The sequence below is a fragment of the Pseudoroseicyclus aestuarii genome, from assembly GCF_003217255.1.
GTDB classification, from domain to species: Bacteria; Pseudomonadota; Alphaproteobacteria; order Rhodobacterales; family Rhodobacteraceae; genus Pseudoroseicyclus; species Pseudoroseicyclus aestuarii.
Genome location: NZ_QJTE01000001.1, coordinates 55,096 through 109,281 on the forward strand (window position 1 = coordinate 55,096; position 54,186 = coordinate 109,281).

The 54,186-nt window shown below is 68.8% G+C and carries 58 protein-coding genes (2 of these 58 cut by a window edge); 23 read left to right on the forward strand and 35 right to left on the reverse strand.

Annotated features, from left to right (window positions below):
• Positions 1–915 carry the 5' portion of a glutamine--fructose-6-phosphate transaminase (isomerizing) gene (gene glmS, locus DFP88_RS00290; RefSeq protein ID WP_110812465.1) on the reverse strand. 906 nt of this gene lie to the left of the window's left edge, so 915 of the gene's 1,821 nt are visible here — the first part of the coding sequence; it begins with the start codon at positions 913–915; the stop codon falls past the left edge of the window.
• A complete protein-coding gene (gene glmU, locus DFP88_RS00295) occupies positions 915–2,270 on the reverse strand; it encodes a bifunctional UDP-N-acetylglucosamine diphosphorylase/glucosamine-1-phosphate N-acetyltransferase GlmU (protein WP_110812466.1) in 1,356 nt (451 codons plus the stop codon). The genes glmS and glmU overlap by 1 nt, the downstream gene beginning before the upstream one ends.
• A gap of 123 nt (positions 2,271–2,393) precedes the next feature.
• On the opposite strand from glmU, the gene DFP88_RS00300 reads away from it, so the two are divergent.
• Positions 2,394–3,068: an HAD-IA family hydrolase gene (locus tag DFP88_RS00300; RefSeq protein WP_110812467.1), complete on the forward strand. Its 675-nt coding sequence runs from the start codon at positions 2,394–2,396 to the stop codon at positions 3,066–3,068.
• 7 nt (positions 3,069–3,075) lie between these two features.
• Here the strand turns inward: DFP88_RS00300 and DFP88_RS00305 are convergent, their stop codons facing one another.
• Genes DFP88_RS00305 through DFP88_RS00315 form a run of 3 tightly spaced genes read right to left on the reverse strand, consistent with a single transcriptional unit; the run spans position 3,076 to position 6,596 of the window.
• Complete coding sequence (locus DFP88_RS00305) at positions 3,076–3,537, reverse strand: CreA family protein (RefSeq protein ID WP_181418523.1); 462 nt, start codon at positions 3,535–3,537, stop codon at positions 3,076–3,078.
• 37 nt (positions 3,538–3,574) lie between these two features.
• Entirely contained in the window at positions 3,575–5,998 is a 2,424-nt protein-coding gene (locus DFP88_RS00310) for a ligase-associated DNA damage response DEXH box helicase (protein WP_245904608.1), read from the reverse strand.
• Positions 5,976–6,596, reverse strand: a complete 621-nt coding sequence (locus DFP88_RS00315; protein WP_110812468.1) for a MarR family winged helix-turn-helix transcriptional regulator — start codon at positions 6,594–6,596, stop codon at positions 5,976–5,978. The genes DFP88_RS00310 and DFP88_RS00315 overlap by 23 nt, the downstream gene beginning before the upstream one ends.
• Before the next feature lie 407 nt (positions 6,597–7,003).
• Between DFP88_RS00315 and DFP88_RS00320 the strand changes: the two genes are divergently transcribed.
• The 5 genes from DFP88_RS00320 to DFP88_RS00340 all read left to right on the forward strand — a co-directional run bounded on the left by DFP88_RS00320 (position 7,004) and on the right by DFP88_RS00340 (position 12,839).
• Positions 7,004–8,644, forward strand: coding sequence for a peptide ABC transporter substrate-binding protein (locus DFP88_RS00320; protein WP_110812469.1), 1,641 nt, complete (start codon positions 7,004–7,006; stop codon positions 8,642–8,644).
• 97 nt (positions 8,645–8,741) lie between these two features.
• Positions 8,742–9,665, forward strand: a complete 924-nt coding sequence (gene oppB / locus DFP88_RS00325) for an oligopeptide ABC transporter permease OppB (protein ID WP_110812470.1) — start codon at positions 8,742–8,744, stop codon at positions 9,663–9,665.
• Between the two features lie 11 nt (positions 9,666–9,676).
• Positions 9,677–10,588, forward strand: coding sequence for an ABC transporter permease subunit (locus DFP88_RS00330; RefSeq protein WP_110812471.1), 912 nt, complete (start codon positions 9,677–9,679; stop codon positions 10,586–10,588).
• Positions 10,588–11,562, forward strand: a complete 975-nt coding sequence (locus tag DFP88_RS00335; protein WP_110812472.1) for an oligopeptide/dipeptide ABC transporter ATP-binding protein — start codon at positions 10,588–10,590, stop codon at positions 11,560–11,562. Before DFP88_RS00330 ends, DFP88_RS00335 begins: the two co-directional genes overlap by 1 nt.
• 305 nt (positions 11,563–11,867) lie before the next feature.
• Complete coding sequence (locus tag DFP88_RS00340; RefSeq protein WP_245904682.1) at positions 11,868–12,839, forward strand: ABC transporter ATP-binding protein; 972 nt, start codon at positions 11,868–11,870, stop codon at positions 12,837–12,839.
• A 96-nt stretch (positions 12,840–12,935) separates the two neighbouring features.
• Here DFP88_RS00340 and choV read toward each other — a convergent pair whose 3' ends face one another.
• From choV to DFP88_RS00360, 4 genes are all read right to left on the reverse strand, one after another.
• The gene (gene choV / locus DFP88_RS00345; protein ID WP_110812474.1) at positions 12,936–13,961 is read right to left on the reverse strand and encodes a choline ABC transporter ATP-binding protein; all 1,026 of its coding nucleotides are present in this window, start codon (positions 13,959–13,961) and stop codon (positions 12,936–12,938) included.
• Entirely contained in the window at positions 13,961–14,791 is an 831-nt protein-coding gene (gene choW, locus DFP88_RS00350) for a choline ABC transporter permease subunit (protein ID WP_110812475.1), read from the reverse strand. The genes choV and choW overlap by 1 nt, the downstream gene beginning before the upstream one ends.
• Positions 14,792–14,925: 134 nt before the next feature.
• The gene (gene choX, locus DFP88_RS00355; RefSeq protein WP_110812476.1) at positions 14,926–15,858 is read right to left on the reverse strand and encodes a choline ABC transporter substrate-binding protein; all 933 of its coding nucleotides are present in this window, start codon (positions 15,856–15,858) and stop codon (positions 14,926–14,928) included.
• Between the two features lie 296 nt (positions 15,859–16,154).
• Positions 16,155–16,634 (reverse strand): GNAT family N-acetyltransferase, encoded by a 480-nt coding sequence (locus DFP88_RS00360; RefSeq protein ID WP_110812477.1) that lies wholly within the window; start codon positions 16,632–16,634, stop codon positions 16,155–16,157.
• A 351-nt stretch (positions 16,635–16,985) separates the two neighbouring features.
• Between DFP88_RS00360 and DFP88_RS00365 the strand changes: the two genes are divergently transcribed.
• From DFP88_RS00365 to argF, 4 genes are all read left to right on the forward strand, one after another.
• Positions 16,986–17,564, forward strand: coding sequence for a GcrA family cell cycle regulator (locus tag DFP88_RS00365; RefSeq protein ID WP_110812478.1), 579 nt, complete (start codon positions 16,986–16,988; stop codon positions 17,562–17,564).
• A gap of 93 nt (positions 17,565–17,657) precedes the next feature.
• A complete protein-coding gene (gene rimO / locus DFP88_RS00370) occupies positions 17,658–19,016 on the forward strand; it encodes a 30S ribosomal protein S12 methylthiotransferase RimO (RefSeq protein WP_110812479.1) in 1,359 nt (452 codons plus the stop codon).
• Between the two features lie 204 nt (positions 19,017–19,220).
• A complete protein-coding gene (locus tag DFP88_RS00375) occupies positions 19,221–20,426 on the forward strand; it encodes an aspartate aminotransferase family protein (protein ID WP_110812480.1) in 1,206 nt (401 codons plus the stop codon).
• Complete coding sequence (gene argF / locus DFP88_RS00380; RefSeq protein WP_110812481.1) at positions 20,423–21,328, forward strand: ornithine carbamoyltransferase; 906 nt, start codon at positions 20,423–20,425, stop codon at positions 21,326–21,328. The genes DFP88_RS00375 and argF overlap by 4 nt, the downstream gene beginning before the upstream one ends.
• 184 nt (positions 21,329–21,512) lie before the next feature.
• Here argF and DFP88_RS00385 read toward each other — a convergent pair whose 3' ends face one another.
• From DFP88_RS00385 to DFP88_RS00400, 4 genes are all read right to left on the reverse strand, one after another.
• On the reverse strand, positions 21,513–21,962 hold the full coding sequence (locus DFP88_RS00385) for an NUDIX hydrolase (protein WP_110812482.1): 450 nt from the start codon (positions 21,960–21,962) through the stop codon (positions 21,513–21,515).
• A gap of 84 nt (positions 21,963–22,046) precedes the next feature.
• The gene (gene hrpB, locus DFP88_RS00390) at positions 22,047–24,458 is read right to left on the reverse strand and encodes an ATP-dependent helicase HrpB (RefSeq protein WP_245904609.1); all 2,412 of its coding nucleotides are present in this window, start codon (positions 24,456–24,458) and stop codon (positions 22,047–22,049) included.
• Between the two features lie 82 nt (positions 24,459–24,540).
• Complete coding sequence (gene rpmB / locus DFP88_RS00395) at positions 24,541–24,828, reverse strand: 50S ribosomal protein L28 (RefSeq protein ID WP_110812483.1); 288 nt, start codon at positions 24,826–24,828, stop codon at positions 24,541–24,543.
• 140 nt (positions 24,829–24,968) lie between these two features.
• Entirely contained in the window at positions 24,969–25,274 is a 306-nt protein-coding gene (locus DFP88_RS00400) for an arginine transporter (RefSeq protein ID WP_110812484.1), read from the reverse strand.
• Between the two features lie 211 nt (positions 25,275–25,485).
• Here DFP88_RS00400 and lepA point away from each other — a divergent pair, with 211 nt between their 5' ends.
• Together lepA and DFP88_RS16780 are read left to right on the forward strand one after the other, a co-directional pair.
• Complete coding sequence (lepA, locus tag DFP88_RS00405) at positions 25,486–27,285, forward strand: translation elongation factor 4 (protein ID WP_110812485.1); 1,800 nt, start codon at positions 25,486–25,488, stop codon at positions 27,283–27,285.
• Positions 27,286–27,346: 61 nt separating this feature from the next.
• Positions 27,347–27,985, forward strand: a complete 639-nt coding sequence (locus DFP88_RS16780; protein WP_146227385.1) for a hypothetical protein — start codon at positions 27,347–27,349, stop codon at positions 27,983–27,985.
• 293 nt (positions 27,986–28,278) lie between these two features.
• Here the strand turns inward: DFP88_RS16780 and DFP88_RS00410 are convergent, their stop codons facing one another.
• The 5 genes from DFP88_RS00410 to glyA form a co-directional block, all read right to left on the reverse strand.
• A complete protein-coding gene (locus DFP88_RS00410) occupies positions 28,279–28,863 on the reverse strand; it encodes an REP-associated tyrosine transposase (RefSeq protein WP_110812486.1) in 585 nt (194 codons plus the stop codon).
• A gap of 50 nt (positions 28,864–28,913) precedes the next feature.
• Positions 28,914–29,120 carry a DUF3072 domain-containing protein gene (locus DFP88_RS00415; RefSeq protein WP_110812487.1) on the reverse strand — a complete coding sequence of 69 codons (207 nt, stop codon included), beginning with the start codon at positions 29,118–29,120 and terminating at the stop codon, positions 28,914–28,916.
• Positions 29,121–29,221: 101 nt separating this feature from the next.
• Entirely contained in the window at positions 29,222–29,359 is a 138-nt protein-coding gene (locus tag DFP88_RS00420; RefSeq protein ID WP_110812488.1) for an entericidin A/B family lipoprotein, read from the reverse strand.
• A gap of 63 nt (positions 29,360–29,422) precedes the next feature.
• On the reverse strand, positions 29,423–30,169 hold the full coding sequence (locus DFP88_RS00425; protein WP_110812489.1) for an alpha/beta fold hydrolase: 747 nt from the start codon (positions 30,167–30,169) through the stop codon (positions 29,423–29,425).
• Positions 30,169–31,488 carry a serine hydroxymethyltransferase gene (glyA, locus tag DFP88_RS00430; protein WP_110812490.1) on the reverse strand — a complete coding sequence of 440 codons (1,320 nt, stop codon included), beginning with the start codon at positions 31,486–31,488 and terminating at the stop codon, positions 30,169–30,171. The genes DFP88_RS00425 and glyA overlap by 1 nt, the downstream gene beginning before the upstream one ends.
• Positions 31,489–31,665: 177 nt before the next feature.
• Here glyA and DFP88_RS00435 point away from each other — a divergent pair, with 177 nt between their 5' ends.
• Entirely contained in the window at positions 31,666–32,433 is a 768-nt protein-coding gene (locus DFP88_RS00435; RefSeq protein WP_110812491.1) for an NAD kinase, read from the forward strand.
• An 83-nt stretch (positions 32,434–32,516) separates the two neighbouring features.
• On the opposite strand, the gene nhaA is transcribed toward DFP88_RS00435, so the two are convergent.
• On the reverse strand, positions 32,517–33,713 hold the full coding sequence (gene nhaA, locus DFP88_RS00440; protein ID WP_220032266.1) for a Na+/H+ antiporter NhaA: 1,197 nt from the start codon (positions 33,711–33,713) through the stop codon (positions 32,517–32,519).
• Between the two features lie 202 nt (positions 33,714–33,915).
• Here nhaA and DFP88_RS00445 point away from each other — a divergent pair, with 202 nt between their 5' ends.
• The gene (locus DFP88_RS00445; RefSeq protein ID WP_110812492.1) at positions 33,916–34,602 is read left to right on the forward strand and encodes a molecular chaperone DjiA; all 687 of its coding nucleotides are present in this window, start codon (positions 33,916–33,918) and stop codon (positions 34,600–34,602) included.
• Positions 34,599–35,555 carry an endonuclease/exonuclease/phosphatase family protein gene (locus DFP88_RS00450; RefSeq protein WP_245904611.1) on the forward strand — a complete coding sequence of 319 codons (957 nt, stop codon included), beginning with the start codon at positions 34,599–34,601 and terminating at the stop codon, positions 35,553–35,555. The genes DFP88_RS00445 and DFP88_RS00450 overlap by 4 nt, the downstream gene beginning before the upstream one ends.
• Here DFP88_RS00450 and DFP88_RS00455 read toward each other — a convergent pair.
• Positions 35,519–36,007, reverse strand: a complete 489-nt coding sequence (locus DFP88_RS00455; protein ID WP_110812493.1) for a cupin domain-containing protein — start codon at positions 36,005–36,007, stop codon at positions 35,519–35,521. The genes DFP88_RS00450 and DFP88_RS00455 overlap by 37 nt on opposite strands.
• A gap of 153 nt (positions 36,008–36,160) precedes the next feature.
• On the opposite strand from DFP88_RS00455, the gene DFP88_RS00460 reads away from it, so the two are divergent.
• Complete coding sequence (locus DFP88_RS00460; protein ID WP_110812494.1) at positions 36,161–36,754, forward strand: NAD(P)H-dependent oxidoreductase; 594 nt, start codon at positions 36,161–36,163, stop codon at positions 36,752–36,754.
• A gap of 164 nt (positions 36,755–36,918) precedes the next feature.
• A complete protein-coding gene (locus DFP88_RS00465) occupies positions 36,919–38,391 on the forward strand; it encodes an MFS transporter (RefSeq protein ID WP_245904614.1) in 1,473 nt (490 codons plus the stop codon).
• On the opposite strand, the gene DFP88_RS00470 is transcribed toward DFP88_RS00465, so the two are convergent.
• The gene (locus tag DFP88_RS00470; RefSeq protein ID WP_245904616.1) at positions 38,388–38,807 is read right to left on the reverse strand and encodes a metallopeptidase family protein; all 420 of its coding nucleotides are present in this window, start codon (positions 38,805–38,807) and stop codon (positions 38,388–38,390) included. The two genes, DFP88_RS00465 and DFP88_RS00470, sit on opposite strands and share 4 nt — an antisense overlap.
• Positions 38,808–38,867: 60 nt before the next feature.
• Here DFP88_RS00470 and gltX point away from each other — a divergent pair, with 60 nt between their 5' ends.
• Positions 38,868–40,199 carry a glutamate--tRNA ligase gene (gene gltX, locus DFP88_RS00475; protein WP_110812495.1) on the forward strand — a complete coding sequence of 444 codons (1,332 nt, stop codon included), beginning with the start codon at positions 38,868–38,870 and terminating at the stop codon, positions 40,197–40,199.
• Positions 40,200–40,263: 64 nt separating this feature from the next.
• Here gltX and DFP88_RS00480 read toward each other — a convergent pair whose 3' ends face one another.
• Positions 40,264–41,211, reverse strand: coding sequence for a cation diffusion facilitator family transporter (locus DFP88_RS00480; RefSeq protein ID WP_110812496.1), 948 nt, complete (start codon positions 41,209–41,211; stop codon positions 40,264–40,266).
• 9 nt (positions 41,212–41,220) lie between these two features.
• The gene (locus DFP88_RS00485) at positions 41,221–41,724 is read right to left on the reverse strand and encodes an SH3 domain-containing protein (protein WP_425450806.1); all 504 of its coding nucleotides are present in this window, start codon (positions 41,722–41,724) and stop codon (positions 41,221–41,223) included.
• Positions 41,725–42,139: 415 nt separating this feature from the next.
• On the opposite strand from DFP88_RS00485, the gene DFP88_RS00490 reads away from it, so the two are divergent.
• Positions 42,140–42,313, forward strand: a complete 174-nt coding sequence (locus tag DFP88_RS00490) for a DUF1328 domain-containing protein (RefSeq protein ID WP_110812498.1) — start codon at positions 42,140–42,142, stop codon at positions 42,311–42,313.
• Between the two features lie 233 nt (positions 42,314–42,546).
• A complete protein-coding gene (locus DFP88_RS00495; RefSeq protein WP_110812499.1) occupies positions 42,547–45,048 on the forward strand; it encodes a GcvT family protein in 2,502 nt (833 codons plus the stop codon).
• Positions 45,049–45,054: 6 nt separating this feature from the next.
• On the opposite strand, the gene DFP88_RS00500 is transcribed toward DFP88_RS00495, so the two are convergent.
• Both DFP88_RS00500 and DFP88_RS00505 read right to left on the reverse strand, forming a co-directional pair.
• Positions 45,055–45,543, reverse strand: a complete 489-nt coding sequence (locus DFP88_RS00500) for a DUF1203 domain-containing protein (RefSeq protein ID WP_110812500.1) — start codon at positions 45,541–45,543, stop codon at positions 45,055–45,057.
• Between the two features lie 86 nt (positions 45,544–45,629).
• Complete coding sequence (locus DFP88_RS00505; protein ID WP_110812501.1) at positions 45,630–45,848, reverse strand: YdcH family protein; 219 nt, start codon at positions 45,846–45,848, stop codon at positions 45,630–45,632.
• A 172-nt stretch (positions 45,849–46,020) separates the two neighbouring features.
• Here DFP88_RS00505 and DFP88_RS00510 point away from each other — a divergent pair, with 172 nt between their 5' ends.
• Together DFP88_RS00510 and DFP88_RS00515 are read left to right on the forward strand one after the other, a co-directional pair.
• Positions 46,021–46,443 carry an Hsp20 family protein gene (locus tag DFP88_RS00510; protein ID WP_110812502.1) on the forward strand — a complete coding sequence of 141 codons (423 nt, stop codon included), beginning with the start codon at positions 46,021–46,023 and terminating at the stop codon, positions 46,441–46,443.
• On the forward strand, positions 46,440–46,664 hold the full coding sequence (locus DFP88_RS00515; protein WP_110812503.1) for a DUF1150 family protein: 225 nt from the start codon (positions 46,440–46,442) through the stop codon (positions 46,662–46,664). Before DFP88_RS00510 ends, DFP88_RS00515 begins: the two co-directional genes overlap by 4 nt.
• A gap of 6 nt (positions 46,665–46,670) precedes the next feature.
• On the opposite strand, the gene DFP88_RS00520 is transcribed toward DFP88_RS00515, so the two are convergent.
• From DFP88_RS00520 to yajC, 10 genes are all read right to left on the reverse strand, one after another.
• The gene (locus tag DFP88_RS00520) at positions 46,671–47,219 is read right to left on the reverse strand and encodes a DsbE family thiol:disulfide interchange protein (protein ID WP_110812504.1); all 549 of its coding nucleotides are present in this window, start codon (positions 47,217–47,219) and stop codon (positions 46,671–46,673) included.
• Entirely contained in the window at positions 47,212–47,355 is a 144-nt protein-coding gene (gene ccmD / locus DFP88_RS00525; protein ID WP_181418524.1) for a heme exporter protein CcmD, read from the reverse strand. Before ccmD ends, DFP88_RS00520 begins: the two co-directional genes overlap by 8 nt.
• Complete coding sequence (gene ccmC, locus DFP88_RS00530; RefSeq protein ID WP_110812506.1) at positions 47,352–48,092, reverse strand: heme ABC transporter permease CcmC; 741 nt, start codon at positions 48,090–48,092, stop codon at positions 47,352–47,354. The genes ccmD and ccmC overlap by 4 nt, the downstream gene beginning before the upstream one ends.
• Before the next feature lie 142 nt (positions 48,093–48,234).
• Entirely contained in the window at positions 48,235–48,891 is a 657-nt protein-coding gene (gene ccmB, locus DFP88_RS00535) for a heme exporter protein CcmB (RefSeq protein WP_110812507.1), read from the reverse strand.
• Positions 48,888–49,496: a heme ABC exporter ATP-binding protein CcmA gene (gene ccmA, locus DFP88_RS00540; RefSeq protein WP_181418525.1), complete on the reverse strand. Its 609-nt coding sequence runs from the start codon at positions 49,494–49,496 to the stop codon at positions 48,888–48,890. Before ccmA ends, ccmB begins: the two co-directional genes overlap by 4 nt.
• On the reverse strand, positions 49,496–49,849 hold the full coding sequence (locus DFP88_RS00545) for an Mth938-like domain-containing protein (RefSeq protein ID WP_110812508.1): 354 nt from the start codon (positions 49,847–49,849) through the stop codon (positions 49,496–49,498). The genes ccmA and DFP88_RS00545 overlap by 1 nt, the downstream gene beginning before the upstream one ends.
• Before the next feature lie 25 nt (positions 49,850–49,874).
• Positions 49,875–50,627: a sulfite exporter TauE/SafE family protein gene (locus tag DFP88_RS00550; protein ID WP_110812509.1), complete on the reverse strand. Its 753-nt coding sequence runs from the start codon at positions 50,625–50,627 to the stop codon at positions 49,875–49,877.
• On the reverse strand, positions 50,627–51,598 hold the full coding sequence (gene secF / locus DFP88_RS00555; protein ID WP_110812510.1) for a protein translocase subunit SecF: 972 nt from the start codon (positions 51,596–51,598) through the stop codon (positions 50,627–50,629). The genes DFP88_RS00550 and secF overlap by 1 nt, the downstream gene beginning before the upstream one ends.
• A 3-nt stretch (positions 51,599–51,601) precedes the next feature.
• Positions 51,602–53,263 (reverse strand): protein translocase subunit SecD, encoded by a 1,662-nt coding sequence (gene secD / locus DFP88_RS00560; RefSeq protein WP_110812511.1) that lies wholly within the window; start codon positions 53,261–53,263, stop codon positions 51,602–51,604.
• A 22-nt stretch (positions 53,264–53,285) separates the two neighbouring features.
• Positions 53,286–53,570 carry a preprotein translocase subunit YajC gene (gene yajC, locus DFP88_RS00565; protein ID WP_110812512.1) on the reverse strand — a complete coding sequence of 95 codons (285 nt, stop codon included), beginning with the start codon at positions 53,568–53,570 and terminating at the stop codon, positions 53,286–53,288.
• A 279-nt stretch (positions 53,571–53,849) separates the two neighbouring features.
• Between yajC and serS the strand changes: the two genes are divergently transcribed.
• On the forward strand, positions 53,850–54,186 hold the start of the coding sequence (gene serS, locus DFP88_RS00570) for a serine--tRNA ligase (protein ID WP_110812513.1). The gene runs 956 nt beyond the window's last position; the window shows 337 of its 1,293 coding nt (coding positions 1–337); its start codon is at positions 53,850–53,852; its stop codon lies beyond the right edge, outside the window.

Sequence of the window (54,186 nt, forward strand, 5' to 3'; positions counted from 1 at the left end):
GTGGCAGGCATAATGCCCGGTGCCGCAGGCGATCAGCACCAGCCGGTCGAGATTGGCGAAATCGAGGCCCGGCTCCGGCAGGGTCAGGCTGCCGTCGGGGCGCAGGTATCGCGACAGCGCCTCGGCCAGCACCACGGGCTGCTCGGCGATCTCCTTCGCCATGAAGTGGCGGTGGCCGGCCTTGTCGATGCGCTGCGCGTCGAGGCGGATGGTCCGCACCGCGCGCTGGACCGGGGCGCCGCCCTCATCCCATATCTCGGCGCCCGCCCGCGTCAGCACGGCGAGATCGCCCTCCTCGAGGTAGGTGATCCGGTCCGTCAGGTCGCCGAGGGCGATGGCATCGCTGCCGACGAACATCTCGCCCGTGCCGTGGCCCACGGCCAGCGGGCTGCCCTTGCGGGCGGCGATTATCAGGTCCTCTTCGCCCTCGAAGAGGAAGCACAGGGCATAGGCCCCTTCGAGCCGCGCCAGCACCTGCTGCGCCGCCTCGCGCGGGGACAGCCCCTCGCCGAGGTAGTGATCGCAAAGCAGGGCCACCGTCTCGGTATCGGTCTCGCTGGCAAAGCTGTAGCCGCGCTCGCCCAGCCAGTCGCGCAGGGCGCGGAAGTTCTCGATGATCCCGTTGTGCACGACGGCGACGCGGGGCGTGGCATGGGGATGCGCGTTACCTTCGGTCGCGGCGCCATGGGTAGCCCAGCGGGTATGGCCGATGCCGGACTTGCCGCGCAGCGGCTCGTGCACCAGCAGATCCGACAGGTTCACCAGCTTGCCCACCGCGCGGCGGCGGCCCAGCCGGCCCTCGTCCAGCGTGGCGATGCCGGCGCTGTCATAGCCGCGGTATTCCAGCCGCCCGAGGGCCGAAACGAGAAGCGGCGCGGCCTCGTGCCGCCCGAGGACGCCGACGATGCCGCACATTACGCGTCCCCCTTCGTCCGGGCGGCCTTCTGCGCCCGCAGCTTCTCGAAGAGCCGCCGCGCGAGGCCGGGCTTGTTCACCTGCCGGGCGCGCCCGATGGCCAGATCGCCCGCCGGCACATCGCTGGTGATGACCGAGCCAGAGCCTGTCATCGCCCCGTCGCCGAGGCTCACCGGCGCCACCAGCATGGTGGAGCTGCCGATGAAGGCATCGGCGCCGATGGTGGTGCGATGCTTGAACACGCCGTCGTAGTTGCAGGTGACCGTGCCCGCGCCGATGTTGCTGCGGGCGCCGATATCGGCATCGCCGATGTAGGTCAGGTGGTTGATCTTCGCGCCTTCCGCGACCTGCGCGTTCTTCACCTCGACAAAGTTGCCGATATGCACACCCTCGGACAGCTCCGCGCCGGGGCGCAGGCGGGCGAAGGGGCCGATGGTGCTGCCGCGGCTGACGTGGCAGCCTTCGAGATGCGAGAAGGCGCGGATCGTCACGCCGCTTTCGATGGTGACATCGGGGCCGAAGACGACGTTCGGCTCGATCACCGTGTCGCGCCCGATGGCGGTGTGCAGCGAGAAGAAGACCGTCTCGGGCGCCGCGAGCGTCACGCCGTCCTCTAGCGCGCTGGCGCGGGCGCGGGCCTGAAAGGCGGCCTCGGCCGCGGCCAGCTCGGCCCGGCTGTTGATGCCCAGCGTCTCGGCCTCGTCGCAGCGCACGACGCGCGCGCTCAGGCCGCGCGCACGGGCCACTGAGACGATATCGGTCAGGTAGTACTCGCCCGAGGCATTGTCGTTGCCCACCTCGTCGAGCAGCGAGAACAGCGTGGCGGCATCGGCGGCGACGACGCCGGAATTGCACAGCCCGATGGCGCGCGTGGCCGCGTCGGCATCCTTGTATTCGGTGATGCGCAGCAGGTCGTCGCCCTCGGTCACCAGCCGCCCGTAGCGGGCCGGATCGGCGGGCTCGAAGCCCAGGACGACGACGTCGGCTGCGCGCCGCGCCTCGACCAGCCTTTCCAACGTCTCGGGCGTGATGAAGGGGGTATCGCCGTAAAGGACCACGGCATCGCCTTCGAACCCGTTCAGCGCGGCGCGCGCCTGCATCACGGCATGGCCGGTGCCCAGCTGCTCCTCCTGCCGGGCGCTCAGCGCCTCGTCATCCAGCTTGGCCAGCGCGGCTTCGACCATCTCGGCCTCGTGGCCGGTGACGACGACGGTGCGCTCTGGCTCCAGCGCGCGACCGGCGGCCAGCGCATGGGCCAGCATCGGCACGCCGCCCAGCCTGTGCAGCACCTTCGGAAGATCGGAGTTCATGCGCGTCCCGCGGCCTGCCGCGAGGACGATCAAGGCGGTTGCCATGCCTGTGTCCACTGCCCGTTGTTTTATGTGTTTTCTAGCACCTGTCACGGTGAAGGGGTACCGGCAAGAGATCGTGTCCCATCGCCGCTTCACATTGCCCTTCGCTTCGTTACAGATGACGTCATGACAGAGACCTCCCCCAGATGCGTGATCTTCGACCTCGACGGCACGCTCGTCGACAGCGCCGCCGACATGATCAATGCCGCCAATGCCTGCCTTGAGGGCATGGGCCGCGGCACCCCGCTAGACCCCGAGGGCGACGCCGCCACCGCCTTTCACGGCGGCAGGGCGATGCTGCGGCTGGGGATGCAGCGCACCGGCGGCGAGGACGAGGGGCTGATCGACGCGCATTTCGACGGCTTCCTGCGCGCCTATGGCGAGGCCATCGCGGTGCACACGGTCTTCTACCCCGGCGCGCGCGAGGCCGTGGCCCGGCTGCGGGCGCGGGGCCACAGGGTCGGCATCTGCACCAACAAGCCCGAGGGGCTGGCCGTGCAACTGCTTGAGGCGCTGGGCGCGCGGGATGACTTCGACGCGCTGGTCGGCGCCGATACGCTGCCGGTGAAGAAGCCCGATGCCGCGCCGCTGGTCGAGGCGGTGCGCCGGGCGGGCGGCGATATCGGCCACTGCTGCCTGATCGGGGATACGAAGACCGACCGGCTGACGGCGCAGGCCGCCGGGGTGCCGTCGATCCTGACGACCTTCGGGCCCGAGGGCGCCTTGATGCCCTCACTCGACCCGGATGGGCTGCTGCCCGGCTTCGAGATGCTGGACAGCACGCTCGCCGCGCTGGACTAGGGCCGGATCACTCTTCCGACCAGTCGGTATCCCAAAGCGGCACGGTCGAGATCGCCATCTTGGCCGAGCCTTCGGTCAGCTCGTTCGCATGGGCGAGGTAGATCAGCGTCTGATGCGCCTCGTCGAAGATGCGGGTCACACGCAGCGACTTGAGGATGATCGACCGGCTTTCGCGGAAGACCTGCTCTCCGCCCTCGCCGCGGTCGATGTCGCGGATCACGATGGGGCCGGTCTGGCGGCAGGCGATGGAGGCGTTCGAGGGATCCTCGAACCAGTTGCCCTGGCTGAGGCGGTCGATCAGGCTGCGGTCGAAGTAGGCGATATGGCAGGTCACGCCGTCGACCTCCGGATCCTCGATCGCGTCGATGATGATGTCGTTCCCGACCCAGTCGACGCCGACGCTGCCGACCTCTTCGGCGTGAAGCGGCGTGGCGGTCAGGGCGAGGGCGGCGAGAAGGCGCTTGATCATGTGCCCCGAACGCCCCTGCGGGGCGCCGGTTCCGGGATCAGGCGAGGCCCGCCTCCTCCAGCATCCGGGCGGCCTGCTCCTCGACCAGTCGCTCGCGGCCGCGGCCCTGCACCGGCACGCGCCCCGGCTCCAGCAGCAGCGGCGCGGCGAGCGGGGTGACGCGGTCCAGCACGACGTGATCGACGCGGCCCGCGGTGCGGGAGAGCATCTCCTCGATCCGGCCGAAATCGACGAGGCCGCGGAGCGCTTCTTCGGCGGTGATCTGCAGCATCAGGTGATCCGGGTCGTACTTCACCAGCGTGTCGTAGAGGATGTCGGAGGAGAAGGCCGACTGCCGCCCGGTCTTCTTCGCCTGCGGCGTGTTGCGCTGGATCAGCTGGGCGATATTGGCGCTGGCCTTGAAGGTGCGCTTCATCACCGCGTTGCCCTGCAGCCAGACCTCCAGCCCCTCGCGCAGCGCGCCGGGATCGAAGAGGGGGGCGGGGTCGTCCAGCGGCTCCAGCCCCCAGATCAGCGTGGCGTAATCGGTGGCGACGAAGCCCAGCGGGTTCAGCCCCAGCGCCTCCATCCGGTGGGTCAGGATCAGCCCCAGCGTCTGCTGCGCGTTGCGCCCGGCAAAGCCGTAGACGCAGGTATGGGCGCGCCCGTCGTGGGGAAAGCTCTCGATCAGCAGGCGGTCGCCCTCGGGCAGTTTCGACACATCGCGCTGCAGGCGCAGCCAGTCGCGGGTATGGCCCGGCAGCTCGGGCCAGTCGTCCTGCCGGAACATCCGAAGGATGCGCGCCGAGAGCTGGGTCGAGGTGGCGAACTTCGTGCCCATGAAGGCGGCGATGCGCGGCGTGCGGTCGGGGTTCGGCGAGACGAGGACAGTCATCTCCTTGAGGCTGTCGTAGCGCACGATCTGCCCGCCGATCAAAAAGGTCTCGCCCGGCGTCAGCGTGGCGGCGAACTCTTCCTCGACCTCGCCCAGAAGCTGCTGGCCGCGCCGCATCCGCACCTTGACGAGGTCGGTGCTCTGGATCGTGCCGATGTTCATGCGGATGTCGCGGCTGGCGCGCGGATCGCGCAGTTGCCACTGGCCGTCCGCCCGCTGCAGCAGCCGCTGCCAGCGGTCGTAGGCGCGCAGGGCGTAGCCGCCCGTCGCGCAGAACTCGAGGCAGGCGTCGAAGGCGGCGCGGGTCAGCGTCCGGTAGGCGCCCACGGTCCGCACCTCGTCATAAAGCGCATCCGCCTCGAAGGGCCCGGCGCAGGCGCGGATCAGGATGTGCTGGCACAGCACGTCGCGCGGGCCGGGGCCCTTGGGATCGCCGTCGAGATCGCGCGCCTTCACCGCCTCGAGCGCGGCGACGCATTCGACCACCTCGAAGCGGTTCGCCGGCACCAGAAGCGCCTTGGAGGGCGCGTTGTAGCGGTGATTGGCGCGGCCGATGCGCTGCACCAGCTTCTTGACGTTCTTCGGTGCGCCGACCTGGATCACCAGGTCCACGTCGCCCCAGTCGATGCCTAGATCGAGCGTGCCGGTGCAGACGATGGCGCGCAGGCTTCCCGCCACCATCGCCGCCTCGACCTTTTGCCGCGCCTCGCGCGAGAGGGCGCCGTGGTGGATGCCGATGGGCAGCGATTCGTCGTTCGCCAGCCAGAGGTTGTGAAAGAAGATCTCGGCCTGGGCGCGGGTGTTGTGGAAGATCAGCGTGGTGCGATGCTTCTTCACCTCCTCCAGCACGCGGGGGATGGCATAGGCGGCGCCGCCACCGGCCCAGGGCGGGGGCGCATCGACCTGCAGCATCTCGATATCCGGGTCGGGCCCGGGATCGGCATAGAGGATCTCGCAAGGCGCGGGGGCGGGGGCCAGCTGGGCGGCGAGGGCGGCGGGATCCTCGACCGTCGCCGAAAGGCCGACGCGGCGCAGCCCCGGCGCCATGGCCTGCAGCCGCGACAGCGCCAGCATCAGCTGATCGCCGCGCTTGCTTTCGGCGAGGGCGTGGATCTCGTCCACGATGACCCGGCTGAGGCCCGCGAACATGCGCGGCGCATCCTCGTAGGAGGTCAGCAGCGCAAGGCTTTCGGGGGTGGTCAGCAGGATATGCGGCGGATCGGCGCGCTGGCGCCGCTTGGCGGCCGATCCGGTGTCGCCGGTGCGATCCTCGATCCGGATCGGCAGGTCCATCTCCTGCACCGGGACGGTCAGGTTGCGGCGGATATCGGCGGCCAGCGCCTTGAGCGGCGAGACGTAGAGGGTGTGCAGCCCCTTGTGCAGCCCCTCGGCCAGCTCGACCAGCGTCGGCAGGAAACCCGCCAGCGTCTTGCCGCCGCCCGTGGGCGCGATCAGCATCAGGGCAGGGGCCCCGGCCTGCTCCAGCATGGCGGCCTGATGGGGATGCACCGACCAGCCGCGCCCCGAGAACCAGCGCTCGAAGCGGGGCGGCAGGGGCGTGGCGTCAGGCTTCGGCGCCGCTGGCACCGCCCGCCCCGGGAAGCTTCGCCTGCAATTCCGTGCGCACCCGGTCGGTATAGGCCTGGATGGCGGGATCCTCGATCTCGTCCTCGACCTCGGTCCAGTGCGAGAAGCGCTGGAACAGCGGCTTGAAGGTGTCGATCTCCTCGCGCGTCCAGCCGCTGAGGAAGTCGCTGAGCACGATGTACTTGAACTTGCGCACCGCGGCGACGGCGGCTTCGCCGGCTTCGCTGAGGGTGACCACGCTACGCCGCGCGTCGCGCTGCGAGACCGAGCGCTCGACAAGGCCCATGCGCAGCAGTTCCGTCACCATGCGGCTGGCACGCGAGGGGTCGATGTACAGGCGGGAGGCGATGGTCGAGACCATGACCTCGTCCGTGTCGCAACGGGCGATGGGGCTGTGGATCGCCATCAGCACGTCGAGGTGCGACAGGTCGATCGGCAGCCCGATCTCGCGCAGGGCCCGCTGGCCCAGCTTGCGCCGCCGCAGCTTGATGCGCCAGGCGAGCATCACGCCATCCAGTTCCAGCGCATCCTCCAGCAGGTCACGCTGGATACCCTGGTCCACCAACTGCGCGACGAGTGCTCCGTCCTTGTCCCCCATCGCTTCACTCCTCTCTGCAACTCGTCAACACTGTCATGCGCCGGGCGCGACGTAATGCTGCATGTCACAGCAAAACTGCCTTCGCCAGAAGCGACACACGTATCTCTCGTCGTCGTGAGCCTGTTTTACTACCGCAAGGCGCATTGCGCCCTATCCGGACGCGTGACGGTTTATTGTTTACCATATTATGCCGGACGGGTCCCGAACGGCGTATGCAGGGGGCCGAAGGGACGAAAGGGCGGATCGGCGGCGTTTTTCCGCTACCGCGAAGTCAGTGCCGCAGGCCCCTTGCCATTCCTCGGGCGACACCGAAGGATTGCGCGCACTGTCCCGGCGGTGCCTCCGCCGGGCCGCAGAGCACTACGCGCCGATGCAAATGCGGCGCGATGCACCACAGGGGAGTCATCATGACTATCAAAGCAACACTCAGGGCCGGAACCGCGGCCGTGCTGGTTGCCGCGCTTGGCAGCACCGCCGCCATCGCGCAGCAGACCGGCCCGAACGGCGAGACCCTCGCCGAGAACCAGACCTTCACCTACCGGGTGCTGGACGAGTTTCCGTCGATCGATCCCAACCTGATCGAGGACGTCGAAGGCTCCAACATCGGGCGCAACCTTTTCGAAGGCCTGATGAACCAGGACGAGACCGGCGAAGTCGTGCCCGGCGTGGCCACCGGCTACGAGGTCTCGGACGACGGCCTGACCTATACCTTCACCCTGCGTGACGACGCGCGCTGGTCGAACGGCGAGCCGGTCACCGCCTCGGACTTCGTCTATTCCTGGCAGCGCGCCGCCGATCCGGCCACCGCCTCCGAGTACCAGTGGTACATGGGGCTGATGCAGATCGAGAACGTCGACGCCGTCATCGCCGGCGACATGGACCCCAGCGAGCTGGGCGTCGAGGCGACCGACGATCACACGCTGACCGTCACCCTCTCGCAGCCGCTGCCCTACTTCGCGCAGATGGTCACGCACACCACCACGTTCCCGGTGCCGCAGGCGACCATCGAAGAGTTCGGCGACAGCTGGACCCAGCCGGGCAACATGGTCTCGAACGGTGCCTATGTCCTCGCCGACCGCGTGGCGCAGGAGTACATCACGCTCGAGAAGAACCCCGAGTACTGGGATGCGGACAACGTCTACATCACCGAGGTCACGGCGCTCATCATCAACGACGAGAACCAGGCCCTGACCCGCTGGGAAGCCGGCGAGCTGGACCGGACCGACGTTCCCGCCGGCCAGTTCCCGCAGCTGCAGGAAGAGTACGGCGACGAGGCGGTCTCCGTGCCGCAACTCTGCACCTACTACTACAACGTGAACCTGTCCGATCAGGGTCTCGAGGCGCTTGACGACCAGCGCGTGCGCGAGGCGCTGAGCCTGGCGATCGACCGCGACATCATCGTCGAGAACGTGCTCGCCGGCGGTCAGCGCCCGGCCTACACGCTGACGCACTGGGCCACCGCGGGCTTCGAAGCCCCCGAGGTCGAAGTCGCGCAGATGACGCAGGAAGAGCGCAACGAGCGCGCCAAGGAGCTGATGGCCGAAGCCGGCTACGGCGAAGACGGCGAGCCGCTGAACCTCGACATCCTGTACAACACCTCCGAGGCGCACCAGCAGGTCGCCGTGGCGGTTGGCCAGATGTGGCAGCAGACGCTGGGCGTGACCACGCAGCTCGACAACATGGAATGGCAGACCTTCCTGAACGAGCGTCACAACCTGAACTACCCGGCGATCGCGCGCGCCGGCTGGTGTGCCGACTACAACGAGGCCTCCAGCTTCCTCGACATCATGGACACGAACTCGTCCTACAACGACAGCGGCTTCTCCAACGAGGAGTACGACAACCTGCTGACCGAGGCGAAGACCGCCGAGGATCCGCAGCCGCTGTACCAGCAGGCCGAAGAGATCATCGTCCAGGAGTGGCCGATCCTGCCGATCTACCACTACGCCAGCGTCTTCATGCTGGATGACACGATCAAGGGCTGGCCGCTCGAGAACGCGCAAGAAAACTGGTACGCCCGTCAGCTGTACCGGGTTGCCGACGAGTAAGCGCCGCCCTGCGCTTGCTTCCCGCGCCCCCTTGTCCTAGGGGGCGCGGGTCCAGCCTCTTCCTCCGAACGGGGGGCTCCACACAGGGCCAGGTCTCATGCTCAGCTATGTCCTGCGACGCATCGCCGTCGCCATTCCCACGATCCTGCTGCTGATCGTCATCTCATTCGTCCTGATGTTCGCCGCGCCCGGCGGTCCGTTCAACGGTGAACGGGCCCTGCCAGCGCAGGTGATGCAGAACCTCGAGGCGCGCTACGGCCTCGACCAGCCGTACTGGAAACAGATGGCGGACTACGTCTGGAACGTGGTCGTCCATTTCGATTTCGGTCCGAGCTTCCAGTACCGCGACCGCACCGTCAACGACGTGATCGCGCAGGGCTTCCCCGTCACGCTGACCTACGGCTTCTGGTCCTTCGTGGTCGCGGTGATCGCCGGCGTCAGCCTTGGCGTCACGGCCGCGATCCGGCACAACAGCGCCGTGGACTACACCGCCGTCGGCATCTCGATCGGCGCGCAGGTGCTGCCGAACTTCGTCATGGCGCCGATTCTGGTGCTGATCTTCACCCTCTGGCTGGGCTGGCTTCCGGGCGGCGGCTGGCAGGGCGGGCAGTGGAACTACCTTGTTCTGCCGGTGATCGCGCTCTCGACCTCCTACATGGCCTCGATCAGCCGGATCACCCGCTCCTCGATGCTCGAGGTGCTGAACGCCGGCTTCATCCGCACCGCCAAGGCCAAGGGCCTGCCAATGCGGCGCATCATCCTGCGCCACGCGCTGAAACCGGCGATGCTGCCGGTGCTCAGCTACCTCGGCCCCGCCTTCGTCGGCATGATCACCGGATCGGTCATCATCGACGTCTATTTCTCGACCGGGGGCATCGGACAGTTCTTCGTGAACTCCGCCTTCAACCGCGACTATTCGGTGATCATGGGCATCACCATCCTCGTGGGTGTGCTGACGGTCACCTTCAACCTCGTCGTCGATCTGCTCTACGCCTGGATCGACCCGAAAATCCGCTACTGAGGGAGGGCTAGATGGCAACGCAAACCGCCGAGGCCGACCTGGGCCAGCAGCCCGTCAAGGGCCGCTCTCTCTGGGCCGATGCCCGCACGAGGTTCTTCCGCAACAAGGCCGCCGTCGCCGGCCTTGTCGCGCTGATCCTGATCTGCCTCTTCGCCTTCTTCGGAGAGTTCCTGGCGCAATACGAGCGCGCCTATGTCGACTTCTCGCTGATGGGCCGCAACGCGGTCAACGGCGTGCCCTCGATCGAGACGGGGCACTACTTCGGCACCGACGAGTCCGGGCGCGATCTCTATGCCCGGACCGTGCAGGGGACCCGCATCTCGCTTCTCGTCGGCCTCGTGGGCGCCGGCGTCGCGGTGATCGTCGGCACGCTCTACGGCGCCATCGCCGGCTACATGGGCGGCAAGACCGACAACATCATGATGCGCACCGTCGATATCCTGATGTCGGTGCCCTACATGTTCGTGCTGATCCTGATGCTGGTGATCTTCGGACGCTCGATCACCATGCTCTTCATCGGCATCGGCCTGATATCCTGGCTGGACATGAGCCGGATCGCCCGGGGCCAGACGCTGAGCATCAAGAACAAGGAATTCGTCGAGGCCGCGGTCGCCACCGGCGTGCGCCCCTTCACGATCATCCTGCGGCACATCGTGCCGAACCTCGCCGGCCTCGTCATCGTCTACTCGACGCTGCTGGTGCCGCAGATGATCATCACCGAATCCTTCATCAGCTTCCTCGGCCTCGGCGTGCAGGAGCCGAGCACCTCGCTCGGTGCGCTGATCTCGGCCGGGGCAGGGCAGATGCGCTACGGCGTGCTCTGGCAGCTGCTGTACCCCCTCTTCTTCTTCGTCGTCACGCTCTTCGCCTTCTTCTTCGTCGGCGACGGGCTGCGTGACGCCCTCGATCCGAAGGACCGCTGATGCCCCTTCTCGACATCAAGGACCTGACCGTCACCTTCCGCACCGGCGATGGCGAGGTGAACGCGGTCAACGGCGTGAGCTTCAACATCGAGGAACGCGAGACGCTTGCCATCGTCGGCGAAAGCGGATCGGGCAAGAGCCAGACCGCCTTCGCGGCCATGGGCCTTCTGGCCGCCAACGGCAGCGCCAAAGGAGAGGTCACCTACAACGGGCAGAACCTGCTGGGGCTGAGCCAGCGGCAGATGAACAAGGTCCGCTCCGACCAGATCGGGATGATCTTTCAGGACCCGATGACCTCGCTCAATCCCTACATGCGGATCTCGGACCAGATGGCCGAGGTGCTCATGTTGCACAAGGGCATGGGCAAGAAGCAGGCCGTGGACGAGGCGGTCAAGATGCTGGACGCCGTCCGCATCCCCGATGCCCGCGCCCGCATCACCATGTACCCGCACGAGTTCTCGGGCGGAATGCGGCAACGGATCATGATCGCCATGGCGCTGCTGTGCCGGCCGCGCCTGCTGATCGCGGACGAACCCACGACCGCGCTCGACGTGACGGTGCAGGCGCAGATCATGCAGCTGCTGGGCGAGATCCGCGAAGAGTTCGGGACGGCGATCGTCCTGATCACGCATGACCTCGGGATCGTTGCGGATTTCTGCGACCGCACGCTGGTGATGTACGGCGGCCAGATCATGGAGACCGGGCCAACCGAGCAGCTGTTCGAGCGGCCGACCCACCCCTATACGCTGGGCCTTCTCAAGGCGGTGCCGCGCCTCGACCGCGAGGAAGAGGTGCTGGCCACGATCTCGGGCGAGCCGCCCGACATGAGCCGGCTGCCCAAGGGCTGCCCGTTCAGCCCGCGCTGCGGCTTCGCCTTCGATCCCTGTCCAACCGTCCGGCCGGACCTGGTTCCGGCTTGGGAGGGTTCGCCCATCTGCCGCGCCTGCCATGCCCCCGTCGAGGAGGTTCAGTGATGACCGATCCGAAACACCCGGGCGACCCGGAGGCCCGCGACGCGCAAGGCCGCGCGCAGCACCCCGAAACCGCCGATCCCATTCCCGGCGCGCCGCCGGCCAGCGCGCCCCCCGTCGCGACGCCCCCCGATCCGCGTCCCGCCTCGGCCTCGCCGGGGCAGGGCGGGCCGGAGGACGCCACAGCGGCGCCCGAGGGAATACGGCTCGGCGACGACCTGGGCCACGTCGATCCGGCGCGAACCCAGCCTGCCGGCGCCGGCCAGCCGATCCTGCGGGTCGAGGATCTGAAGGTCGCCTTCGACGTGATGCCGCGCGGCGCCTGGCCCTGGACCAAGCCGAACCAGTTGCATGCCGTGGGCGGCGTCAGCTTCGACCTTGCTCCGGGCGAATGCCTGGGCGTCGTGGGCGAAAGCGGGTCGGGCAAGTCGACGCTGGCCCGCGCCATCGTCGGCACCGTGCCCTCGACAGGCGGCAAAATCCTGTTCGACGGGCAGGACCTTGCCAGCATGTCGCCGCGCGAGCGGCGGGTGCACCGGCGCGACGTGCAGATGGTGTTCCAAGACCCGCTGGCGGCGCTGAACCCGCGGATGACGGTCGGCGACATCATTGCCGAACCGCTGCGCACCCACCGGCCCGACATCGGCCGCACCGAAGTCCGCCGCCGCGTCGCCGAGCTGATGGAGCGGGTCGGCCTGCTGCCGAACCTCGCCAACCGCTACCCGCACGAGTTCTCGGGCGGGCAGTGCCAGCGCATCGGTATCGCCCGCGCGCTGATCCTGCGGCCCAAGCTCTTGATCTGTGACGAGCCGGTCTCGGCACTGGATGTCTCGGTGCAGGCACAAGTCGTGAACCTGCTCAAGGAACTGCAGCGTGACATGGGCATCTCGATGGTCTTCATCGCGCATGACCTTTCGGTCGTGAAGCACATCTCGGACCGGATCGTGGTGATGTACCTCGGCCGGCTGATGGAGACGGCGGCCTCGCGGACCATCACCCGGAGCCCGCAGCACCCCTACACGCAGGCGCTGATCGCCTCGGTCCCGATCCCCGACCCCAAGCTGGAGCGGGCGCGCGAACGGCCCGTGCTGGAAGGGGAACTGCCCTCGCCGCTGAGCCCGCCCTCGGGCTGCGTCTTCCGCACGCGCTGCCCCAAGGCGCATGACGACTGCGCCAAGGGTCCGCCGGCGGTGCAGGACCTCGGGAACGGTCACCTCGTCGCCTGCCCCTACTACAAGGAGCCGAGCGTGCTGGACCGGGCGACCGAGGGCGTCGTCTAGACCCCAGGGTCCGAACCAAACGGAAAAGGGCTGCGCGACGAGGTCGCGCAGCCCTTTGTTCTTTCAGGTTCGGGGCGGCCCGTGGCCGCCCGGCGCCTAGTGCCGCGGGTCGAGGAGCTTTGTCAGCACCGTGTCCGAGGTGATCTGCCCGATCAGGGTGCCGTCCTCTTCGACGACGCCCACCGGCCTGTCGGATTGGCGCACCTCGTCCATCACGCCGCGGATCTCGGCATCGGCCTGCACGGTCAGTGCGGGCTGTCCCTGCGCCGGCTCCATGACGTCGCGGGCGCGCAGCACGCCCAGCGGGTTCATGTGTTCGACGAAGTCGGCGACATAGGCATTCTCGGGGCGCGAGAAGATCTCTTGCGGGGTGCCCTTCTGCACGATGCGCCCGCCCTCCATGATGGCGATCTGGTCGCCCAGCTTGAAGGCCTCGTCGAGGTCGTGGCTGACGAAGACGATGGTCTTCTTCAGCCGCTGCTGAAGCTCCATCAACTCGTCCTGCAGGCGGGCGCGGATCAGCGGATCGAGCGCCGAGAAGGGCTCGTCCATGAGCAGGATCGGCGCATCGGTGGCGAAGGCGCGGGCGAGGCCCACGCGCTGCTGCATGCCGCCCGACAGCTCCGAGACCTTGTTGTCGGCCCAGTCGGCGAGGCCCACCATCTCGAGCTGGCGCTCCACGATCTCGTTGCGCTTGCCCTTCTCGACGCCGCCCAGTTCGAGGCCGAGGCCCACGTTCTCGCGCACGGTGCGCCAGGGCAGCAGGCCGAACTGCTGGAACACCATCGACACGGTGCTCAGGCGCAGGCGGCGCAGGGTCTTGGCATCGGCATGGGTGACGGAGGTCAGCCTCTCGCCGTCCTTCACCTTGACCTCGCCGCGCGCCACGGGGTTCAGCCCGTTGACCGCGCGCAGAAGGGTGGACTTGCCCGAACCCGAGAGGCCCATGAGCACGAGGATCTCGCCCTCGCCCACGGTGAGGGAGCAGTCGTGAACGCCCAGGACCTGATCGGTGCTTTCCTGAATCTCGGAGCGGCTGCGCCCCTCGTCCATCAGGGGCAGCGCCTTGTCGGGATGATCGCCGAAGACGATCGAGACATTGTCGAATTCAAGAGCAGTCATCAGCGTTTCACCCGCAGCATTCGGTCGAGCATGATGGCGACGACGACGATGACGAAGCCGGATTCGAAGCCGAGCGAGGTGTTCACCTGGTTCAGCGCGCGCACCACCGGCACTCCGAGGCCGTCGGCCCCGACCAGCGCCGCGACAACCACCATCGACAGCGAGAGCATGATCGTCTGGTTCAGCCCGGCCATGATCTGCGGAAAGGCATAGGGCAGCTCGACCTTCAGAAGGACCTGCCGCTTGGTGCCGCCGAAGGCCTGCGCGGCCTCGAGCAGCTCCGTCGGGGTCGAGGAGACGCCGAGTTGCGTCAGCCGGATCGAGGCGGGCAGCACGAAGATGACGGTGGCGAAGAGGCCGGGCACCATGCCGATGCCGAAGAAGACGATCGCCGGGATCAGGTAGACGAAGGTCGGCAGCGTCTGCATCAGGTCGAGGATCGGGCGCAGCACCGCGTAAAGCCTGGGCCGATGCGCGGCGGCGATGCCCACTGGCACGCCGATCGCCATGCACACGACGCAGGACGACAGAACCAGCGTCAGGCTTTCGCTCATCTCGCTCCAGTAGTCCTGGTTCAGGACGAAGAGGAAGCCGAGCGCGATGAAGAGGCAGACCTGCCAGGAGCGTTGCAGGACCCAGGTCAGGAGCACGAAGAAGGCGATCACCACCAGCTCAGGCGGGCGTTCGAGCAGGAAGAGGATCGCCTCGATCAGCGCCTCTCCGCCGTTCGCGATGGCGTCGAAGACGCCCTGGCCGATCCGCTGCAGCCAGTCGAAGACGGCGGCAGCGGCGTCGCCGACCGGTATCTTGTGATCCGTCAGCCAATTCATCTAGCATTTCCTTCCTGGTCCGGTCCGCCTGCCGCGCGCCCGAGACCGGGCGATGCGCGCGGCCGGGGGGCAGGGGGCGCTCCTGCGCCGAAGATGCGGCGCGCCGGACCCGCGGGCCCAGCGCGCCAATCCGATCAGAGGCCCAGGGCCTGCTGGACGGCCGGAAGGCCTTCCTCGCCGTCGGTGGTGGTCACGCCCTCGAGCCAGGGCTCGATCACCGCGGGGTTCTCGGAGAGCCACTGCTGGACCGCCTCGTCGGCATCCATCCCCTCGTCGAGGATGAGGCCCATGATGGTGTTCTCCATGTCCAGCGTGAAGGTCATCTGCTGCAGCAGCTTGCCCGCGTTGGGGCAGTCGTCGACGAAGCCGGCGCGGCTGATGGTGTTCACGACGCCTTCACCGCCGAAGAACTCTTCCCCGCCTTCGAGGTACTGGATGTCGAAGTTGGCGTTCATCGGATGCGGCGCCCAGCCGAGGAAGACGATGTCCTCTTCGCGGTCCACGGCGCGGCGCACCTCGGAGAGCATGCCCTGCTCGGAGCTTTCGCGCAGGGTGAAATCGCCCATGCCGTATTCGTCTTCGTCGATCAGGCCGATGAGGTAGGTGTTGCCCTCGTTGCCCGGCTCGATGCCGTAGATCGTGTCGTCCAGCTCGTCGGCGAAGTCGGCGAGGTCCTCGTAGCTCTGCAGGCCCTTCTCGTAGGTGTAGGTCGGCACCGCGAGGTTGTAGATCGTGCCGGTCAGGTTCTCGGCCACGGTGTCGATGGTGCCCTCGTCGAGGTAGGGCGTGATCGCGGCGGTCTGGCTGGGCATCCAGTTGCCGAGGAAGACATCGACGTCATCGGACTCGAGCGAGGCGAAGGTGACCGGCACCGACAGCACGCGCACGTTGACGTCGTAGCCCAGCGCGTCGAAGATCTGCGCGGCGGTCGAGGTGGTCGTGGTGATGTCGGTCCAGCCCACGTCCGAGAAGGAGATCTCGTCGCACTGGCTTTGGGCATGGGCGGCGCCGGCGGCAAGCGTGGTGGCCGCCAGAAGGGCCGCGGTCGTCGTCTTGAGCTTGGTCATGGAAACTCCCGGTCCGTTTTATTGATTGCTGGGTCAATTAAGCCTCAGCAGGCGCCGCATTGCAACGCGATCCCGCGGAACGTGCAAGATGCTGCGATGCGGCGAGGGATCGGGGCTGGGAGGAGATCGAAAAACAGGCACTGCCGGCAGCTGCGGGCAGGCACGCAAGGGGATGTAGGCGCTTTGACGGCGCCAGACATGCGATGCACCCTAGGGTTGTTGTCATAACCGCGGCGCGGGTGCGGTGGGCGCGGCGCCAGAGCTCTGACGCCACGTCAGGAATGCGTCAGGGGCCTTCAGGCCGCGTCGCTCTGGGCCAGTTGCAGCCGCCAGCGCAGCGGATCGCCGCCGTCGCAGGTGAAGCCCGCGCTCTCCAGCATGCTTGCCGAGACGCTGTTGTCGGGGCGGGTCAGCGCGTTCAGCTGGTCGAGGCCGTTGCTCCGGGCGATGGAGAGGAATTCGTCCAGCGCGGCGGCGCCGATCCCGCGGCGGCGCAGGCCCTCGGCGACTTCGAAACCGAATTCCCCGCTGCCGCCCTGCGGCTCTCGCAGCAGGCCGATGGCGCCGGCCACCATGCCTTCGCTCACGATGAGGTAGCTGCCCCAGCCCGGATCGGCCTTCAGCCGCCCGCAGAGCAGGGCCAGCGCCTTGGCGGCCTCTCGCGGCATCGCGCCGCCCTCGGGCAGAGTCAGGCCATGCGGCGCGCGGCCGTCTTCGAGGAGCTGATAATCGGCGGATACCGCCTCGACCAGCCGCGGCTTGCTGTCTTGGTCCATCTGCGCCTCCTGCGTCAGTCGTCTTCGTGAGGGTCGTTAACTATTTCGAAGCCCTTCTACCCGGCTGGTCCCGCCGGGCAAGACTGCAACGGGCGCGGTGCATCGGCAGTTTCGGGCCGTGGCCGGATCGACGCATCCCTCCGCCGGTGCCCCTGCTTAAACGGGTTTGGTGCAAGAAGAATGAACCATCCGCCCCGAAGACATGCATTCCGCGACCCTCATGGCCCTTGCGGCTTGAACGGCGGGCGGCTGCGGTATATCTGGTCGGATCGTTCCCGCGCTGGCCGGGAGAGCCCCGCCGCCCGGGGCGCCGAGACCCGACCCGTGCCCCAAGCCGTAGCGGAGAAGCCGATGTCCTGGACCGACGAACGCGTCGAGACCCTGAAGAAAATGTGGAACGAGGGCCAGTCGGCCAGTCAGATCGCCAAGGAGCTGGGCGGCGTGACGCGCAATGCCGTGATCGGCAAGGTGCATCGCCTCGGCCTGTCCAACCGCGTCGGCGGCGCCTCCGGTGCCGCGACCGAAGAGGCCGCGCCGGCTGCTGCCGCCGCCGCGCCCGCCGCTGCCGCCGCCGAGGCCCCGGCAGAGCCTGCGGCCCCCGCCGAGCCCGAGCCGGAGGAGGAGCCCGCGCCGCCTCCCTCTGCAGCGCGGCGTGCGATCATCCCCGCCGGCCAGCCGCTGCCGCCGCAGCCCAGCCAGAACGAGATCAGCCCCGAGGCCCTCGCCAAGGTCAGCGAGGTCGAGAAATCGGCCAAGAAACTGTCGCTGATGGAGCTGACGGAGCGCACCTGCAAATGGCCCGTCGGCGATCCGGCGACCTCGAACTTCTGGTTCTGCGGCCTGCCGGTGCAGCAGGGCAAACCCTATTGCGAGGCCCATGTCGGCGTCGCCTTCCAGCCGATGAGCTCGCGCCGCGACCGCAAGCGCTAGGCAGCCGCCGCGCCCGTCTTCGCCGCCCCGCCGCCTCTTGAGGGCCGCGGGGCGGTGTCTTTTCCGCCCCCGCCATAGCGCCAGGGACAGAGCATGCAGAACCCGCCCGACCTTCGCCCCGATCTCGCGCCGCGCGCGCGGATCACGGATACGCCCCGACCCGGCCAGCCGACCATCGGCATGGTCTCTCTCGGCTGTCCCAAGGCGCTGGTCGACAGCGAGCGCATCCTGACGCGCCTGCGGGCCGAGGGCTATGCCATCAGCCCCGACTACCAGGGCGCCGACGCGGTGATCGTGAACACCTGCGGCTTTCTCGACAGCGCCAAGGCCGAAAGCCTCGAGGCGATCGGCGAGGCGCTGAAGGAGAATGGCCGCGTCCTCGTCACCGGCTGTCTGGGCGCGGAGCCGGAGTATATCACCGGCGCGCACCCTTCGGTCCTCGCCGTGACGGGGCCGCATCAATACGAGGCGGTCCTCGACGCCGTGCACAGCGCCGTGCCGCCCAGCCCCGATCCCTTCGTCGACCTGCTGCCCGCGAGCGGCGTGTCGCTGACGCCGCGGCACTACAGCTACCTGAAGATCGCCGAGGGCTGCAATCACGCCTGCAAGTTCTGCATCATCCCCGACATGCGCGGCAAGCTGGCGAGCCGCCCGCACCGCGCCGTGATGCGCGAGGCCGAGAAGCTGGTCGAGGCGGGGGTGAAGGAGCTTCTGGTGATCAGCCAGGACACCAGCGCCTACGGCACCGACTGGAAGGACCGCGAGGACAAGTTCCCGATCCTGCCGCTGGCGCGCGATCTGGGGCAGCTGGGGGCCTGGGTGCGGATGCATTACGTCTACCCCTATCCCCATGTGCGCGAGATGATCCCGCTCATGGCCGAGGGGCTTGTGTTGCCCTATCTCGACATCCCGTTCCAGCACGCCCACCCGGACGTCCTGCGCCGCATGGCGCGACCGGCCGCGGCAGCGCGCACGCTGGACGAGATCGCCGCATGGCGCCGCGATTGCCCCGACATCACCCTGCGCTCGACCTTCATCGTCGGCTACCCCGGCGAGACGGAGGAAGAGTTCCAGACGCTTCTCGATTGGCTGGACGAGGCGCAGCTCGACCGGGTCGGCTGCTTTCAATACGAGAACGTCGCCGGCGCCCGCTCGAACGCGCTGCCGGATCACGTGCCGGACGCGATCAAGCAGGAGCGCTGGGACCGCTTCATGCAGAAGGCGCAGGCGATCTCCGAGGCGAAGATGCAGGCCAAGGTCGGCACCACGATCGATGTGATCGTCGACGAGGTCGACGAGGAGGCCGCGACCTGCCGGACCAAGTCCGATGCGCCCGAGATCGACGGCAACCTCTTCATCGACGAGGATTTCGAGCATCTGCGCCCGGGCGAGATCGTGACCGTCACGGTCGAGGAGGCCGCCGATTACGACCTCTGGGGCCGCTGCGCCTGAGACTGGCCGCGAAAACCGCTTGCCAGCCAGAGCGGCGCCCCCTAGCCTTGCCCGCATGACGCAAGCCCGGTCCATCATCCGACGCCGACGCTGACCCCTGTCACGGGGCCCGCGCCCCCGTTCCTTGCGCGATTCACCCAGCATCATTGACAAGGCCTGTGCCCGCGGGGCACGACTTCGGCCTGTTTTATCGGGACAAGATCCATGATCCCCAGCGTTCTGCCGACCTACAACCGTGCGCCCCTGGCCTTCGAAAGCGGAGAGGGGGCCTGGCTGACCGCCACCGACGGGCGCCGATACCTCGACTTCGGGTCGGGCATCGCGGTCAACGCGCTGGGTCATGCCCACCCCGAGCTGGTGCGCGTGCTGACCGAGCAGGCGGGCAAGCTCTGGCACGTCTCGAATGTCTATACCGTCCCCGAGCAGGAGCGGCTGGCCGAGGCGCTGACCGCCGCCAGCTTCGCCGATACCGTCTTCTTCACGAACTCGGGCACCGAGGCGATGGAGCTGGCGGTGAAGATGGCGCGCAAGCATTTCAGCGCCGCCGGCACGCCCGAGAAGATGCGCATCCTCAGCTTCGAAGGGGCCTTTCACGGCCGCTCTTCCGCTGCCATCGCGGCGGCCCCGACCGAGAAGATGGCCGGCGGCTTTGGCCCGCTGCTGCCGGGCTTCACTCCGCTGCCCTTCCTTGATCTGGGGCGGGTCGAGGCAGAGCTTGCCGCAGGCGATGTCGCCGCGATCCTGGTCGAGCCGGTGCAGGGCGAGGGCGGCATCCGCGCCGTTGCCGATCACGACCTGCGGGAGCTTCGGCGCCTCGCGGGCGAGGCCGGCGCGCTGCTGATCTTCGACGAGGTGCAATGCGGCATGGGCCGGACCGGCCGTCTCTTTGCCCATGAATGGGCCGGGGTGACCCCCGACATCATGATGGTGGCCAAGGGCATCGGCGGCGGCTTTCCCCTGGGCGCGGTGCTGGCGACGGTAGAGGCGGCCTCGGGCATGACCGCCGGAACCCATGGCTCCACCTACGGCGGCAACCCGCTGGGCTGCGCGATCGGCGCCAAGGTGATGGAGATCGTCTCGGATCCCGCCTTCCTCGGCACGGTCCGGGCGCGGTCGGGGCGGCTGCGGCAGGGCCTTGAGGGGCTGGTGGCGCAGCATCCCGACCTTTTCGAGGCGGTGCGCGGCACCGGGCTGATCCTGGGCCTCAAATGCAAGGGCGCGCCGGGCGAAATCGTCGCGGCGGGCTACGGTGCGGGCATCCTGACGGTGGCGGCCAGCGACAACGTGGTGCGTCTGCTGCCGCCGCTGACGATCACGGAGGCCGAGGTGGACGAGGCGCTGACACGGCTCGAGGCGGCGGCCTCGACCGTCGAGGACGCGATGCAGGCAAGCGAAGGAGCCCAGGGGTGAGGCATTTTCTGGATATCGACGTCACCGATCAGGGCGCCCTGCGCGGCATGATCGACGACGCGCGGGCGATGAAGACGGCCCGGAACGGCCGGCCCAAGGGCGCCAAGGACGACGATCAGCCTCTGGCCGGCAAGATGGTCGCGCTGATCTTCGAGAAGCCCAGCACACGGACCCGCGTCAGCTTTGACGTCGGCGTGCGGCAGATGGGCGGCGAGACCATGGTCCTCAAGGGCGACGAGATGCAGCTGGGCCACGGCGAGACCATTGCCGACACGGCCCGCGTGCTGTCGCGCTACGTCGACCTGATCATGATCCGCACCTTCGAGGAGCAGACGCTGCTCGACATGGCCGAGCATGCCACGGTGCCGGTGATCAACGGTCTGACCAACCGCACCCACCCTTGCCAGATCATGACCGACATCATGACCTTCGAGGAGCATCGCGGCCCGATCGCCGGCAAGAAGGTGGTCTGGACCGGGGACGGCAACAACGTCTTCGCCAGCTTCGCCCATGCGGCGGAGAAGTTCGGCTTCGACCTGACCTTCAGCGGCCCGCCGCCCCTGGATCCCGAGCCGGGGCTGAAAGGCCTTTATACCGTCGAGCGCGATCCCGCGCGGGCGGTCGAGGGCGCCGATCTCGTGGTGACCGACACCTGGGTGTCGATGCACGACCCGCAATCGGCCAAGGAGCGGCGGCACAACCAGCTGCGCGGCTACCAGGTCAACGAGGCGCTGATGGCCCGCGCCAAGCCCGACGCGCTTTTCATGCATTGCCTGCCCGCGCACCGCGAAGACGAGGCGACGAGCGCGGTGATGGACGGGCCGCATTCGGTGATTTTCGACGAGGCCGAGAACCGGCTGCATGCGCAGAAGGCGATCCTCCGCTGGTGCCTGCAGGACTGACGGCCTTCGAGGCGAGATGGCGGGGCGGCGGGTCTGTTTGCCGCCGGATGCCCGCGATCTACCCGCATGGCGGTCCCATGGGGCTGACGGGGGAGGGGGCTCTGCCCCCTCGGCCCTTGCGGGCCTCACCCCCGGGATATTTGGAAAGAGAAGATGGGGGCGTGCCCGGAAGGGCGGGCCGGAGTCAGAGGCGCTTGAGGATCTCGCGCAGGCCGTCCTCGGTGACGAGCCGGGCGGCCTCGCGCAGCGGGATCCAGCGGCGGTCGCGGCGCCCGGCCTCGGGGTAGTCCTTGGACATCTTCGTGACCCGCGCGCCGTAGACCCAGGTCAGGCAGGGCTCCTCGTCGCCGAAGGCGCTGATCTTGGTCGAGATGTAGCTGCCGAGCGGTTTCTTCGAGACACGGGCCTTCTTGACGCCGCCTTCTTCCCAGGCCTCGACCAGCGCGGCGTTCCAGTCCTTCACACCCTCCATCGGCCAGCCCTTGGGCAGAATCCAGCGGCCGTTGGAGGAGGTGACCATCAGCACCTCGGGCCCGGACTTGCCCTTGCGGCGGCACAGCGCGGCAAGCTGCACCTTCAGAGGTCCTGCAAAGGGCGTACGGCCGTCGATCTCTATGGTGTCCCTCGGTGTCATTGAATGATGCGGCTCTGCATGAAGTAAGCATGGACCATAACAAGAACCTTGCGCTGCGGCAACCGGCGCAACCGCACGATGTAGTCAGCTCTTGTTTCGTTTCGTCTTCAACGTCGGCGGCGCGGCGGCGGGATCCTCGGGCCAGGGATGCTTGGGGTAGCGGCCGCGCATGTCGCGCCGCACGTCACCGTAGGAGCCGGTCCAGAAGGCGGGAAGGTCGGTGGTCACCTGCATCGGGCGTCCGGCGGGGGAAAGGAGGGCGATCTTCAGCGGCTGCCCGGCGGCGCGGGGGTGCTGCGTCACGCCGAACATCTCCTGCAGGCGCACGGCGATTTCGGGCTGGCCGCCACCGTAGTCGATCGGCACGCTGCGCCCCATCGGCGTGACGTAATGGGACGGCACGGCGCGGTCCACGGCCTGGTGCTGCGCATGGGTCAGCTGCGCCTTCAGCGCCTCGGTCAGATCGGCGGCGCGCCAGTCGGCGGCGCTGCGGATGCCGCCCAGCCAGACCGGGAGCCAATCCTCGAGACCGGCCATGAGCGCCTCGTCCGAGAGGTCCGGCACATCGGCCCCGGCGCCGCGGGCAAGGGCGACGCGGGCGCGAAAGCGCCCGGCTTTGGGCGAAAGGGCGAGGCCGATCTGCCGGACGCCCTCGAGCATGGCTTCGGCCAGGCGGTCCGAGGGCGCGTCCCAGGCTGCGTCCGAGAGGACCAGCGCGCCGAGCCGCTCCTGCCGGCGCGCGGTGACGCGCATCTCGCGCCGGGACCAGTCGCAGAGATGCACCTCTTCGATCTGCGCGGCGAAGAGGTCGCGGATCTCGCTCTCGGTGATCGGGGCGGCGAGGCGGATCACCGCCTCGCGCTTGTCGCCGCCGGTATCGGCGGCCACGAGGAAGGGGGCCTGCGCCAGCGGATCGGCGGCCTCCATCACTGCGCCCTTGCCCCCCGAGAGCAAGTAGCGCGGCGCCTCACCCCGGCGGCGTTGAGCGATGCGGTCGGGGTAGGCCAGGGCCACCATGGCGCCGGGCGAAAGCTCCGGCCCCTCGGGCAGGCCCTTCGCCAGCCGCTTCGCCTCCTGCCGGGCGCGGTCGAGCGCGCCGCGATCCGGGGCCACCGGCAGGTCGCGCCCCCCGGCGAGGGCGCGCAGGCGGAGGGCGAGATCGCTGCCGGCGCCGCGCAGGGGATCGCGCTCGCCCAGCAGCGCGGCGATGGGGGCGGCCTGCCGGCCCGCGACGAGAAGCATGTGCCCCAGCCGCGGATGCAGCGGCAGCGCGGCAAGGCGGCGGCCATGGGCGGTGATGCCGGTGCCGTCCAGCGCCCCGAGCTGGCCCAGCAGGGCCTGCGCCTCGGCCAGGGCGGGGGCGGGGGGCGGCGTCAGGAAGGGCAGCTCCTGCGCGCCCCAGAGCGCCAGTTCCAGCGCAAGGGCCGAGAGATCGGCATTGGCGATCTCGGGCGGGGGGAAGGCCTGCAGGGCGCCATGCTCTCCCTTGGTCCAGAGGCTGTAGGCCACGCCCGGGGCGACGCGGCCGGCCCGGCCGGCGCGCTGGTCTGCCTCGGCCTTGGTCACGCGTTCCGTCACCAGCCGGGACATGCCGCTGCCGGGATCGAAGCGGGCCCGGCGGGACCGGCCCATGTCGACGACGACGCGGATGTCCGGGATCGTGAGCGAGGTTTCGGCGATGGAGGTGGCCAGCACGATGCGCCGCGCTTTCGAGGGGGCCAGCGCCTTCTGTTGCGCCGCGAAGGGCAGGGCGCCGTAAAGCGGGCGGATGTCGGTGCCGGGCATCGCCCGCTCCAGCAGGGTCTGGACGCGCCGGATTTCGCCCTCGCCGGGGAGGAAGGCGAGGATGCCGCCTTCTTCCTCGCCGGCGGCGCGCTGGATCAGATCGGCCAGCGCCTTATCGAGCCGGCTGCGGGGCGGCAGCGGGGTCTCCAGCCAGCGCCGCTCCACCGGGAAGGCGCGGCCTTCGGAGGTGACGCTGGGTGCGTCCATAAGCTCTGCCACCGGACCGGCGTCGAGCGTGGCGGACATCACCACGAGGACGAGGTCGGGCCGCAGCGCGCCGCGCACCTCAAGCGTCAGGGCAAGGCCGAGATCGGCGTTCAGGGAGCGCTCGTGGAATTCGTCGAAGATCACGGCGCCGGTGCCCGGCAGCTCGGGATCGGACTGCAGCATCCGCGTCAGGATGCCCTCGGTCACCACCTCGATCCGGGTGCTCTTGGAGACTTTCGCCTCGCCCCGGATGCGGTAGCCGACGGTCTGGCCGACCGCCTCGCCCAGGCTGTCTGCCATGCGCTCTGCCGCGGCGCGGGCGGCGAGGCGGCGCGGCTCCAGCATCAGGATTCGGCCGGGCAGGCGGTCCAGCAGGGCCAGCGGCACCCGCGTGGTCTTGCCCGCGCCGGGCGGCGCCTGCAGCACCGCCATGCCGCGATCATCGATTGCCCGCAGAAGGTCCGGCAGGGCCGCGTCGATCGGCAGGGGAGGCAGGGCGGTCATCGCGGTCCAAGAGGTGTCACGGGAACGGAAAACGCCCGGCCTGCGGGGCAGGCCGGGCGCTGAATAAAGGTCGCGGGCCGGATCAGGCCGAGGCGGCAGCCTTGGCGAGTTCTTTCTTCACCGCCAGGGCGCTCGGCGACAGCTCGTCGTCCTTGGCGCGGGCGAGGAAGGCATCGAGGCCGCCACGGTGATCGACGGTGCGCAGCGCGGCCGAGGAAATGCGGAACTTGAAGCTGCGGCCGAGCGAGTCGGAAATCAGCGTGACGTCCTGCAGGTTCGGCAGAAAGCGGCGACGGGTCTTGTTGTTGGCGTGGCTGACATTGTTGCCCGTCATCGGGCCCTTGCCGGTCAGTTCGCAGCGGCGCGACATGTGCTGTCCTCTTCGTTTCAGGCTGGGCCCCGGCGGTCTTGCGACACCAAGGCGGGGCGCAGGCGCGCCCGGCGGAATCTGATCGGGGCGATCTATGCGGAAACGGCGGCGGCGTCAACCGCCCCGGCGCGCATCCGGGGTCAGCGGCAGATCCGCTCGGCCCGGTCGGCGAAGGCGCGGTAGCGGGTCCAGAAGGCCTCGTCCCCGGCGCGGTCCGAGGTGCGGGTGTCCTGCGCGCGCTGCGGATCGTCCCAGAAGGCGGCCGCGCGGCGCTGATCGCCGCGGCTGAGACCGTCGTTCGCCGCGCCCTGGATGCAGGAACAGACCTGCGTGTTCGCGGCCGAGCGATCGCTTTGCAGGCAGGCCGCGCTGATCGGGCCCGAAAGCCTGCCGCCGCCGCAGGAGGTGAGGCTGAGAATCGCAACCGCCCCGAGTAGATATCGCATCGCCTGTTCTCCCGTGGCGCGGCGGGTTGCTCCCGTCTTGCGCCTGCCTGCGGGCCGGATCGCCGGCCACGTGACTGCCCGCGCGCATGATGCCCAAGACCGGCGGGACACGCAAACCCTTCCCCCGCCTCGCGCGCGCGTAAGGCGGGGTAAGGGGGGCAGCGGCCCGCAGCCCATTGACCGGATCCCCAAACCCGCTCATATCGCGCGGATGACAGAGCTTTCGCGCATCCGCAACTTCTCGATCGTGGCCCATATCGACCATGGGAAATCCACGCTGGCCGACCGCCTGATCCAGGCCACCGGCACCGTGCAGGACCGGGAGATGAAGGCCCAGCTCCTCGATTCCATGGATATCGAGCGCGAGCGGGGCATCACGATCAAGGCGCAGACCGTCCGCATCGACTACAAGGCCGACGACGGGCACACCTACGTGCTGAACCTGATCGACACGCCCGGCCACGTCGATTTCGGCTACGAGGTCAGCCGCTCGATGCAGGCGGTCGAGGGGTCGCTGCTGGTCGTCGACGCCACGCAGGGCGTCGAGGCGCAGACGCTCGCCAACGTCTACCAGGCCATCGACGCCGATCACGAGATCGTGCCGGTGTTGAACAAGATCGACCTGCCCGCCTCTGAGCCGGAGCGGGTGAAGGCGCAGATCGAGGACGTGATCGGCATCGACGCCAGCGAATCGATCCTCGCCTCGGCCAAGTCCGGCATCGGCATCCACGAAGTGCTCGAGGCCATCGTGCACCGCCTGCCGGCACCGCAGGGCGATGCCGAGGCGCCGCTCAAGGCGATGCTGGTCGATTCGGTCTACGATTCCTACCTTGGCGTCGTTGTGCTGGTGCGCATCATCGACGGCGTGCTGAAGAAGGGCGACCGCATCCGCTTCATGCAGAACGGCACCGTGCACCAGGTGGACCGGGTTGGCGTCTTCCGCCCCGGCATGCTGCCGGTGGACGAGCTGGGCCCGGGCGAGATCGGCTTCCTGACCGCCAGCATCAAGCAGGTGCGCGACACACGCGTGGGCGATACCATCACGCACGAGAAGAAGGGCTGCGACAAGGCGCTGCCCGGCTTCAAGCCGGCGCAGCCGGTGGTCTTCTGCGGCCTCTTCCCCGTCGACAGCGCCGAGTTCGAGGATCTGCGCGACGCGATCGAGAAGCTCGCCCTGAACGACGCCAGCTTCTCCTATGAGATGGAGACCTCGGCCGCCCTCGGCTTCGGCTTCCGCTGCGGGTTCCTCGGGCTGCTGCACCTCGAGGTGATCCGCGACCGGATCGAGCGCGAGTACAACATCGACCTGATCACCACCGCCCCCTCGGTCGTCTACCACCTTTACATGAAGGATGGGGAGATGTCGGAGCTGCACAACCCCGCCGACATGCCCGACCTGACCCATGTCGATCATATCGAGGAGCCGCGGATCAAGGCGACGATCATGGTCCCCGACGACTACCTCGGCGACGTGCTGAAGCTCTGCCAGGACCGCCGCGGCATCCAGCAGGAGCTGACCTATGCCGGCACCCGCCCGCTGGTGGTCTACGACCTGCCGCTGAACGAGGTCGTCTTCGACTTCTACGACCGGCTGAAATCGGTGACCAAGGGCTATGCCAGCTTCGACTACCAGCTGATCGGCTACCGCGAGGACAACCTCGTGAAGATGTCGATCCTGGTGAACGACGAGCCCGTGGACGCGCTGTCGATGATGGTGCACCGCGACCGCGCCGAGATGCGCGGCCGGGCTATGGTCGAGAAGCTCAAGGACCTGATCCCCCGCCACATGTTCAAGATCCCGATCCAGGCCGCCATCGGCGGCAAGGTCATCGCCCGCGAAACGCTGAGCGCCATGCGCAAGGACGTCACCGCCAAGTGCTACGGCGGGGATGCGACGCGGAAACGCAAGCTGCTCGACAAGCAGAAGGCGGGCAAGAAGAAGATGCGCCAGTTCGGGAAGGTGGATATCCCTCAGGAGGCGTTCATCTCGGCGCTGAAGATGGATGGGTGAGATTTGGTGCGTCGAGCTATCTTATTAGTGAGCTCATAGTCCATGAATTTGGCGCTCAGGATTGGGCAGGCTGGGTATTAAAGGTCCCTCTTGGATTTCGGCAATTGCGATCCTGATCTCCCTTGGGAGTCTTGGGGTTTCTTGGTTGTCTTACCAAAACAGCGTTTACCGAGAATCGCTGATATTTTCTATTAGGGGTGATTTCTTTAAGTCGGTAGGATCTGGCGGTATTACCTTTGATGGTAATCTTGTCTTATTTAATCCAACGGAGCGCGATCTCTTTTTAGACCATTTGACAGTAGTTCCGGTTGCCGATCCAGTGGCTCAAGTTGAGTGCAATCGGGATAGGAATGAGAGAATTTCCGAACGGGTCGAGGCTCGAGGCATCTACTCGATCTCGCTAGTTTGCAACGTTTCGGGAACTGAAGCGGCTGAGGCTGTTGTCCAAGCTGCACCCGAAGGTGCTGATCTTATTACCTTGGCGGCACGACTGCATAGCGAGTTAGGTGAGGATTTCTTTGGAAATAAGACTGCAAGAGGTTGGGTGGCTTCTTCGGCTGGCGTGGGCGTTTTCTCTTCTCCTGTAGTCACGAGTTCAGGGGCACGGGTAGCGTCGCTTTGGGTTTCGGTGTCTACTTTAAGTGGCGCCTATTTTACCCAAGAGTTTTTCTTCAATTTTGGTGCGTCCAATAGGATGTGACGGGATTCCCAAGAAACGTAGCGTCGCGGTAATCCAGCGCCGTGGCGGCTGACGGCGCCACCAGGAATCTTCTATTCCCTTTCTTTCGGCAGTCCGTACAATGTTAGGCAGCAGGCAGCAGGCAGCAGGCAGCAGGCAGATGACGGGGGTGCTATCAATGCGGGCCCTAAGCGCGAACTTTGGGCTGTAGGGCGGGGTTCACCCCGCCGCGTTCGGGCGACTCGATAAGGCGGGGTGAACCCCGCCCTACGTGGAGCGATGTGGTCGGGGAAGGCTCGACCTTGCCGCCTGAATCATCCCTCCCGCTCTCCATAGACGCCGTCCGGGCAGGGGGCCAACCATTCCGGCTCGACACGGCCCAGGCGAATGTCGCGGTGGATGGAGGAGTAGGGCCAGTCGGCCGGCGTGGCGACGAGCCCGTGCTTGACCGGGTTTGTCCAGCAATAGCGGATATGCACCGCGAGGTCGGCGTCGTTGCGGATGTGGTGCTCCCAGAACCGCCGTTGCCAGAGGGCGACCTCGCCGCGGTCGTGCCGTAGGGCGGGGTTCACCCCGCCGTACCGTCCCGATGGGACCACGGGGCGCGCAATTGGCGGGGTGAACCCCGCCCTACGGAGATTTCGTGTGAAGCGGGCCTTGATGGCGCCCCAGCGCGCGCTGAAGTCGTGGTCGCCGGGCGGCAGGGTCCAGATGCAGTGCAGGTGGTCGGGGAGGACGACGAAGGCGTCGATCTCGAACGGACGCTCTGCGCGGGTCGCGCGCACGGCTTCTCGCAGTAACGGCAGGTAACGGACCAGCAGGTCCGAGCCGCGCCGGGCGAGGCAGACCGTGAAGAAGATCGTGGCGCCGTCGATCTTCGGCCTGATGTAACGCGACATGCCCCGGAGGGTGCCGGGGCATGGTTAGCAAGGCGTAAACGCCAGAAGCCTCAGCGGCCCGTTTTCTGCTTCAACTCGTCGATGCGCTCGCTGGCGCGGGCCTTGTCGAGGCTCTCGTCGAAGTCCTCGCCCGCTTCTTCGCTCAGCGTCTTGAGGTAGCTTTTCTGGGCACCGGTCATCGGCTCTTCGCCGGTGGTCCAGTCCTCGGGGTCCTTCTCGGCGTTGCCCTGCGGGTGGCTCTTGGGATCGTCGGTCATCGCGTTTCTCCTCGGATATGTTCAGGTAATGTTCCTAACGCGCTTCCTGTTCCGGAGGTGCGGAAAGGCCGCGCCCGACGAAGGGCGCGGCCTGTGCGGCGTCAGTAGCCGCCCTGAACCTCGCGGCTCTCCTGGCTGATCGCGTTGCCGGCGCTCGAGATATCCTGTCCGGCGCCTTCGACGGTCTCGCAGGCGGCGAGCAGGGTGAGGCCGAAGAGCACGGTGATGATGCGGGCCATGAGGGATCCTCCTGTCAGTGGTCGGGAGGACAACACCGCAGCGCGCCTCGCGTTCCCGTGACCTCAGTCCAGGAAGCGGGCGACCGCCTGCGTCACCTCGCGCGGGCGCTCCGCGTGGAGCCAGTGGCTGGCGCCCTCGATGGTCTCGATCCGCGCCTGCGGGAAGAGGGCCATGATGCGATCCTCGTGCTCGGGCAGGACGTAGGCGGATTCGCCGCCGCGCAGGATCAGGGTGGGGCCTTCGAAGCGCCCCTCGCTCTCGGGCCAGCCGAGGATCTTCGGCATCTCGCGCTCGAGCACGTCGAGGTTCAGCTTCCAGCGGCGCTCCTTGAGGTCGAGGCTTTGCACGAGGAAGGTGCCATGCGCGGCGTCGAGACCCATCTGCCGCTGCGCATCGCCGCGGTTCTCGATGGAGGCAAGGTCAACCCGGCGCATCGCCGTGATGTACTGCGACTGGTCGTGGCCGTAGCCCACCGGCGCGATATCGGCGACCACCAGCCGCCGCACCAGCTCCGGCCGGGTCAGCGCCAGCATCATCGCCGCCTTGCCGCCCATGGAATGGCCCAGCACGTCGACCGGGCCGCCTTCGCTCGCGATCAGGTCAGCGAGGTCTTCTGCGAGAGCGGGGTAGTCGTGGCTGTCCCTCCAGGGGCTGTCGCCGTGGTTGCGCAGGTCCACGGCGATGACCTCGCGCGTCTCGGACAGCTTGCGCGCGACCCCGCCCCAGTTCCGGGCGGAGCCGAAGAGGCCGTGGACGATGACCAGCGGGGGGAGATCCCCCCGCGCTCCGTGCCGGACGAGGTTCAGCATCACATCCCGGTATAGAGCGGGAAGCGCTTGCACAGGGCCTCGACCTGCGCCTTCACGCGGGCCTCGACCTCGGCATTGCCTTCCTCGCCGTTGGCGGCGAGGCCGTCGACGACCTCGGTGATCCAGTCGGCGATCTGCCGGAACTCCCCCTCGCCGAAGCCGCGGGTGGTGCCGGCGGGGGTGCCGAGGCGGATGCCCGAGGTGACGAAGGGCTTCTCCGGATCGAAGGGCACGCCGTTCTTGTTGCAGGTGATGTTGGCGCGGCCCAGAGCGGCCTCGGCGGCCTTGCCGGTGACCTTCTTGGGACGCAGGTCGGCCAGCATCAGGTGGTTGTCGGTCCCGCCCGAGACGATGTCGATGCCGCCCTTCTGCAGCTGGTCCGCCATGGCCTGCGCATTGGCCACGATCTGCGCGGCATAGGCCTTGAACTCGGGGCGCAGCGCCTCGCCGAAGGCGACGGCCTTGGCGGCGATGACATGCATCAAGGGCCCGCCCTGCAGGCCGGGGAAGACGGCGGAGTTCACCTTCTTGGCGATCGCCTCGTCGTTGGTCAGGATCATGCCGCCGCGCGGGCCGCGCAGGGACTTGTGCGTCGTGGTGGTGACGACATCGGCGTAAGGTAGCGGCGAGGGGTGGACGCCGCCGGCGACGAGGCCCGCGATATGCGCCATGTCGACCATCAGGTAGGCGCCGACCTCGTCCGCGATGGCGCGGAAGGCGGCCCAGTCCCAGACGCGGGAATAGGCGGTGCCGCCGGCGATGATCAGCTTGGGCTTCTTCTCGAGCGCGGTCTGGCGCACGGCCTCCATGTCCAGAAGCTGGTCCTGCGCGCGCACGCCGTAGGGCAGGGGGGTGAACCACTTGCCCGACATGTTCACCGGGCTGCCATGCGTCAGGTGCCCGCCCGAGTTCAGGTCGAGGCCCATGAAGCTGTCACCGGGCTGCAGCAGCGCCAGGAAGACGGCCTGGTTCATCTGGCTGCCGGAGTTCGGCTGCACGTTCACGAACTTGGCGCCGAAAAGCTCTTTCGCGCGCTCGATGGCCAGCGTCTCGGCCACGTCGACGAATTCGCAGCCGCCGTAGTAGCGCTTGCCGGGATAGCCTTCGGCATACTTGTTGGTCATCACGCTGCCCTGCGCTTCCATCACGGCGCGGGAGACGATGTTCTCGCTGGCGATCAGCTCGATCTCGTGGCGCTGGCGACCCAGCTCGCCCACGATGGCATCGGCCAGTTCGGGATCGCGGCTGGACAGGGTCTCGGTGAAGAAACCTTCGTCGCGCACGGCGTCGGCGGGGGTCTTGGCGGTATCCAGGCTCATGGGGGCACCTCTCGCAGCGGGTTCGCCGCCTCTTTAACGCCGGCCCGAGCCTTTGGACAGGCTGAATGCGGCAGGGCAGGGGCCTGCTGCGGTACCCCGCGGGCGCGGCGGCTTGCTTTTCCGTGCTGCCTAAAGGACAAGCAGGGACCGTCCCGCGTTCCGGCAGGAAAGGCCGCCATGTACGATCGCATCGCCTTTGTCGCCAGCGAGACCGCCGTCGCGCAGGCCACCCGCGAAAGGCTTGCGGCGCGTTATGGCGATCTGCCGGTCGAGAAGGCCGAGGTGATCGTGGCGCTGGGCGGCGACGGCTTCATGCTGCAGACCCTGCATACCGCCAAGAGGCTGGGGGTGCCGGTCTACGGGATGAACCGCGGCACCGTCGGCTTCCTGATGAATGCCTTCGCCGAGGACGACCTGCCGCGCCGGCTGTGCGAGGCCGAGGAGGCGATCATCAACCCCCTGGCAATGACCGCGACGACCGTCAGCGGCGAGGTGCATACCGGTCTCGCTATCAACGAGGTCAGCCTGCTGCGCGCCGGCCCGCAGGCCGCGCGCCTTCGGATCAGCATCGACGGCAAGGTCCGGCTCGAGGAGCTGGTCTGCGACGGCGCGCTGATCGCCACGCCCGCCGGCTCTACCGCCTACAATTACTCCGCCTACGGCCCGGTCCTGCCGATTGGGGCCGAGGTGCTGGCGCTGACGCCGCTCGCCCCCTTCCGCCCGCGCCGCTGGCGCGGCGCCCTGCTGCCGAAGACCGCCGTCGTGCGCTTCGACGTGCTGCAGCATACCAAGCGCCCGGTGATGGCCGATGCCGATGCCGACCGGCAGTACGTCGCTGATGTCGCCAGCGTCGAGGTTCGGGTCGAGCCCGAGGTGCGGCACCGCCTGCTCTTCGATCCCGGCCACGGCCTCGACGAGCGGCTGATCCGCGAACAGTTCAGCTGAGGGCAGGGCCGCTCCGGCGGGCCCGTCAAAAGGAAAAGGGCCGGCAGATGCCGGCCCTTTGTGGTTTCTGCCCGGAAGCTGGCCTATTCGGCCAGCATCGGGTCGGGATCGCGCACGCCCTTCTGCGCGCCCATCCGCAGCACGGTGAAGCCGATGACGCCCGAGATCAGCGATCCGGTCAGCACGCCGATGCGCACCTCGTTCATATGCTCGAGCGAGGTGAAGCTGAGCCCGCCGATGAAGAGCGACATGGTGAAGCCGATACCCGCAAGGCAGGCGACGCCGTAAAGCTGCAGCCAGCTCGCCTGTTCCGGCAGGCGCGCGATGCCGCTTTTCACCATCAGGAAGCAGATGCCCATGACACCGACCATCTTGCCCACGACGAGGCCGGCGGCGATGCCCAGGGGCAGCGGCGAGAGCAGGTCCGTGAGCGACATGCCGGCAAAGACGACGCCCGCGTTGGCGAAGGCGAAGAGCGGGATGATGCCGTAGTTCACGTAGCTGACCAGCCCATGCTCGAGGCTGTGCAGCGGCGAGGCGCCGTAGCGGTCCTTGAGCGGGATGCAGAGCGCGGTGATCACGCCGGCGAGCGTCGCATGCACACCCGATTCTAGCACCAAGACCCAGAGGACGAGGCCCAGGAACAGCGTCGGCGCCACGCGGTGCGTGCCGCGCAGGTTCAGAAGGATCATCAGCCCCAGCGGAATGAGCGCGGCGAAGAGGAAGTTCACCTGCAGATCGGCCGTGTAGAAGAGCGCGATGATGATGATCGCCCCGAGATCGTCGAGGATCGCCAGCGTCAGCAGGAAGACCTTGAGCGAGGGCGGCGCCTTGCTGCCGATGAGCGCGAGGATGCCCAGGGCGAAGGCGATGTCGGTCGCCGCCGGGATCGCCCAGCCGCGGATCGTCTCGGGATCGCCCCAGTTCAGGGCGGCGAAGATGATGGCCGGCAGGGCCATGCCGCCGATCGCCGCGCCGCCGGGCAGCAGCACGTTGCGCGGGTTGCGCAGGCGGCCCTCCAGCAGCTCTCGCTTCAGTTCGAGGCCGATCAGGAAGAAGAAGATCGCCATCAGGCCGTCGTTGATCCACAGCAGCACCGGCTTCTCGATGCCGACGCCGTTGATCGTCACGCCGAAGTAGGCGTCGAGCACGCCGTTATAGGCCGGGGCCAGCGCGGAGTTCGCGACGACGAGGGCCAGGGCGGCGAAGATCATCAGCAGGATGCCGCCGAAAGCCTCGTGTTTTATGAAACGCTCGAACATCGTTCTGGGCGCGGCCATTCAAATCTCCTCAACGGTGTCTGGGCCCGGTCCGCGCGAGGCGGGCCGGGATGATGAAGTTCCGGACCGACCTATAGGACATGCGCCAATCATCAAGATAGCGCGACCGGATCTGGCGATTCCGTGAACGTTCTGGAGCAGCCGGCGAATTGCACCTTTTTTGGCTCTGTCCCGTCCTGCGCGGGGCGCTATGATGCGGCCCATGTCGATCTGGTCCCGCATTGCAGACGCCGTCTCCGCCCTCGCCCGGGGTGAGGGGCTGTCGGCGCTGTTCGACCGCCTGCGCGCCCCGCCCGAACGGTCCGTCGCCTTCACCATCGCGGTGATCGCCCTGGGCGCGAAGATGGCCAAGGCCGATGGCGTCGTCTCCCGCGCCGAGGTCACTGCCTTTCGCGAGGTCTTCACCATCCCGCCCGGCGAAGAGGCCAATGCCGCGCGGGTCTTCAACCTCGCGCGGCAGGACATCGCGGGGTTCGAGGATTACGCCCGGCGCATCGCCTCGATGTTCGGCACCGACCGCAGGCCGCTGCACGACCTGCTGGAGGGGCTGTTCCACGTCGCCATGGCCGATGGCGGCTACCACCCGCACGAGGACGTCTTCCTGCGCGAGGTGGCCCGCATCTTCGGCCTGCCGGAGCGGGATTTTGCGCGCCTGCGCGCCCGTTTCGTCCCGGATGCGGAGCCCGATCCCTGGGACGTGCTGGGCGTGGCCCCCGCCGATGGGGTCGAGGCCGCACGGCAGGCCTGGCGCGCCGAGGTCCGCGAATGGCACCCCGACCGCCTTGCCGCGCGGGGCCTGCCGGAAGAGGCGGTGCGCATGGGCGAGAAGCGCCTGATCGCCGTCAACCGCGCCTGGGAGGCGATCGAGGGGGCCCGGGCCGGGGCATGAGCGCCGCGGCGGAGGGCGGGCTGCGCATCGCCACCTGGAACATCGAGCAGTCCTGGGCCCTGTTCCGGCTGGACGGATCGCCGCGCGGCCCCGCGGGGGCTTCCGCGCGCGATGGCGTGACGGTGGGCCAGCAGTCCGAGGCGATCGCCCGCGTGCTGCACCACATGGATGCCGATGCCGTGCTGCTGGTCGAGGCGCCCGACATCGGGCGCCGCCACGACGGTGTCGCCGCGATGACCCGCTTTGCCCGCGATCACGCGCTGCGCTGCCGCGCGGTGCTGGCCGGCTACCGCAGCCACACCCGGCAGGAGATCATGCTGCTCTACGATCCGGACCGCCTGCAGGCGCGCCACGATCCCGGCGGCGCGCCGGGCGAGGCGCCGCGCTTCGACGGGACCGACGAGGCGGGGACCGAATGGTCCAAGCCGCCGCTCGAGGTCACGGTGCAGGGGCAGGGCCGCGTGCTGCGCCTGATCGGGGTTCACGCGAAGTCGAAATGGGCGGGCACGGCAGAAGGTGCGCAGGCGCGGGGCCGTGCCGCGCGCGACAAGCAGCGCGCCCAATTCCGCTGGCTGCGCCGCCGCGTGGACGAATCCCTCGCCCGCGGCGACAGCCTGATCGTCCTCGGCGACCTGAACGACGATCCCGCCCTCGATGCGGAAGAGCGGGCGGCAGGCGGATCCGCCGCCGACATCGTCATCGGCAGCGGCGCGACCCGCCTGCATGATCCCTGCGCCGAGAAGGCGCGGGGCGGCCCGCCCCCCGCGACCGCCTACTGGATGGAGGACGGCCACCGCACCGGCAGGCTGCTGGACTACATCCTTGTCAGCCCCGACCTCGCCCGGGAAGAGCCGCTCTGGCACATCCTCGGGGGCGAGGGGGCAGAGGTCGACGCGGCGCTGCGGGCCGCCTCGGATCACCTGCCGGTGCTGCTCCAGCTGCCGAAGGCCTGACCGGTGAAGGGATCGCGGTCGTGCCGCGGGACCGCGCGCAGCGCCGCGAGATCCACGGCATCGCCCGCGTGGCAGGTCGAAAACTGCGTCTGCCCCGGGGGATAGGCGCCGACAACGGCGAAATCCCGGCTTTGCGACAGGCACCTGTGGCCCGTGCCGGCCGGCAGGATCAGCCCGTCGCCCGGCCGGATCGCGACGCGGTCACCTGCCGCGCCGCCGATCTGCACCTCTGCGGTGCCGGAGGCGCAGACAAGCGCCTCATGCGCGTCGGGATGGAAGTGGTGATAGGTGAAGACGGTCCAGACCCAGGTGCCGCCCCAGCCATTGGCCTCGAGCCTTTGGCGGATCTCCTCGGCATCCCCCTCCAGCGCGCCCGGCACGACCAGCGCCGGCCAGTCGGGGTGGTTGGGAATGCCGCCATTGGCGGGGATGCGGATCTCTTCGATGGGCATGGCGGGTCAGTTAGGGCGGCAGGGCGCGCCGTCATCCTGGCCACCCCCTCTGCGCGCAAGCGCACAAGCCTGGCGCGGAGATTGCCCGTGACCTCGCGGCCCGAGCCTCCATATTCCATAGTGAAAACTGTCACGGAACAAGGAGCGCCCGACATGGCCGCACCCAAGATCGCCGTCATCTTCTATTCCACCTACGGCACGAACCACGGCATCGCCGTCGAAGCCGCCGAGGCTGCCAAGGCCGCCGGCGCCGAGGTCCGCCTGCTCAAGGTCGCCGAGACCGCCCCGCAGGAGGTCATCGACGGGCAGGAGCCCTGGAAGCAGCAGCAGGAGCGGATGTCCGACATCCCCGAGGTGACGCTGGACGACATGGAGTGGGCGGACGGCTACTTCATCTCCGTGCCCACCCGCTTCGGCGTGGCGGCCAGCCAGTTCCGCGTCTTCGTCGATACGCTCGGCCCGCTGTGGCAGACCGGCGCCCTCGCCGGCAAGACGATCACCGCGACCACCAGCGCGCAGAACTTGAACGGCGGGCAGGAGACGACGATCTTCTCGACCTACACGACCGCCATGCACTGGGGCGCGATCATCGTGGCGCCGGGCTATGCCGACGGCGTCAAGTTCGAGGACGGCGGCAACCCCTACGGCTATTCCACCACCCCCGGCCCGCTGGACGAGACCGGCAAGCGCTCGGTCGCCTACCAGTCCAAGCGGCTGGTCGAAACGACGCAGAAGCTGCTGGGCTGATGCTCCAAGGGGGGGCGCCGCCGCCCCCCCTTCGCTGGACAAACCGACCCGCGGGGCTAAGACCAGTCCCGCGGGTCCCCCGCACTGCGCCCGCGCGCAGGGTCGAGGGTTCTGGATGGGCGCGGCCCGCGCCCGGCGCCTGTCTCGACTGAAGGAAATCCACCGTGACCGAAGACGAAAGAACCGCGGCCTCCGCCGGCCGCTGGATCGCCCTTGCCGCCCTGCTGGTCGCGGCCTTCATGAACCTGATCGACGTCACCATCGTCAACGTCGCCCTGCCGACGATGGAAGAAAGCCTCGGCGCTACCGCGAGCCAGATCGAATGGGTGGTGGCGGCCTATGTGCTGACCTTCGCGCTGTGCCTGCTGCCCGCGGGGCGGCTGGGCGACGTCTTCGGGCGGCGGCGGATGTTCCTTGGCGGCGTCATGGTCTTCACCCTCGGCTCGCTGCTCTGCGGCCTCGCGCCGGGGATGTATGCGCTGATCGGTGCGCGCGTGGTGCAGGGCGTGGGTGGCGCGATGATGATGCCGCAGACGCTGGCGATCATCCCGGCGCTCTTCTCGCAGCAGGAGCGCGGCACGGCCTTCGCCCTTTTCGGTGTCGCCACTGGCCTTGCCGCCGTGACCGGCCCCGTGCTCGGCGGGGCGCTGATCGGTGCCGATATCGCCGGGCTCGACTGGCGGCCGATCTTCCTCGTGAACATCCCCGTGGGGGTGCTGGCGATCCTCGCGGCGCTGCGCTTCGTGCCCGCGCTGCCGGGGGAGGCCGACCTCAAGATCGACTTCATCGGCATCGGCCTTGCCGCGCTCGCGCTGCTGCTGATCCTCTTTCCGCTGATCGAGGGGCGCCAGATCGGCTGGCCGCTCTGGTGCTGGGCCATGCTGGTCTGCGCGGCGCCGGCCTTCGCCCTCCTGCGCTGGTGGCTGGCGCGGCAGGCGCGCCTGGGCTGGGCGCAGCTCGTCCCCGAAAGCCTGCTGCGCAATCCCAGCTACATGACCGGCACCGGCCTGACCGTCCTGCTGTTCAGCGGCATGCCCGGCTTCTTTCTGGTCTTCGCCATCGTGCTGCAGACGGGCAACGGCCTGACGCCGCTGCAATCGGGGCTGACGACGCTGCCCTTCCCGATCGGCGTGATGACGGCCTCGGCCATCGCGGGGCGCCTCGGCACCCGGATGCCGCGGCTGCGTGTCTGCCTTGGCGCGCTGGGTCTGTCCTGCGGGATGATCGCTCTGCGCACCGTCTTGCCGGAGATGCCCGGAGAGCTGTCGCGCGCCGCCTTCATCCCGCCGCTGCTGCTGGCCGGCCTCGGCCTCGGCACCGCGATCTCGCCGCTTTTCCAGATCGTGCTGGGCCATGTCGGCGGCGCCAATACCGGCTCGGCCTCCGGCGCGCTGCAGGCCTTCCAGCAGGTCGGTGCCGCGCTGGGCATCGCCGTGATGGGAGAGCTCTTCTTCTCGACCGTCATGCGCCTCGCGCCTCAGGGCGGCGGAGAGGCCCCGGCGGCCTACTCCGACGCGCTCTCGGCGGCGCTATGGTACAATTCGATGGTCTTTCTCGCGCTGGCGCTGCTGGTCTGGCGCCTGCCGCGCCCTGACCTTGGCGGCACCGCCCGCCCCGGCGCCCCAGCTCAGGCCTAGCGCCACCACTGGTCGATGGCGGCGATATCGTCGTCAGACCAGCCGAAGTGATGGGCAAACTCGTGTACCGTCACATGGGCGACCAGGTCGCCAATGGTGGCATCGCCTCGCTCGGCCCATTCGTCCAGGATGGGCCGGCGGAACAGCCAAACGGTATCGGGCCGCTCGGGCATGTCCCAGGCCGATTTCTCGGTCATCGGGATCCCCTCGTAAAGGCCGGTCAGGTCGAAGGCCTCGCCGCCGATCTCCTCCAGCATCTCCTCGCTGGCAAAATCGGCGACACGCAGCGCCACCTCCTGCGCCCGCCCGCGGAAGGCGGCGGGCAGGGCGGCGACGGTGCGGCGGGCGATCTCCTCGATCTCGTCGAGGGTCGGCGCGGTCATGTCGGAAGAGGGGATGTCGATGCGGGCTGTCATGGCCCCGATATGGACAATCGCGGCGCCCTGTGGAAGAGGCGCCGCACAGGAGGTGTCCCGATGACAACCACACGTTTCGCCCCGTCGCCCACCGGCTGGCTGCATATCGGCAACCTGCGCGCCGCGCTGTTCAACTACGCCATCGCGCGCCAGCAGGGCGGCAGCTTCGTGCTGCGCATCGACGACACCGATCAGGAGCGGTCGAAGCCCGAATTCATCGAGGGCATCTTCGAGGACCTGCGTTGGCTCGGCCTCGGCTGGGACCGGGTGGAGCGTCAGTCCGAGCGCATGGCCCGCTACGCCGAGGCGAAGCAGAAGCTCATCGAGATGGGCCGCCTCTACGAATGCTTCGAGACGCCGGCCGAGCTGGATCTGAAGCGGAAGAAGCAGCTGAACATGGGTCGCCCGCCGGTCTACGACCGCGCCGCGCTGTCCCTGAGCGAGGCCGAGAAGGACCGCCTGCGCGCAGAGCGCGGCGCCAGCCACTGGCGCTTCAAGCTGGATCTCGAGCGGATCGAATGGGACGACGGCATCCTCGGCCCGATCTCGATCGACGCGGCCTCGGTCTCGGACCCGGTGCTGATCAAGGATTCGGGGCAGATCCTCTATACCTTCGCCTCCGTCGTCGATGATGGCGAGATGGGCGTGACCGACATCGTGCGCGGATCGGACCACGTGACCAATACCGCGACGCAGATCCAGATCCTGCGCGCGCTGGGCTTCGCGGTGCCGCGCTTCGCCCATCACAGCCTGCTGACCGGCCCGCAGGGCGAGGCGCTGTCGAAGCGCCTCGGCACCCTCTCGCTGCGCGACCTGCGCGGCGCGGGGATCGAGCCCATGGCCATCCTGTCGCTGATGGCGCGCCTCGGCTCCTCCCAGCCGGTGGAGCTGCGCAATGCGGTCGGTGAGGTCGTGGAGGGCTTCGACATCGCCAGCTTCGGCTCCGCCCCGACGAAGTTCGATCCCGATGATCTCGGGCCGCTGACGCATCGCTACCTCGCGCAGCTCCCGCTGGAGGCCGTGCGGGACGAGGTCGCCGCCGCCGGCGTGCCCGAGGCCCGGGCCGAGGCCTTCTGGACCGTGGTGCGAGAGAACGTCGCGACCCGCGCCGAGATCGCGCAGTGGTGGGAGATCCTCTCCACCGGCACCCATGGCCGGGTCGAGCCCGAGGATCGCGACTTCGTCCTGGCGGCGCTGACCGAGCTTGGCGAGCCGCCCTATGCGGAAGACAGCTGGAAGGCCTGGACCGAGGCCGCCAAGGCTTCTTCCGGGCGCAAGGGCCGCGGCCTCTTCCAGCCGCTGCGCCGGGCGGTGACGGGCCGCGACGCCGGCCCCGAGATGGCCCATCTCATGCCGCTCCTGCAGGCAAAGCCGGCCCCCCAGGGCCTCTGACCCCCGCCCCCTTCATGTTTCCTGAAATACTCCGGGGGTGCGGGGGCTGGCCCCCGCTGCCCGGCTAGGGCTCGCGCCGCGCCCCGGCCTCCGGGCCCCGCGCCGGATCGACGATTGGATCCCCGATCGGATCCTTGTGCAGGATCACATCCGCCTGCGGATAGGCCCTGAGCAGGGCCTGCCGCAGCCCCGCGCCGATGTCATGCGCGGCCTTCAGGCTCTGCTCGCCATCCACCTCGATATGCAGGTTCACGAAGATGCGGCTGCCGGCGCGGCGGGTGCGCAGGTCGTGGTAGCCGTGCACCCCGGGGTAGTTGCCCGCGATGCGCTCGATCCCCGCGACGACCTCCGGGTCTGCGGCGCGGTCCATCAGCGCGTCCCAGGCCGCCTTGCCGATCCGCAGCGCACCGCCCAGCATCAGCGCGGCGGCCCCAAGCGCGACGACGGGGTCGATCCAGCCTGCCCCGAACCGGCGCGAGGCCCAGAGCGCGACCAGCGCGCCGCAGGCGGGGATCAGGTCGCCCAAGTAATGCAGGCTGTCGGCAGCCACGACGCGGCTGCCGGTGATCCGCGCCACCCGCCTTTGCCAGATCACCAGCACCAGCGTCAGCACGATCGCCAGCAGCATCACCGCGATGCCGGCCTGCTGCTCCTGCAAAGCCGAGGGGGCGGGCCGCGCGAGGCGCAGCGCCGAGGAGACGCCGATCGCGAGGGCCGAGGCGGCGATGAAGACCGATTGCCCCAGCGCCGCCAGATCCTCGACCGAGCTGTGGCCGAAGGCGTGGTCCTCGTCGGCGGGACGGGCGGCGTAGCGGATCGCCACCAGCGCCCCGAGCGAGACCAGCAGGTCCAGTGCCGAATCGGCCAGCGTCGCCGCGACCGACAGCGATCCGGTGCGCCACAGCGCCCAGAGCTTGGCCAGCACCAGCAGGCTGGCGATGGTGACGGACAGCATCCCGGCCGAGAGGTTCAGCCGGTGATGCCCGCTTGCATGGGGCGAGTCGCTGGGCATCCGCGCGTCCTACCCCCGGATCTCGTCCGCGGCCACGCCCCAGACGTCCGTCTTGGGCGCCCAGCCGCTGTAGCCGCCGGCGGACATCTCGCACCAGTCGAGGGTGCAGTCGCCCAGCCGCGCGATCACGCCGCCTTCCAGCATCGCCTCCTCGCGCGCCTCGGGATCGGGCGCGACCCGCAGCGCTGTGCCGCCCTCGCCCACGATGACGGTGCGCACACCCGAGAGCAGGGCGTAATGGACCCAGCCGCCGACGCCTTCGGAATCGTTGATGCGGCGCCAGTGCCCGTATTCCGCCGTGACCTGCAGCGGCATGTCGCGGCGCAGGAAGACCCAGTCGATCCGGTGGCTCAGCGAGGGGCCGCGCCGCACGTTCCCCTCGTCCGAGGCGAGCGAGACGAAGCGCGGCAGCGGCAGGTTGGTCTCCGGCCCCAGGGCCGGGCCCTCCTCGGCGGCGGGCGCGCCGTCCAGTGTCTCGGGCAGTGTCTCCGGGCGCAGGGGCGGGGCCGGCATGGCCTCGGGCGGCACGGCAGCCGCCTCGTCTTCCTCCGGCGCCGCGGCGCTGTCCTCGGCCGCGGGGCGCGAGGGCGGCCGCAGGTCGAGCGTCTCGAGCGTTTCGGGCGCCGCGGCGAGCGGGGACTGCCATGCCGGCAGGAGGGCCAGCGCCACGAGGATCGGCCATGCGGATCGCGCCATTCTTCGCCTCTTTCCTGCCTGTCTGTCCTGCCGGGCCCTGCCTTCGGGCTGATGGTCCCAGGGCTCTCGTCTTGCCATGCTTCGCGCCCCGGTCACAGCGCCTCCCGGGCGTCAGGTGCCCGGCTGTGGCGGCAGGGCGACGGCTCCCGGCGCGGTCCCGGTGGAACTTGCGAAGGCCTAGAGCGGTTAGATTGTCAAGTCAAAAATGAAACGCTGTTTCAGGAGGGTCCCCATGCTGGGCTGGGCCATCGTCTTTCTCGTCATCGCGCTGATCGCCGGGATCATGGGATTCGGCGGGATCGCATCCGCCACCGCGGGGGTCGCGCAGATCCTCTTCGTGGTCTTCGTCGTCCTCTTCCTCGTCGCTGTCCTCGCACGGGTGCTGAAGGGCCGTCCCCGCGCCTGATGCCGGCGCCCTCAGGGCGCGCCGCATGGACCACGACCTGAAGCGCCGGCCACCTCCTGCTGGCCCACCGCGCCGAAGGCAGCGGGTGCTCCGCGGGGCCTCTGCCGCAGGCAAAGTCGGTTTTGACGCGCGAGAGGTCGGCCCGCTGTCGCGCACAGGGCCGCTTTCGTCGCAGCCTCGGGGCAGGCAGGGCAGGCACGGGGCAGGGTCCGCGGCATGAAAAGGCGCAGGCAATGAAGACACATGTGAGGGCGCTGGTCGTCGGCGGCGGCGCGGTGGGCACCTCGGTCGCCTATCACCTGGCGCGCGCCGGCTGGTCCGACGTGATGCTGCTGGAGCGGGACGAGCTGACCGCCGGCTCCACCTGGCACGCGGCGGGCCTGCTGCCCTATTTCAACATGTCCTATGCCACCACCTGGATCCACGACTACTCGATCAAGTTCTACAAGACGCTCGAGGCCGAGACAGGCCTGAACCCCGGGTTCTCCGTGGTCGGCAACCTGCGCATGGCGCAGTCCTCGGCGCGGATGGACGAGTACCGGCTCTATGCCGCGACTGCCGAGACGGTGGGCGTGCCTTTCGAGTGGCTGACCCCGGCGCAGATCAAGGATCGCTGGCCGCTGGTGAATACCGAGGGGCTGGAGGGCGCGATCTTCCATCCCACCGATGGCTACATCAACCCCGCCGACGTGACGATGGCCATGGCCCGCGGCGCGCGCCAGCGCGGCGTCACGATCGAGCGGCGCTGGCAGGCCGATGCCTACCACTGGACCGGCAGCGCCTGGGAGGTGACGCTGACCAAGATGGTCGAGAAGGGCGGCAACCTCGTCCCTTCGGACGAGCAGGTCGTCGTCACCGCCGAGCATGTCGTCACCGCCACCGGCAACCACGCGCAGCGCACCGCGAAGCTGCTGGGCATCAAGTCCGCCGCGATCCCGGTCGAGCACCAGTTCATCGTGACGGAGCCCGATCCCGCCCTCACCGCCTGGCGCGCCACCAATGGCGAGCATCCCGTGCTGCGCGACGCCGATGCCAAGTGGTACGTCCGCGAAGAGCGCGGCGGCTGGATCCTCGGCCCCTACGAAGAGGGCGCGCCGGCCCGCTTCCAGCACGGCGTGCCCGACAGCTTTCGCGCCGATCTCTTCCCCCTCGACCTCGACCGGATCGAGGAAGAGTACATGAGCATGATCCACCGCATCCCCAGCGCCGAGACGGTGGGGCTGAAGGACGATTTCAACGGCCCTATCTGCTACACGCCCGACGGCAACCCGCTGATCGGTCCGGCGCCGGGGCTGCGCAACATGTGGCTGGCCGAGGGATTCTCCTTCGGGATCACCGCAGCCGGCGGGGCCGGGCATTACCTTGCCCAGATGATGGTCGAGGGCGAGGCCGAGATCGACATGGCGTCGCTGGATCCGCGCCGCTTCGGCGACTGGATCACCACGGACTACACCGCCCGCAAGAACGAAGGGGCCTATTCCCACGTCTTCATCCTGCACCACCCCGACGAGGAGCGGCCCGCCGCACGGCCCCTGCGCACCGCGCCGGCCTATGACCGGCAAAAGGCGCTGGGCGCGCAGTTCGGTTGCGTCAACGGATGGGAACGGCCGAATTACTACGGCCCGCTCGATGCGCCGCAAAGCTTCGATCACGACGCCCGGTCCTTCCGCCGCGGCGGCTGGTGGCCCCATGCCCGGGCCGAGGCGCAGGCCCTGCGCGAGACGGCGGGGCTGATCGACGCCACCGCCTTCGCCAAGCACCGCCTGTCGGGGCTGGGGGCGACTGCCTTCCTCGACTGGTTCACCACCAACCGCCTGCCCAAGGTCGGGCGCATCAGCCTGACCTATGCGCTGACGTTTGCCGGCACGACGCGGACCGAGTTCACGCTGATCCGCACGGCCGAGGACGATTTCACCCTGATTTCGGCCGGCGGCTGGCACGCCTACGACCAGGATTATCTCTACAAGGCGATCATGGAGAAAGAGGCCGCGTTCGGCCGCATCAACGAGGAGGACGTGACCACCAAGTGGGGCGTCTTCGCGCTGGCCGGCCCCCGGTCGCGCGAGATCCTGCAGCGGCTGATCCGCGATCCCGAACCGGCGACTGCGTTGTCGAACGCCCGCTTCCCCTGGCTGTCGGTGCGCAACATTGAGCTGGGGATGGTGCCGGTGCGCGCTGTCCGCGTCGCCTATACCGGCGAATTGGGGTGGGAGCTGCACCACCCGATCGAGATGCAGAACCACCTGTGGGACAAGCTGATGGAGGCGGGCGCCGAGTTCGGGCTGAAGCCCGTGGGCGCGCGGGCGCAGAACTGGCTGCGGCAGGAGAAAAGCTACCGCGCCTTCGGCAGCGACCTGGGGCGCGATGCGACCCCGCTCGAGGGCGGGCTCGACCGCTTCGTGGCGCAGGACAAGGACTTCCTCGGCAAGGAGGCGATGCTGGCCAAGGGGATCCGCAGCCGCTGCGTGACGCTGCTCATCGACGGCCCCGAGGATGCCGATCCCTGGGGCCGCGAGGCGCTGCTGGATGCGGGCGGCGCGCTGGTCGGGCGCCTGACCTCGGGCGGCTATTCGGTGGCCTTCGGCAAGTCCATCGGCATGGGCTACCTGCGCCCGGACCTCGCCGTGCCGGGCACGCGGCTGAAGGTGCGGATGCTGGGCGGCCTCTGGGACGCCGAGGTGACGCAGGACAGCCCCTACGACCCGGCGAACGAGCGTCTGCGCGCCGACGGCTGAGGGCGATCAGGTCCTTGGCGGACTTGGCTCGGGCCAGGCCGTCGCGGCAAAGCATCCGGCCTTGGCATAGTGCAGCTGCACGTAGGCGATGTCGTCGCGCTCCGCGAAGAGCGCCCGCAGCGCCGCGTAGAGCTGCCCGCCCTCGACCACCTCGGGGCCCTGCATCATGTCGGCTTTGTCGAAGGGCCGGAGCGAGATCAGCCGCGCCTGCAAGGGCGCCGGCACCGCACCGACGAAAGGCGCTGCCTGACGCGCGCCCTCGGGCACGTAGATGGCATGGCTGGCGCGGTAGGGCGATTTCGCCGGCTGATGCTCGTGGTTCAGCAGCAGCACCGTCTCGCCCGGCTGCGCCTCCTGCAGGCTGACGTGGCAGGGGATGCGGGATTTAGCCGTGACGCGCATGCGGCGGATGCTGCGCGCTTCGAGCTCGGCCTTGGACAGGGCAAAGAGCGGCGCGAAGGGCTCGGCCGGAAGGGCTTCGATTCGATAGGACATGAGATGGCTCCTGTATGATCTGATCGATCATCGAGCCATTCGAGGCCGCCCGGCGACCCGGTTCCTGCGGATAGCGGCGCGCGCCGTCAGGCGATGATGTCAGGCAGGATGCGGTCCTCAATCTGCGAGATGCGGTCCTTGAGCGCCAGCTTCTTCTTCTTGAGGCGGCGCAGCAGCAGCATGTCGGCCGTGCCCGCCACCTCGAGCGCGTGGATCGCGTGGTCGAGGTCGCGATGCTCGCCCTTCAGGACCTGCAGCTCGACCCGCAGCACCTCGACCTGCTCCATCTTGCTCGACGTGTTCATGTCCGGTCGCCACTCCTCTCGTGTTGCCAAGGGTATAGCCGCGCGGCGGCGGTGCGGATAGCCCCGCGGAAGGCCGCACTTGCGAGGCGGGCGGGCCCGTCCCATATTCATCTCAGAGGCGGTCGCCGAAATCGGGGCCGCCAGCGGACGTCGCTTTTGCAAGGACTGGCGCATGACAAAGCTGACACTGGGGACGCATCCGTTCCTTCTGGGCTTCGACGAGCTTGAAAGGCTGGTGGAGCGGACGGCCAAGGCCTCGGCCGATGGCTATCCCCCCTACAACATCGAGCAGACCTCAGAGGCCTCCTTTCGCATCACGCTCGCCGTTGCGGGCTTTGCCGAAGGCGATCTGTCGCTTACGCTCGAGAACAACCAGCTGACCGTGCGCGGACGGCAGGGCGAGGCGGGGAGGGAGCGTGTCTTCCTGCACCGCGGCATCGCCGCCCGGCAGTTCCAGCGCAGCTTCGTTCTGGCCGATAGCGTCGAGGTGGGCGAGGCCAGCCTCGAGAACGGCCTGCTGCATATCGACCTCGTCCGGCGCGAGCCCGACGCCACCGTGCAGACGATCCGCATCAACAGGAGTTCGACCTCATGAACCATAAATTCGAGATGAACGATGCGGAGGACCGGCTGGTCTACGTCAAGCCGGTTGCGGTCTCGGACCTGCCCGAAGAGGTGCAGGACCAGGCCGGTGATCTGCAGACGCTTTTCGCCGTCCACGACGAAGAGGGGCAGCAGCTGGCCCTCGTCGCGGACCGCGCCCTGGCCTTCGAGCTGGCGCGGCAGCACGACATGCACCCCGTCACGGTGCACTGAGAACCGTCAGTCGGCCCCGGCTTCGGCCAGGGCCGGCAACAGCCGGCCCGTCACGGCCCGCGCCGTGACCGGGCCGGCGATGCGGTCGATCACGCGGCCCTCGCCGTCGATGACGAAGGTCTCGGGCACGCCGTAGACGCCCCAGTCCACCGCCGCGCGGCCCGAGGGATCGGCGCCGAGCGCGGCGTAGGGGCTGCCGAGTTCATCCAGAAAGCCAAGGGCATTGGCCTCGATGTCCTTGTAGGCCACGCCGTAGATCGGCACGCCCGTCTCCTGCGCGAATTCGGTCAGGACCGGATGCTCCGCCCGGCAGGGGGCGCACCAGCTGGCGAAGAAATTGACCAGCTTCACCTCTCCGTCCGCGAAGGCCGACGTGTTGATGGCGGGGCCGCCGCCCAGCGGGGCGAGCGGCGCGGTCGGGGCCGGCTGGCCCGCGAGCGCGGTCGGAAGCTCCTGCCCCCGGTCCGAATACATGCCGCCCAGCAGCAGCCCGGCCAGCGCGGCGAAGGCGAGGGGCGGCAGCAGGATCAGCCAGGGGATGCGGCGCTTAGCCATCTGCTTCGATCCTCTCGAGCTCGGCCCTGACGCGGCGGGCGCGCCGCAGGCTTTGCGCCACCAAGAGGGCCAGCAGCACAAGGCCGACGCCCCAGGCCAGCAGCACCTCTGCCGCGTAGCGTCCCAGGTCCATCATGCTGCCCCCTCGGACCGCTGCGCGCGGGCACGCAGGGCGGCGATGCGGCGCAGGCGGATCTCGGTGCCGGTGCGCAGCACGACAAGGGCGGCGAAAAGAAGGGCAAAGCCCAGCATCGCGATGACCAGCGGCAGCCAGTAGACGTCCGCCACATTCTCCTGCCGGTCGAGGCTGAGCGAGGCGCCCTGGTGCAGGCCCTGGCTCCAGAAGTTCACGGCATAGCGCGAGAGCAGGGCGAAGACCGAGCCGACGAGGCAGAGGACGCCGGTCAGATCGGCCGCGGCCTCGGCATCGGGGATCGCCGACCAGAGCGCGATATAGCCGAGGTAGAAGAGGCAGAGGATCAGGAAGGAGGTCAGCCGCGGGTCCCAGGCCCACCAGGTGCCCCACATCGGCTGGCCCCAGATCGCCCCCGTCGCCAGAGCGATCAGCGTCATCACCAGCCCCACGGGCGCCGCGGCCTTGGCCGCCAGCGCGCTGACGTGGTGGCGCCGCACGATCCAGATCAGCGAGGCCACCAGCATCATCAGCCAGGCGTTGATCGCCATCAGCGCCGAGGGGACGTGCAGGTAGATGATCTTGACGCTGGAGCCGAAGTTCACCGCGTCGGGCGTGAAGAAGAAGCCCCAGCCGAGGCCGAGCGCAAGGCAGGCCCCCGCCGCCGCGAAGAGCCAGCGCGACAGCGGCTCCACCCGGTCGAGGAACTTGCGCGGATTGGCATAGGACCACAGCGACATGGCGCCTGATTAGCGGCGCGCGCCGCCCGCCTCAATCGAAATGCTGTCGCAGCTGCGTGATGGCGCGCGCGGGGGGCCAGCCCCCCGGTTCGGCTGCGCCTCGCGCCCCCCGGGATATTTGCAAAGAGAAGAAAGAGGCGGCTCAGCGCAGGGTGACGCGCAGGGCGGCGGCGGCGGCGAAGGGCAGGAGCGCGATGCAGCCCAGGGTGACGCCGGCCAGCAGCAGCAGGCCCGGCAGGGGATCGAGGCCCTGCGCGCCGCGGGCGACCGCCTCGGCCCCGAAGATCAGGGTCGGGATGTAGAGCGGCAGCACGATCAGCGACAAAAGCAGCCCGCCCCGGCGCAGCCCCACCGTCAGCGCCGCGCCGAACGCGCCGATCAGCGACAGCGCGGGGGTGCCGAGGGTGAGGCTCGCCAGGAGCCAGGGCATGGCGCCGGCGGGCAGATGCAGCAGCACGCCCAGCACCGGCGCCGCCAGCACCAGCGGCAGGCCGGTGGTCAGCCAATGCGCCAGCGCCTTGGCCAGCACCACGCCTTCCAGCGGCACCGGCGCCGTGGCGATCAGCGCCAGCGCGCCGTCCTCCGCGTCCTGGGCGAAGATGCGGTCGAGCGACAGCAGGGCCGCCAGAAGCGCCGCGACCCAGAGGATGCCGGGGGCGATGCGGGCCAGAACCTCGGGCTCCGGCCCCACGCCGAAGGGGACGAGGATCACGACGATGGCGAAGAAGGCGAGGCCGAGGCCGAAGCCGCCCCCGGCCCGCACCGCCAGTTGCAGGTCGCGCAGCAGAACCGCCCTCACAGGAAGGGATCCGTCAGCGTCTCGGCCCGCGCTCGGAAGGGCGCGAGGTCGAGTTCTGGCGCCTCAAGGCCCAGAGGCACATGCGTCGCCACCAGCGCCGTGCCGCCGGCGGCGAGATGGCCGCGCAGCCAGCCCGCGAAGAGCGCGGTCGAGCCCGCGTCGAGCGAGACCGTCGGCTCGTCCAGGAGCAGCACGGGGCGCCCCGTCACCGCCAGCCGCGCCAGCCCGAGGCGCCGCCGCTGCCCGGCCGAAAGCGTGCCTGCGGGCCGCGCCCGCAGCGCGGCGAGGTGGAAGGCCGGGTAGACGGCCTCGGGGACCTGCGTGCCGTAAAGCGCGGCCCAGAAGGCGAGGTTCTCCTCGACGCTCAGGACCGCCTTCACGCCGCCCTCGTGGCTGGCATAGGCGGCCTCGTCTCCGGCGCCGGTGACGGTGCCGGAAAGCGCGGGCTGCAGCCCGGCCAGCGTGCGCAGCAGGGTCGTCTTGCCGATGCCGTTGGTGCCGCGCAGGATCAGTGCCGTGCCTTCGGGAACGGTGAAGCCGACCCCTTCGAGCAGGGGGATGCCGCCCCGCGCGCAGGCGAGGGCGCTGACTGTCAGCGCGGGCACTAGACCGGCAGCAGGGCGACGCCGACCCGGCGCCCTTCGGACAGAAGCACGTTGTAGCTGCGGGCGGCGGCGGGGCTTGCCATGGCCTCGACCCCGAGGCCGGCCTCTTCCAGCCGCTCGCGGAAGGCGGCGGGGGGATGGGCGATCTCGGCGCCGGTGCCGATGAAAAGCACGTCGACCTGCCCGGCCGCGGCGAGGAGCGGGGCGGTGTCGTCCCACCCGCCCCAAGCGCTGAGGCCCGAGGGCAGCAGCAGGGCAGGGCCCTCGTGCAGCTTGCCGCCGATGCGGAAAAAGCCGGGGCCGTAGCCGTCGACCGGCAGGCTGTCGTCGAAGGTGACTTCGTTCAGGCGCATGATCGGTCTCCTTTGCAGGGAGGTGCTAGTGCCAGAGTGGCAGGCCGGCAAGGACGGCGGTGCCGATGAGGCTATAAGCCGCGCCGCGGTACAGCGGCACGAGGGCAGGGCGGAACAGCGCGGTGCCCAGCCAGCAGCCGAGGGCATAGGGCAGAACGAGCAGCAGGCCCAGAGAGACGGCCTGCGCCGTCATCAGCCCCTGCAGGATGAAAAGGGGCAGGAACATCAGCGAGGTCAGCGTCAGGAAGACGGCGCTGTTGGCCCGGCTGCGCGCGACGCTGTCGCCGCCCGACAGCTGGAACAACACCATTACCGGCCCGGTCAGCCCCGTCGCCCCGCCGACGAGGCCGGTGCCCATCCCGATGGCGAGTTGGTTGCGGGGCCTTGCGGCAAGGCTGTGCCGCCAGCCCAGCATGAGCGCGGCGAGCGTCAGCAGCACGAGGATCGAGACGGCCCAGCCGATCGCCTCGGGCGCGGCGCGGCGTAGCACGAGGATGCCGGCGGAGCCCGAGAGGAGCGCGCCCAGCAGCATCCAGCCCACGGCGCGGCGATCCGCCTGCGGCCAGGCCTTGGGCACCACCGCGACGAGGGAGGAGAGCGCCGCGAGATTGAAGGCGGCGACCGCAGTTTGGGGCGGCAGGAAAACCGTGGCGATGGGCAGGAAGACCAGCGCCGCGCCGAAGCCGGCAAAGCCGTAGACCGTGCCCGCCAGCAGTGTCGCCGCCAGGAGCCAGGGAAACCCCGGCAGGGCCAGCGCCTGGGCCAGCCCCGCGCCCATCAGGCGTCGATATTGCTGAACTGGGTTCCCGCCTTGGGGTCCTTCTTCGACCAGTCGCGCTTCACGCCCAGCATCAGCACGATGTTCTTGGCGATGTAGATCGACGAGTAGGTGCCGACGATGATGCCCCAGAAGATCGCGAAGACGAAGCCGCGGATCACGTCGCCGCCGAGGATCAGCAGCGCGAGCAGCGCCAGCAGCGTGGTGCCCGAGGTCATGACGGTCCGGCTGAGCGTCTCGTTGGCCGAGATGTTCAGCACGTCCACGAGCGGCATCGTCTTGAACTTGCGCAGGTTCTCACGAACGCGGTCGAAGACGACGACGGTATCGTTGATCGAGTAGCCGACGATGGTCAGGATCGCGGCGATGGTCGCCAGGTCGAAGCGGATCTGCAGCAGGCTGAAGAGGCCGATCGTCAGGCCGACGTCATGCACCAGCGCCACGACGGCGCCGGTGGCGAACTGCCATTCGAAGCGCAGCCAGATGTAGATGACGATGGCCGCGATGGCGCCGGTGACGGCGAGGATCGCGGTGCGGATCAGCTCCTGGCTGACCTTGGGGCCGACGCTCTCGGTATTGGTGAATTGCAGCGTCGGGTCGACCTGCTGCAGCGCGGCCTGCACCTCGGACAGGGTCGATGCCGGCAGGCTCTCCTCGCCTTCCTGCGCCTGGATGCGGATCGAGGCGACGTTCTCGTCGGCGGCAAAGGTCGGATCGTAGACCTCCGTCACCGAGACGTCGCCCAGGTCCAGCGCGTCGAGGGCACTGCGGTAGGCGCCGGTATCGACCGGCTGCTCGGATTCCGTGCGGATGGTCGTGCCGCCGCGGAAATCGATGCCGAAGTTCAGGCCCATGGTCGCCCAGAGGATCGCGCTGGCGATCAGCAGGACGATGGAGCCGCCGAAGGTGACATAGGCGTACTTGAAGAAGTTGATCTTCGTGTCGTCAGGGACGAGCCGGAAATGCCGCATGGCTTACACCTCGATGGTCTTGGGACGGCGGCGGTCGAACCAGATCACGACCAGCAGGCGGGTGACGAAGATGGCGCTGAAGACCGATGTCAGGATCCCCAGGCCCAGCGTGATCGCAAAGCCGCGCACCGGGCCGGAGCCGACGGCATAAAGGATCACGGCCGTGATCAGCGTCGTGACGTTGGAATCGAGGATCGCCGAGAGCGCCCGCGAATAGCCAAGGTCGATGGCACGGGCCGGGCCCTTGGCCGTTTTCAGTTCTTCGCGGATACGCTCGTAGACCAGCACGTTGGCGTCGACCGCCATGCCCATGGTCAGCACGATGCCGGCGATGCCCGGAAGGGTCAGCGTGGCGCCGATCAGGCTGAGCACGCCGAAGATCATCACCATGTTCACGGCAAGCGCGACATTGGCGAACCAGCCGAAGAGACCGTAGGTCAGCGCCATGAAGACGACGACGAGAAGACTGCCGACCACGGCGGCCAGCTGGCCGGCGCGGATCGAATCGGCGCCCAGCTCGGGGCCGATGGTCCGTTCCTCGAGGAAGGTCAGCTCGGCGGGCAGGGCGCCGGCGCGCAGCAGCACCGCGAGGTTGGTCGATTCCTCGACCGAGAAGTTGCCGCTGATCTGGCCGGTGCCGCCGGGGATGCGCTCTCGGATCACCGGGGCGGAGATAACCTCGTTGTCGAGAACGATGGCGAAGGGGGCGCCAACGTTCTCGGCCGTATAGTCGCCGAAGGCCCGCGCGCCCGTGGTGTTGAAGCGGAAGCTGACCGCCGGCTGGCCGTTCTGATCGAAGGTCGGTTGCGCATCGACCAGCTCGTCGCCGGTGACGACGGGGCTGCGTTCGAGAACGTAGTACAGCCCCTCCTGGCTGGCATCGGGGGCCAGCTGCTCGGTGGTGCCGACATCGGCATTGGCGTCGCTCGTCGTGGTCACGACGGGCTGGAAGTTCAGCTGCGCTGTGGTGCCGATGAGAGCCTTGACCTCGTCGGCGCTGCCCACGCCCGGCACGTCGATCAGGATACGGTCTTCGCCCTGGCGCTGGATCGTTGGCTCGCGGGTGCCGGCCTCGTCGATGCGGCGGCGCACGATCTCGAGGCTTTGCAGCAGCGTGCGCTCGTCCGTCGCGGCGCGCTCGGCCTCGGAAAGCTGGATGGAGAGGACCGGGCCGTTCGCCCGGACGTCGAGGCTGGAGGCCGACCCGCCGGTCAGCCCGCTGACCGGCTGCGCCAGCCCGCGGGCGATTTCCACCGCGCGCTGCGCCCCATCGGCATCGGAGATGCGCACCCGCAGGATGCCCGGCTCGCTCTCCTCGCGGGTGACGAAGCCGACGGTATCACGCTCTGCCGCCAGCGCGTCGCGCAGCGCGGGCCAGAGCGCCTCCATGCGAGAGGCATAGACCTGTTCGACCTGCACCTCGGCCAGAAGATGCGCGCCGCCGCGCAGATCGAGGCCGAGGTTCACGAGGTTCGACGGCAGGAAAGACGGCCAGAGCGCGGCCTGCGCCTCGAGCTCGGGGTTGGTGACCCCGGTCTCGATGGTGGCGCGGGCGTCGTTCGCCGTCTCCACCCGCGAGTAGAACAGGTTCGGCAGCGCCAGAAGGACGCCGGCAAGCACGACCGCAAGGATCAGGATGCGGCGCCAGAGGGGGATGTACAGCATCAAACGGGCTCCAGCCGGGCGATCAGGAGGTCTTGGCCGGCTCGGTCTTGCTGGTGACGGTCGCGATGGTCGAGCGGATCACGCGGACGGTCACGCCGGTCGCGATCTCGACCTCGATCTCGCCGTCGTCCTTGACCTTGGTGACCTTGCCGATCAGCCCGCCCTGGGTGACGACCTGGTCGCCGCGGCGCAGCGCCTCGACCATCTTCTGGTGGTCCTTCAGCTTCTTCTGCTGGGGGCGGATCAGGAAGAACCACATGATCGCGAAGATCAGGATCAGGGGGATGAAGGATTCGAGGCCTTGCATGGGGTCGGAACGTCCTTGGCGTCAGGGGTGCGAGGGCTGATGTCCCCCCGCCGGAAAAGTCGCGGCACCCTAGTCGCGACGGCCCCCGATGACAACGGATCGCCGTGATGCCCGGGTCAGGGCACGCGCCTTGGGCATGATCCGGGCATATGGACAGCCCGCGCGCCAGACGCAAGCGGGCCTGCCGCAGGCGTGATGAACCCGTCTCCGGCGGGAGACGGGTTCACCTTCACCCCGCTTTGCGCCATATCTTCCGCCGTCTGAAGAAGGGACGAGACCATGCACGACATCCGCGCGATCCGAGAGACCCCCGACGCCTTCGACGCGGCCCTCTCCCGCCGCGGACTGCCGGCTGCCTCGCCCGAGATTCTGGCGCTGGACGCGGCGCGGCGCGCCAAGATCCACGCCGCCGAGACCGCCCAGGCCGAGCAGAACGCCGCCTCCAAGCAGGTCGGCGCGGCCAAGGCCAGCGGCGACGAGGCGGAGTTCGAGCGTCTGCGCGCCCTCGTGGCCGAGAAGAAGGCCGAGGTCGCGCGCCTGCAGGACGAGGCCAAGGCCGAGGATCAGCGCCTGACGGAGCTGCTGCTCACGATCCCGAACCTGCCTTACGAGGACG

Bases quoted from the DNA above. Each gene is read 5' to 3' on its own strand.
- DFP88_RS00335 (WP_110812472.1), top strand. From the start codon at position 10,588: ATGCCCCTTCTCGACATCAAGGACCTGACCGTCACCTTCCGCACCGGC.
- DFP88_RS00330 (WP_110812471.1), top strand. From the start codon at position 9,677: ATGGCAACGCAAACCGCCGAGGCCGACCTGGGCCAGCAGCCCGTCAAG.
- DFP88_RS00305 (WP_181418523.1), bottom strand. From the start codon at position 3,537: ATGATCAAGCGCCTTCTCGCCGCCCTCGCCCTGACCGCCACGCCGCTT.
- DFP88_RS00460 (WP_110812494.1), top strand. From the start codon at position 36,161: ATGGCCGCACCCAAGATCGCCGTCATCTTCTATTCCACCTACGGCACG.
- rpmB (WP_110812483.1), bottom strand. From the start codon at position 24,828: ATGTCGCGCCGCTGCGAACTGACCGGCAAGGGCCCGATGACGGGCAAC.
- DFP88_RS00550 (WP_110812509.1), bottom strand. From the start codon at position 50,627: ATGGGCGCGGGGCTGGCCCAGGCGCTGGCCCTGCCGGGGTTTCCCTGG.
- choW (WP_110812475.1), bottom strand. From the start codon at position 14,791: ATGAATTGGCTGACGGATCACAAGATACCGGTCGGCGACGCCGCTGCC.
- DFP88_RS00510 (WP_110812502.1), top strand. From the start codon at position 46,021: ATGACAAAGCTGACACTGGGGACGCATCCGTTCCTTCTGGGCTTCGAC.
- DFP88_RS00435 (WP_110812491.1), top strand. From the start codon at position 31,666: ATGTACGATCGCATCGCCTTTGTCGCCAGCGAGACCGCCGTCGCGCAG.
- choV (WP_110812474.1), bottom strand. From the start codon at position 13,961: ATGACTGCTCTTGAATTCGACAATGTCTCGATCGTCTTCGGCGATCAT.
- DFP88_RS00500 (WP_110812500.1), bottom strand. From the start codon at position 45,543: ATGTCCTATCGAATCGAAGCCCTTCCGGCCGAGCCCTTCGCGCCGCTC.
- DFP88_RS00340 (WP_245904682.1), top strand. From the start codon at position 11,868: ATGCCGCGCGGCGCCTGGCCCTGGACCAAGCCGAACCAGTTGCATGCC.
- oppB (WP_110812470.1), top strand. From the start codon at position 8,742: ATGCTCAGCTATGTCCTGCGACGCATCGCCGTCGCCATTCCCACGATC.
- lepA (WP_110812485.1), top strand. From the start codon at position 25,486: ATGACAGAGCTTTCGCGCATCCGCAACTTCTCGATCGTGGCCCATATC.
- DFP88_RS00445 (WP_110812492.1), top strand. From the start codon at position 33,916: ATGTCGATCTGGTCCCGCATTGCAGACGCCGTCTCCGCCCTCGCCCGG.
- DFP88_RS00320 (WP_110812469.1), top strand. From the start codon at position 7,004: ATGACTATCAAAGCAACACTCAGGGCCGGAACCGCGGCCGTGCTGGTT.
- glmU (WP_110812466.1), bottom strand. From the start codon at position 2,270: ATGGCAACCGCCTTGATCGTCCTCGCGGCAGGCCGCGGGACGCGCATG.
- DFP88_RS00480 (WP_110812496.1), bottom strand. From the start codon at position 41,211: ATGCCCAGCGACTCGCCCCATGCAAGCGGGCATCACCGGCTGAACCTC.
- secF (WP_110812510.1), bottom strand. From the start codon at position 51,598: ATGCGGCATTTCCGGCTCGTCCCTGACGACACGAAGATCAACTTCTTC.
- ccmD (WP_181418524.1), bottom strand. From the start codon at position 47,355: ATGATGGACCTGGGACGCTACGCGGCAGAGGTGCTGCTGGCCTGGGGC.
- DFP88_RS00415 (WP_110812487.1), bottom strand. From the start codon at position 29,120: ATGACCGACGATCCCAAGAGCCACCCGCAGGGCAACGCCGAGAAGGAC.
- ccmC (WP_110812506.1), bottom strand. From the start codon at position 48,092: ATGTCGCTGTGGTCCTATGCCAATCCGCGCAAGTTCCTCGACCGGGTG.
- DFP88_RS00300 (WP_110812467.1), top strand. From the start codon at position 2,394: ATGACAGAGACCTCCCCCAGATGCGTGATCTTCGACCTCGACGGCACG.
- rimO (WP_110812479.1), top strand. From the start codon at position 17,658: ATGCAGAACCCGCCCGACCTTCGCCCCGATCTCGCGCCGCGCGCGCGG.
- DFP88_RS00450 (WP_245904611.1), top strand. From the start codon at position 34,599: ATGAGCGCCGCGGCGGAGGGCGGGCTGCGCATCGCCACCTGGAACATC.
- DFP88_RS00385 (WP_110812482.1), bottom strand. From the start codon at position 21,962: ATGACACCGAGGGACACCATAGAGATCGACGGCCGTACGCCCTTTGCA.
- DFP88_RS00545 (WP_110812508.1), bottom strand. From the start codon at position 49,849: ATGCGCCTGAACGAAGTCACCTTCGACGACAGCCTGCCGGTCGACGGC.
- DFP88_RS00315 (WP_110812468.1), bottom strand. From the start codon at position 6,596: ATGGGGGACAAGGACGGAGCACTCGTCGCGCAGTTGGTGGACCAGGGT.
- hrpB (WP_245904609.1), bottom strand. From the start codon at position 24,458: ATGACCGCCCTGCCTCCCCTGCCGATCGACGCGGCCCTGCCGGACCTT.
- gltX (WP_110812495.1), top strand. From the start codon at position 38,868: ATGACAACCACACGTTTCGCCCCGTCGCCCACCGGCTGGCTGCATATC.
- DFP88_RS00490 (WP_110812498.1), top strand. From the start codon at position 42,140: ATGCTGGGCTGGGCCATCGTCTTTCTCGTCATCGCGCTGATCGCCGGG.
- DFP88_RS00485 (WP_425450806.1), bottom strand. From the start codon at position 41,724: ATGCCGGCCCCGCCCCTGCGCCCGGAGACACTGCCCGAGACACTGGAC.
- DFP88_RS00495 (WP_110812499.1), top strand. From the start codon at position 42,547: ATGAAGACACATGTGAGGGCGCTGGTCGTCGGCGGCGGCGCGGTGGGC.
- DFP88_RS00365 (WP_110812478.1), top strand. From the start codon at position 16,986: ATGTCCTGGACCGACGAACGCGTCGAGACCCTGAAGAAAATGTGGAAC.
- DFP88_RS00520 (WP_110812504.1), bottom strand. From the start codon at position 47,219: ATGGCTAAGCGCCGCATCCCCTGGCTGATCCTGCTGCCGCCCCTCGCC.
- DFP88_RS00470 (WP_245904616.1), bottom strand. From the start codon at position 38,807: ATGACAGCCCGCATCGACATCCCCTCTTCCGACATGACCGCGCCGACC.
- DFP88_RS00425 (WP_110812489.1), bottom strand. From the start codon at position 30,169: ATGCTGAACCTCGTCCGGCACGGAGCGCGGGGGGATCTCCCCCCGCTG.
- yajC (WP_110812512.1), bottom strand. From the start codon at position 53,570: ATGCAAGGCCTCGAATCCTTCATCCCCCTGATCCTGATCTTCGCGATC.
- DFP88_RS00420 (WP_110812488.1), bottom strand. From the start codon at position 29,359: ATGGCCCGCATCATCACCGTGCTCTTCGGCCTCACCCTGCTCGCCGCC.
- choX (WP_110812476.1), bottom strand. From the start codon at position 15,858: ATGACCAAGCTCAAGACGACGACCGCGGCCCTTCTGGCGGCCACCACG.
- secD (WP_110812511.1), bottom strand. From the start codon at position 53,263: ATGCTGTACATCCCCCTCTGGCGCCGCATCCTGATCCTTGCGGTCGTG.
- glyA (WP_110812490.1), bottom strand. From the start codon at position 31,488: ATGAGCCTGGATACCGCCAAGACCCCCGCCGACGCCGTGCGCGACGAA.
- DFP88_RS00400 (WP_110812484.1), bottom strand. From the start codon at position 25,274: ATGCGATATCTACTCGGGGCGGTTGCGATTCTCAGCCTCACCTCCTGC.
- DFP88_RS00515 (WP_110812503.1), top strand. From the start codon at position 46,440: ATGAACCATAAATTCGAGATGAACGATGCGGAGGACCGGCTGGTCTAC.
- nhaA (WP_220032266.1), bottom strand. From the start codon at position 33,713: ATGGCCGCGCCCAGAACGATGTTCGAGCGTTTCATAAAACACGAGGCT.
- DFP88_RS00375 (WP_110812480.1), top strand. From the start codon at position 19,221: ATGATCCCCAGCGTTCTGCCGACCTACAACCGTGCGCCCCTGGCCTTC.
- DFP88_RS00360 (WP_110812477.1), bottom strand. From the start codon at position 16,634: ATGGACCAAGACAGCAAGCCGCGGCTGGTCGAGGCGGTATCCGCCGAT.
- DFP88_RS00455 (WP_110812493.1), bottom strand. From the start codon at position 36,007: ATGCCCATCGAAGAGATCCGCATCCCCGCCAATGGCGGCATTCCCAAC.
- DFP88_RS00505 (WP_110812501.1), bottom strand. From the start codon at position 45,848: ATGAACACGTCGAGCAAGATGGAGCAGGTCGAGGTGCTGCGGGTCGAG.
- DFP88_RS00410 (WP_110812486.1), bottom strand. From the start codon at position 28,863: ATGTCGCGTTACATCAGGCCGAAGATCGACGGCGCCACGATCTTCTTC.